Below are 57671 nucleotides of genomic sequence, written 5' to 3' on the forward strand. Positions count from 1 at the left end.
GGGCATAAGAAACTGGCTCATGCCCCCTGCTCCATCATCTTTTTGACGGCATCGACGATCTTGTCCACCTGTGGAATCGCCGCCTGTTCAAGGTGATGTGCATAGGGGATCGGCACCTCTTCGCTGCACACGCGACCAAGGGGCGCATCAAGATCGTACAGGCTGTCCTCCGCCAACTGCATTCCGATTTCAGCAGCAAGGCTTCCGGTCTTCCAGCCTTCATCCACGATCAAGGCGCGATGGGTGCGGGCGACCGAAGCTTTCACGGTTTCCATGTCCAGAGGCCGCAGGGATCGCAGGTCGATCACCTCGGCAGAAACCCCGGCGCTTTCCAAAACCTCGGCGGCTTCCAGTGTTTTGAAAAGCGAACCGCCATAAGTGATCAGCGAGATATCACGGCCCTTCCGACGGATGACGGCGCGGTCGATATCCACTGGCCCTGCGTTCTCGGCCAGTTCCCCTTCGCGATTATACAACATCACGTTTTCAAAAATCAGGACCGGGTCTGGATCTTCAAGAGCTGTCCAGAGCATCCCGCGCGCGTCCTCTAACGTGGCAGGTGCAAGCACACGCAAACCCGGAATATGGGCGTACCAGCCCTCCAGACTGTGCGAGTGTTGGGCTGCCAGTTGTTTACCTGCTCCCGTCGCCATACGGATCACCACCGGCACGCCAAACTGGTTGTTTGACATGTGGCGGAACGTTGCCGCCGTGTTCAGAATTTGATCCAGCGCCAGCAATGAAAAATTGACCGTCATGACCTCTACTATGGGCTTCATGCCTGCAATTGCCGCGCCAATACCTGCCCCCGTAAAACCGGATTCCGACAAGGGGGTATCGCGGATGCGATCCGGACCAAACTGATCCAACAACCCTTTGCTCACTGCATAGCAGCCTCCATATTGGCCAACATCCTCACCCATCAGGAACACGTGATCATCGCGGGTCATGGCGTCAACGATCGCCTCTTTCACCGCGTCGCGATAGGTCATTGGGCGCATGTTCACAGGTGGCTGCGGTTCTGGTGGCGTGGGGCGATCGGGGGACATCACGAAATCGGTCAGACGGCTAACCGGCTCGTCTGTGCCTGCCTCCGCAAAGGACACAGCGTCCGCCACTTCTTCGTCCACCGCCACAACGAGCTTCGAAACTTCGTCAGCATGCAACAGGCCGTTTTCATCAAGCCATTTCTGAAAGCGTAGGATCGGACCCTTTTCGCGCCATTCTGCGATCTCATCTTTGGATCTGTAAAGCTGGGCATCAAACATTGAATGCGCCCGGAACCTGTAGGTGCGACATTCTAGGAAGTAGGGCTTTCCGGTGTCCGCAATGGATTTCAATGCACGCCGCGCTGCGACTTCGACAGCGACCACATCCATACCATCGACGGTCTCGGCCTCGACGGCGTAGCTTCTGGCTTTTTCGCTGATATCCGTTTCGGCTTCAGACCGGCCAAGCGCGGTGCCCATGGCATAGCCATTGTTCTCACAGACAAACAGCACGGGCAAATCCCAAAGCGCGGCAAGGTTCATTGCTTCGTGAAACTCGCCCTCGGCCACCGCGCCTTCACCAAAGAAACAGACTGTCACAGCGGCATTGCCCTGCATCCGATCGGCAAGCGCTAATCCCGCCGCCAAAGGCAAACCCCCTCCGACAATCGCATTGCCGCCATAGAAATTATGGTCGCGGCTGAACAGATGCATGGACCCGCCACGCCCGCCCGCACACCCTTCGGATTTGCCATACATCTCGGCCAACACGGCGCCCATAGGGACCCCACGCGCCAAAGCGTGACCATGTTCGCGGTAGGTGGCGACCACGCGATCTTCTTGGCCAAGCAGTGGAATGATCCCGGCGGCGATGGCCTCTTCTCCGTCATAAAGATGAAGAAAGCCGCGAATTTTCTGCTGCGTGTATAGCTCGGCACATTTGTCTTCAAACCGGCGAATACGGATCATTGCGTGCAACAGGTCACGCACGTGGTCGTGATCGAGACGGGGTTTCAGGGTGTCCACTTTCATCTTTCATCACTCTCCAATGTCGAGATGTCGCCTTCTGGCAGGCCAAGTTCGCGGGCCTTCAACAGCCGACGCATGATCTTGCCTGATCTGGTTTTGGGAAGGTTTTCACGAAAAACGATGTCTTTCGGTGCAACCGCTGGGCCAAGGTGTTTACGGGCATGGCCGATCAGCTCCAGCCGCAGGTCATCACCGGGATTGAACCCCGGGTTAAGCGCAACATAAGCTTTGATGATCTGGCCCACGGTATCGTCCGGCACACCGATCACACCAGCTTCGGCGACGGCGGGATGTTCAACCAGCGCGCTTTCAACCTCGAACGGTCCAACGAAGTGACCTGCGCTTTTAATCAAGTCATCGCCACGACCAACAAACCAGAAATACCCATCCGCATCCCGCATTGCCAAATCACCGGACAGATACCAACCATCGCGGAAACACTTCTGATACCGCGCTTCCTCGTGCAGATAACCACGCATCATCGACGGCCAGCCGGGGCGCAGGGCCAACTCTCCCATGGCCAAAGGGTCGGTCAGCTCGCGGGCGCCGTCATCAGTTACTTCAACAATTCCAGCTTTGATACCCGGCAGCGGCTTGCCCATCGACCCAGGCTTTACGTCCATTGACGCATAGTTCGCGATCATGATGCCGCCGGTTTCGGTCTGCCACCAATTGTCGTGGAACGGCATGCCGAACGCCTCAACGCCCCACCAAACGGCCTCGGGGTTCAGCGGCTCGCCCACACTGGCCATGAAACGCAGGGCCGGGAACTCGCGCCCAGCCAGCGCTTCGTCACCCGTTTTCATTAACATGCGGATCGCGGTTGGCGCGGTATACCAGACATTGACCCGCTCGGCTTCAAGAGTGTCATACCAGCGCAGCGCGTCGAATTCAGCCTCGTCCACGATCATGCTGGCGCGGTTCGTCAAAGGCGCAATGATGCCATAGCTTGTGCCAGTCACCCAACCGGGATCGGCGGTGCACCAGTAAATGTCGCCGGGTCTAAGATCGAGCGCAAATCGCCCCGTCATGTGGTGCGCAACTACGGCTTGGTGTACATGCACAACGCCTTTCGGTTTGCCTGTCGTACCCGAGGTAAAATGCAACAACGCGGTGTCTTCAGGGTCCATCTGGACGCATTCAAACTTGTCCGATGCCGCCTCTATCATCGGCCCCATTTGTCGCGTTTCCGCGATGTCCTGCGCCATGTCGTCAATCAACAGCACTTCGCGCAGCGCAGGCAGCGTGTCACGTATCTGCTTCACCTTCCGCTTGTACAGCCGCGCTGAGGTCACAAGCACATTGGCCTCGCCGATATGCATCCGCGACTGGATCGGCTCGGGGCCGAAGGCAGAAAACAGCGGGCAGAAAACGGCCCCTGCCTTCATCGTGCCAAGCGCGGCGATGTAAAGCTCGGGCTCGCGGCCCAGCAGGGAATAGACACGGTCACCACGGCTGATCCCCAGATCAAGCAGCATATTGGCAAATCTGTTGGTCTGAGCTTGAAGCTCGGCATAGATGAAGTCCCGCCGTGCGCCGGACTTGGATATCCAACGAAGCGCGAGTTGATCGCCATGCCCTGCAGCCACATGGCGGTCAATCGCCTCGTGCACAATGTTCAGTTTACCCCCGTCGAACCCGTCCAACAGCGCACGGGCGTCGGTCCAGTCAAACGAAGAAGAAAACGCGGCGTAATCTGGCAAATTTGCCGATTTACGTTGGCGATCAGTCTTGTTGATACTTTCTTGTTTCATAAGACCTCCGGTTCTTCATTTCCCAGCAGCAAAGCGGTATCGCTGTGCGGTTTAGCCCGGCCACAAGCTGCGTATCGCCTCGGGCAGAGCACCACGAACGTCCTTGACTTCGCCGTCTGAAATCCGGGCATTCAACAGCTTGAAAACGGTCGTGATATCCTCGGGGCCCCGGTACTCGGTGGACGCGCCAAAGGTCGTCTCGATCCGACTGATGAAATGATCAACATTACGGTCGCGCATTGGGGTCTGAGCGGGCTGCCAACCTTCGAAAAACATGCCACGGATCAGCAAGGGCATCTGCGCGGAAAGCTGCGCGGCCTCTTCATGGCTGATGTGGTCGCGCACTGCGGTCAACGTGGCCCGCATCAAACGCAAAGCATCATGCGCGCTGGTCCAATCCAACCGCTCAGTCAGCTCGTTGATCCATTCATGGGTCAGATGCACGGTGCGATCTATGACTTCGAGACCTTGGGCAGACATAAGCTTACCTCCTGTACCAAATCTCATCCGTGGGGTTCAGGGTCATCCTAGACAATCACGGCCCGCATCGATTGATCCGGATCAATTCACTTTTGCTGGCGGCGGATACCTTTGCCCAAGACCGCGCCGGGTCACAAAAAGCTGAAACGCAATTAAGGGGAAGCCGTGCCTTCGGATGTCATCAGCCGATATGAGCGCCAGTCGGAGCATGTAGAACTATGACCCCGTTCTTGCTGGGTACCATCGGAAGCTTTTGCGCCGGTATGATGACCGCGATCGGCGCATTGCCGGTGCTGGCAGGCCGCCGCGTTTCGGCTCGAACGAACGACATCTTGCTGGGGTTTGCTGCTGGCGTCATGCTTTCCGCTGCGTTCTTTTCCCTGATCTTGCCCGGGCTTGATCGGTTAGAGCAAACCTATAACAGTGCGTGGGTGCCAGCCTCGGTCGCGGTGGTGGGAATCTTGCTGGGGGCGGCCGCTGTCTTTGGCATGGACAAGGCGATTCCACACCGACATTTTGTCACCGGGCATGAAGGTCCCATGACCGATGCTTTGCGTCGGATCTGGCTATTCGTCATCGCGATCACAATCCACAATATTCCTGAAGGCCTGGCCGTCGGAATCGGCTTCGGTTCCGGAGATCTTGCGGCTGGCACGTCACTTGCCATTGGGATCGGCCTGCAAAATGCGCCCGAGGGGCTTGCCGTCGCCGTCGCGTTGCTAAGCGAGGGTTACCGACGCAAGACGGCGTTCCTTATTGCGGCTGCTACAGGGATGGTCGAACCCTTGGCTGGTGTGATTGGCGCTGCCGCCATTACCTACTTTCAGGTCATCCTACCTTGGGGGCTGATGTTTGCTGCTGGTGCGATGATCTTTGTCATAAGCCACGAGATCATCCCAGAAACACACCGCCGAGGTCATCACCAAGCTGCAACCGCTGGGCTGATGATCGGATTAGTCGTAATGCTGTTTCTCGATGTATCCTTGGGCTAGGGCACCAAGGCGCAGACAAGCCACTTGACGCAGGTCAAAGGTGCGCGCGCGTCATGCTTTACCTTAGTATCCGTGCCGTTTGCAGTCGGAACACGAATGTGGATCGCTGCAGCTCTGACAACCAGAACATCTGTGCGACAGGAGGGTTTAGTTACATGGCGACTTTGCAAATCGCATCGACCGGTCACCGCTCCTATCTGATCCTATCAACAATCGCCACTGCCTGCGCCTTGGTCTTTCAACTCAGCGACATCGCATCCATGCCCGTTCTTGGCGCGGCATCACTTTTGCCAGTTGTTCTGGTCTGCGCGATTGCGGGATATCCCTTACTATTGGTGCTTCGATCCCGCGCGATCGGTGGGTTCGGCAGACTGCAAGTCAACTGGCGCAGCTTGGCGCAATTGGTTGCACTTGGTGCTGCATTGGCTGTGCCGCCGGTAGTCATTGATCTGTTGATCCCATTCCCGCGTGACATGAACATTGCGCCTCCTTGGGCGTTGGCGTTCTATCCAGCCATAGGGTTTGTTGCCGAAGTGCTGTTCCACCTAGTCCCGATTGCGGTTTTCGCAATCATCTTACCCCGGCGCATACCGGTCATTTGGTTGCTGCTGCCTGCAGTGTTCACCGAACCAGTATTTCAAGCCTACTACAGTCCGGGTGCCACTATGCAATCTTGGCTGGTGATCGGAAATGTAACGCTGGTTAGCAGCGTGCAACTTTGGCTGTTTCAGCGTCACGGTTTCACCGCGATGATCGGTCTGAGGATCGTGTTTTACCTGTTTTGGCATATCATCTGGGGCAGCACGCGACTGGCGGTGCTGTTTTGAAAGCGGCACCCCATCGCTTCTCGGCGGTCTATCCGACGGGAGCTAAGCAAAAGGGAACGGTCCGATGACCGAACAAATAGCCATCGTTCTGTCTTTGCTGGCAACGGCAATGGTCTTGCTGGCAACAGAGCTGATACCGGCAGAACTGGTCGCACTTTTACTTGTCGCCGCTCTTGTCATTTCCGGCATCCACGAACCGGAAATCGCATTTCAAGGCTTTTCAAGTGAGACAGTGGTAATGTTGGCCTGCGTTATGGTGCTGTCCCGACGTCTTGCCGAGTCCGGGTTAATGTCGTTGGCAGTCCGCAAGATCGTGCGCCGCCCGCACGTGGGTCCCCGACGGACCACGGCGGCATTGATGGCGGTGTCCTCGTTGCTTTCGACAGTCTTCACCAACACAAGCACGACTGCCGTTCTGATCCCGGTCGTAACGGATATTGCGAAACGTACCGGGCTATCACCAAAACGCTTGCTGATGCCGGTGGCTTTCGCCTCGATGATGGGGGGATCGGCGACCTTGATCGGCACCTCAACTAACCTCGCCACAAGTGGTGCGCTGGTTCGATCTGGGCACCCCCCTTTTGCAATGTTCGAATTTGCCGTTGTGGGCATCATCATTAGCCTTGCAGGCATCTTGTTCATGGCGGTCTGGGGCGCGCAGATGTTGCCGGAAACTTCAAAGAACCAAAAGGAAACCGACGCGCCCACGGTTCACTACCATGCACAGCTAGTGGTCCCGGAAAAATCAACGGCCATCGGACAACGTGTCCGCGATCTTGACTTCGATGCTTTTGCGTTAACCTCGCTCGCTGTCAGTCGAGATCGCGAACGTATGGCAGCACATCCCATGCGCAAACTGGAGGCCGGTGACAGAATCTTTGTTCACGGCAGTCGTGACGCCATCATGCACATATCGACAGACAAACGGTTCGCCAGCAAGACAGGCTGGCAGCATAAGCAAGCCTCTGATCAGGTTTTCGCCGAAGCCGTCCTGATGCCGGGCGCGCGCTGGCTTGGCCAAACCCTGCACAAGATGCGGCAAGAATTCGCGCCCGCGCTACACATTCACGCCCTTCACCGGCGGGGACAGACTGAAGCAGTGTCTATTGACCGAATGCGTCTCAAAACCGCAGATCGTTTGTTGCTGTCCGGCGCGTCAGAAGACCTGGAAAAGCTCACAACCGACCCTGATCTGGCGTTGCTAATGACCCCGGAACCGGCGCCACCATCCCGCACAGAAGGATGGGTTACATTATGCGTGTTTGCGCTTGCCATTGCTGCCGGAACAGTCGGTCTGGTGCCGCACTCCGTCGCGCTTCTGGTGGCGGTACTGGCACTGATCCTAAGCGGACGGATGTCGCTGCCGGATGCCTTCGGCAAGATCAGTTGGCGTATCCTGATCCTGATTGGCGGAATGTCGAGCTTTGGGATTGCAATGTTGCATACTGGTACCGCCGCCTGGGTGGCAGACATCATGCTGGACTGGCTCAGCCCTTTTGGGCCGCGCGCCGTCCTGCTTGGGATTTCGCTGGCAACGATCCTTCTGACCCAGCCAATGTCAAATGCAGCAGCAGCTTTGACTGTGCTGCCCATCGGTTTGGAAATGGCAGAGGCGCTTCAGGTTGATCCGCGCCCATTTGCGGTGACGATCGCACTGTCAGCATCGTTGTCATTTATCGCACCTTTTGAGCCCGCGCTGCTGCTGGTTTATGCACCGGGAAACTACAGATTGCGCGACTTCCCACGGGCTGGATTGCCGTTAACGATACTGACAGTCGGCTTACTGTTGCTGATCGTCCCGGTTCTTTGGCCACTTACGTCAGCCTCGCCGTGACTGTTCCCCCTTCCTGATCCGGAATGAGATAGATCAATTGACCATCGCCCGACCCCGTTAAGCTGCTGTTGGTAGTAAGCAGGTGCTTTGGCAATAAGACACGGGGCTTGGGTTGCCGGTTGATCATAAGGTCAAGCATTGCCCATGCCTTCGGGGACGAGGTCATGTCTCGCCGGGGCATCCTGTCTCATTTCACCGCCCGAACCCAACTCCTAGGTCTGGGCGAACCTGCGACACGTCTTTGCCGGCGTATGGCGCGCACGTGACGCCGTAAGAAAGAAAGAGATCCATGGCAAAATCGAGCCCTTCCGAACTCCCTCTCCCAGCAGGTTTACCGGCAGAAGCGTTAAGGGAAGAGTTTGACCCTGAGGGGTTCGGATTTGAAACAACTGACGACCTTGTCCCGCTCGATGGATTATTCGGTCAAAACCGAGCCATGGATGCGATCCGGTTATCGGCGCAGATCGAGCACTATGATTTCAACTTGTTCGTGCTGGGTCGCGAAGGGTCGGGAAGACACCGGTTGGTCGACCGTATCCTGAACGAAGAAAAACGCGTGCGACCGACGCCGTTTGACTGGGTCTATGTCAACAACTTCGAAGCCCCGCACAAGCCACAGGCGCTCCGCCTGCCGTCCGGCACCGCCCCTGACTTGCGCCGCGCGATGCAGGAACTTGTTGACGATTTGGCCAATGAAATTCCTGCACTTTTTGAATCCGAGGAATACCAGACACAAAGACGCGCGTTAGAGCAAGAATACGGCGCGCGCCACGAAACCGCGTTGACGGAATTTGCCAAACGCGCCCATGCCGAGGATGTCGCCCTGCTGCGTACACCGATGGGTTTCATGCTGGCGGGCATTGTTGATGGAAACGTTGTCAAACCGGATGAATACGAGAAGCTCAGCAAAGAGATGCGGACCAAGATCGGCAAGAAGGTCGAGCGGCTCCAGCAAGAACTTGCCGGGATCATGAAAGAGGCTCCAAAGCTCGAAAAAGAACACCGCGCGCGGCTGACCCAACTTCACGCCGCCATGGCCGAGAAGGCAGTGTCAGCGCGTGTGCGCGAGGTTGCAAGCACCCTGCCAAGCGAAACCGCAATCACCAAATATCTTAAAGCGGTGCGCGCAGATATCGTTGCCAATGCGGAACTGTTTCTTGCGGCGGCATCGGGCGGTCACAACGGTGCCTTCCCTGAGGAAATCAAGAAATACCATCGCGAGCCGGAATTTGACCGGTACGCGGTCAACATCATGGTAACTCATGCCAACGATCCCGATCACAGCGTTCCCGTGGTGACCGAAGATCTGCCCACCGCCGGACACCTGACCGGACGGATCGAGCATGTGGCGCAAATGGGTGCTCTTGTTACCAATTTCACATTGATCAAACCCGGCGCGCTTCACTTTGCCAACGGTGGCTACCTTGTCATCGATGCGCGTCGCATCCTGTCCGAGCCCTATGCATGGGATGCATTGAAACGTTGCTTGCAAAGCCGCTCCATCACCATCTCATCTATGGCCGATCGGCTTGGCCTTGCCTCGACCGTTTCATTAGAGCCAGACCCGATTCCGCTTGACCTGCGGGTTATCCTCATTGGTGACCGCCTGTTGCATGCGTTACTGGCGATGCTCGACCCAGATTTCGGGCAGCTATTCAAAATTCAGGCGGATTTCGATGACCACCTGCCACGCTCTAAGCGGAACGCGACACAGTTTGCGCGTCTTTTGGCGGGATATGTGAAAAGCCATGGGCTGCGCCCCCTAACCAGGTGCGGCGTTGCCCGGCTGCTGGACGAAGCGTCGCGGTTGGCTGGCGATACCAAAAAGCTCTCTTTGCACCTGGGCCAACTGGACGACTTGATCCGCGAGGCTGACCATTATGCGGGCAAGGCGAAACGAAAGGCTATTGCTTCAGACGACATTGCACGCGCCGTAAACGAGGCTGACCGCCGCGCCGCGCGCGCGCGCGAACTGACGCAAGAAGCAATGACACGCAAAACGATCCTGATCAGCACCACAGGAACTGCGGTCGGGCAAATCAACGGGTTGTCGGTGGTTGGGTTTGGCACAACAAACTTTGGGCGTCCGTCTCGGATTACGGCACGGGTGCGAATGGGTGCAGGCAAGTTTGTGGACATCGAACGCGAGGTGGAGCTTGGCGGCCCGCTCCATTCCAAGGGGGTGCTGATCCTGTCGGGCTATTTGACGTCGACCTTTGCGCTTGACGTGCCGATGTCGCTGCACGCCAGCATCGTGTTCGAACAAAGCTATGGTGGTGTCGATGGCGACAGCGCATCCTCGGCGGAACTTTATGCCTTAATGTCAGCCCTTTCTGACACACCAATACGGCAGGGGCTGGCTGTGACAGGGTCGGTCAATCAGGCTGGCGAAGTCCAGGCCATCGGCGGTGTGAACGAGAAGATCGAAGGCTTTTTTGACATCTGCAAGGCGCGGCGCCTGACCGGGCAGCAGGGCGTGCTGATCCCCCATTCCAACGTGGACCACTTGATGCTGCGCCCAGACGTGGTGAACGCGGTGCGCGACGGAAAGTTCCACGTCATTCCGGTGGCGACGATCAATGAGGGGATCGAGGCTTTGACCGGGCACCCCGCCGGCAAACGTAACCGGAGCGGACGTTTTCCCGACGACACGATTAACGCGCGTATCGAAGAAAAACTTCTTCAGTTTGCCCACAGACGACAGCAATTCGGCGCCTATCAATCTCGGGACGCGAGCGAGACAACGACATGACCCAAAGGTCCCACAAACGTATCCTGATCGGTGCGGCAAGTTGTGCCGATGCAGACAGCGCGCTGCGGCTTGCCCGTATCCTTGCCACCACTGGCACAGTCGATCTTGGTGGGTTGTTCGTCAGCGAAAGGACGCTCGAAGCTCGCGCCGCCATGCCAGGTCAACGGATCATCACCACAAGCGGTTCGATGATCCTTGCGCCCGACAAAAACCAAATCCGGACCTTGTTACAAAGCGAACAGCGCGCCTTTCACGAAAACCTATCGAGATTTGCACAGTCAGTCTCGGCGGTGTGGAACTTCGAAAGCCGGAGTGGCGATCTGATACAAGAGGTCTCTGGCGCAGCGCGAAGTTGGGACATCTTACTACTGGGCTACCGCGCCACCCATCGGCGACGTGGTTCGGTGGTTGTGATTGAGCCGCCTGCTGGCGCTCCCAACCTACGTGAGTTGGGCTCTGCGCTTGCCACGGCGCTCGACACCGATGCTGTCGTTCTGTCCATTGGTGTGGACCCGTCGCCTAACCACCAAACCTTTTCATCCAGTTCCGCCCTTTTGGATCATCTTTCGCGGCTCCACGCAGCTGCGGTGGTTGTTGACCTTTCCGCCAGTGTGTTTCGCAGTTTTCAAGACTTGCGCGCGCTGATGGACATAGCCCGCTGCCCCATTATCATCACGAAACCGGCCGAGGGCGAACTACGCCTCGAACACACTGCGCATATTCCACCAGTTCCGACTTGAAACCCACCAAGGCAGCGCTGGTGCCGTGGATGCCCATCAATCGTGATCAACTCGGAACGCCGCAAGAGCGCCGCCTTTGCCCGCAGGTATTCTGGCGTTTCAACCCGACAGAAGTGTTGTCGCAGAAGACAGAACCAGGTCAGCAAAAAAGAATATGAACCACACCATTTGATCAGCATTGACGTGGCTCAACGATGATCCTGTCCATTTGCTTCATACTACATTGAAACAGAGAAGGCTTTGCTATGCCCGATGGGAACTCTCGCCCGCCCGACCAACGCCCGCCGGCGCCAAGTTGGCTTTTGCCAGCCCTGTTCGTAATGATGGCGGTGTCGTTACTGGGTGTGTTGGGGAACTTAACCCCACAATCATCACAAACCACCGTGCCCTATAGCACCATCAAATCGATGATCGTTTCGGGTGACGTGACCTCAGCAGTGCTGAAGGAGCACGCAATCATAGTATCCAACAACGCACAACCGGCAGAGCAATTCCACGCAGTCGTACCAACACAAAGCGATCCATCGTTGCTGGATCTGCTGGAACAGCACGAGGTGCAAATCACAGCGGAGGCCCCGACCGGCACCTCTGTTCTAACCTTTTTGTTGCCGTGGTTGCTGATCCTTGGGTTTTACTTCTGGATGCAGCGCCGGATGATGGGAAACTTGCCCGGTGGGTTTGGCGGCGGTGCCTCTGGTGGACTGTTGGGCGGTCGGTTCGCAAAACCAAGCGAAACCCGGCAAAAGGTGACGTTTGACGACGTCGCCGGACAGGAGCAAGCCAAACGCGAAGTGGCTGAACTGGTCGAATTTCTGCGGAACCCCGAACAGTTTCAACAGGTTGGCGCCGAAGTGCCGCACGGTGTCTTGTTGGTTGGGCCGCCTGGCACCGGTAAAACGCTGCTTGCAAAGGCGTTGGCCGGCGAGGCAGAGGTGCCATTCTTTTCTACATCCGGCTCAGAGTTCATTGAGATTTTCGTCGGTGTCGGCGCGGGTCGGGTGCGAAAAATGTTCGAGAACGCCCGCAAGGCTGCACCGGCGATTATTTTCATCGACGAACTGGACAGCATCGGACGCACCCGTGGCACCGGATTGGGTGGCGGCCACGACGAACGAGAACAGACATTGAACCAAATTCTGGCGGAGCTTGACGGTTTTGCAGATCGCGAAGCTGTTGTGGTTCTGGCAGCGACCAACCGGCCCGACGTGCTTGACCCGGCACTGCTAAGACCCGGGCGGTTTGATCGCCACGTCACCCTTAACCTTCCCGACAAGACCGCTCGCCGCGCTATCTTGGACATTCACGCGCGCAACCTCCCTTTGCAGGACACTGGTGATCTGGACTCGATGGCGGCAGGGACCCCCGGCTTTTCTGGCGCTGATCTCAAGAACCTATTGAACGAAGCAGCGATTACTGCAGCGCGCCGTCACGGGTCGCTGATCACGCGCGATGACTTGGACGAGGCGCGCGACAAGGTAATGATGGGCACCGTGCGCACGCTCGCAATACGACCCGATGAGAAACACCGCCTTGCGGTTCATGAAGCTGGGCACACGGCTGCAGCATTCTATACACCCAAAGTCGATCCCCTGTATAAAGTTACAATTATTCCGCGCGGTCAGGCACTTGGCGGTACACATATGCTGGCCGAAACCGAACGGCACACCTTGGACGAGGACTTTCTGCGGGGTCAGTTGATCACTCTTCTGGCCGGACGTGCCGCAGAAAAACTGTTGCTGGGAACTGTCAGTTCCGGCGCTGATGACGACATTCGGCGGGCGACGGACATGGCACGGTCGATGGTGGCACGTTGGGGGATGACTGACGAACTCGGCCCCGTCAATCTACGTGAAAGCGAAGACCACCCCTTCCTCGGGCAGTCCATTGCCCAGCCACGCGGTCACGCTGATGCAACCGCCGCGCATGTCGATGAGGCCGTGATTGCTTTGCTAAAAAACGCCGAAGCTCAGGCGACAGACGTGCTGCGGAAACACAAGGACCAGATCAGCCACCTGATCGAGCGTCTCGAGGTCGAAGAAACGCTGGACTTCGACGGAATCCGACAGTGCCTTGATCCCGACAGCAAAGTGACCCAGCTGACGCGTGGTCTTGACAGAATCCCACCCGTAAAGTGATGCAGCCTGTTGCAGCAGCGGTCGACAGCTTGGCTCTCTGTTTGCTTCCGTCGGTGTTGCCGCCGTCAGGCAGGTCTTTCAGCCTGACCAACTTCGTCCTGCAGCCGAAGCAACGCAATGACCTCTTTATCGGATACTTGCGGAAAATTTGTGTAAGCGGCCCCTACTGCGCCATATGGAAGATGCGGGGCTGGGCAAATGATCTGGTCGACCATAGCGCGGAGTTCAGCCAGCACATCTTCACTTGCAACTGGCACAGCAAGGATGATCCGGTCGGGTTGACGCGCCTTGACCGCTTTCAGCGCCGCCAACGCGGTGGCTCCCGTTGCAATCCCGTCATCCACCACGATTGCCGTTCTGCCGATCAGAGACACAGGCGCCTTACCCCCAAGATAAAGGTCGCGACGGCGGTCGATTTCTTCAACCTGGGTTGCCGCAAGATTTTGCACATCTTGAGGCGTCAGACCAAGCATGCGACGGACGCGATCATTCACTGTAAGCTCGTGTGCGCCTGTCACCGCACCAAGCGCAAGCTCTGGATTTTGTGGTGACGGGACCTTGCGGACGAGGATCAGATCAAGCGGTGCGTTCAGGGCCTTGGCAATGACATCACCAATTGGCACCCCACCGCGCGGCAGGGCCAAGATAACAGCCTTGCCCGGCTCGATCTCTGGCAGCGTGGCAAGTAATTTGTGAGCGGCATCAACGCGGTCTTGGTAAAGCGCCATGGTATTCCTCCATTATCGCTTCGGCTCTTTCAACAGACTGTGCAACGCTTCGGCAAGGTCTCGAATACCATACGGTTTGCGCAGCACTATCGGCTTCATTCCTGATGTTCCTATCGGTGTCGTCTCGGCCCCTCGGCCATATCCAGTTGCCAATAGAACCTTTAAATTTGGATTGATCCGCAGCGCTTGATCGCAAACCTCAGGGCCGGTCATGCCACCCGGCATAACCACATCCGACAGCAGAAGCTCAATTCCCGCAGTCGACTTGATTATGTCGATCGCGCTCGGTCCATCCTCGGCAGTCAGCACCTGATACCCCAGCTTTTCCAGACGATTGGCGGTCAATCTGCGCACGCGAGCATCGTCTTCAACCACAAGCACAGTCTCTTGATTGGCCGCGCTAGGAGCAAGGACGTCAGGTTCAGTTTGCTTATCTGTCGCACGCGTGGACGCTGGTAAATAGAGGGTGAGCGTCGTCCCCCTACCTTCTTCGCTGTAAACCGTGACATGCCCTTCAGATTGCTTGACGAAACCATAGACCATGCTCAACCCCAGCCCAGAACCTGCGCTTGGGCCTTTCGTTGTGAAAAATGGCTCGAACACATGCTCGACTACTTCCGGAGGCATTCCAGCACCTGAGTCAGTGACCAAAAGCGCCACATAAGCCCCGGCCGTTACATCCACCTCTGCGGCAGCATAATCTTTGTCCAGGTTAACATTTGCCGTCTCAATGGTTAGCTTGCCGCCATCTGGCATTGCGTCGCGGGCATTGATCGTCAGGTTCAGCAGCGCGCTTTCGATCTGACCGGGATCGGCCAGCGTCAGATCAAGGTCCTCTGCCAGGTTTAAGTCGATGTCGATGTGTTCGCCCAGGGTGCGCTTCAGCAAGGGGTACATGCTGTCTACAAGATCATTCAAGGACACATATTCCGGTTCCAGCGCCTGACTTTTTGAAAACGCCAACAACTTGCTGGTCAACGTCGCACCCAAGGTTGACGCCTCCAATGCTTCGTTCAAAAGCGAGCGGCGTTTCTTATCGGTCAGCTGCAACTCCAGAAGCTCCAGATTGCCAATCACCACCGTCAACAGGTTGTTAAAATCATGCGCCAAACCGCCGGTCAGCTGACCGACAGCCTCCATCTTCTGGGCGCGTTCCAGCTCGCTGCGACGTTTCCGTTCTTCTGACAGGTCATGCAAAATTCCAAGGAAATTGCGTTCCCCACCCATTTCCATTTCTGACACGCTCAGGCGGAGCGGCACGATCGAGCCATCCTTGCGTTTGCCGTTAACTTCGCGGTTAGTGCCGATGATGCGCTGCACCCCGGTTTCCAGGTATCGCGCGATATAAGTGTCATGCCGATCCTGGTCAGGGCTCGGCATCAATAGTTTGACATTCTCGCCGATCACCTCTGCCGCGCTATAGCCGAACAACCTCTCTGCTGACGGGCTGAAGCGACGCACCTTTCCGGTCTGGTCAATCGTGATAATGGCCTCAGGTACCGCGTTGACAATAGCGCTCAAACGGGACTCCCGGAACTGAAGCTCCCGCTGCGTCTGGTTTTGATCTGTCACATCCTCCATTGCCAACAGTACAAGGGTCTTGCCGCCAACAGTCTGGCGAAGTTTTCGTGCTTGAATATCAAGATCGCGGCTTTTTTTGCCTGCCGTATTCACCCTAGCCGTCACCCTATCAAGTGTGGCGTCTTGTGTTAGAACCCCGTCGATCAAAGAGCGAAGCGCCGGAACGTCCCACTGCCCACCTTGCACCTTGAAAAAATTCTCCCCGATCAGCTCGTCGGCTGAGATCGAGAAAACTTCTCGATAGGACCGACTGACCCGGACGATCCGCATGTCCTCCCCGATCACAAGCAATGGCGCACGCACAGTGTCGATGATGTCGTCGGCAAACGTCTGTGCCTCTTGATTGTGTTGCTGCAGTTTCTTGAGGTCGGTTACATCCGAATACGTGACAACGACGCCGTTGAACTCGCCGTCTTGCGTGCGATAGGGCAGAATGCGCCGGATGAACCATCGACCTTCCCTGCTTTGGACTTCCAGATCGAGCGCCACCTGTGTTTCAAGTACGCTTGCGGCATCGCTGGCGAAATTCTGATCGTCGATTTTTCCGGCGATGTCGCTGAACGGGCGGCCGACATCGCTGTTGATCAGGTTGAACAACGCGCGCGTGGCAGGCGTAAACCGTAATATGTTCAACTGGCGGTCAAGAAACACTGTCGCAATGCCAGAACTGGACAACAGATTGTTCAGGTCGTCCGAAGCACGGCGTTCGTCCTCGATCTTCTGCTGCAGTTGCGTTTTAAGCGCCGTCAACTTCTCCTTCGACGCCTCCATCTCTTCGTTGGCGGCTTCGCGCATACGCGCACTGCCGCTGGTTCCATCGCTGCCGGTGCCCGACAGTATGACCGCAATGCCTGGATGGGTTCCATCCTGCGCCAGCGATTCCAAAAAGCAATCAATCGGCAACCGTAACCTCTGTTCGTCAGTCGGGTCCGTCAGTTTCAGCTTGCCGTCATTGATCTGTAAAAACCGGTTCGGAGGAATCACGTAAACCTGATCCGGCTTTAGCTTTTCCTGATCCCGCACCAAGAACACAGGCATGTCAGTGTGTTCCTGCAACAGATCAGCCATCAGGCTTTCGTGGTCGGGATCGCCATGATGAACCAGTACGAACGACATGCCGCTGTCTGATGGCATCGCGTCAAGGAACTCGGAATATGCTTTCAACCCACCGGCCGCAGCCCCAAGGCAAACCACCGGAAACGCACCACGAACAGGTGTCGTGCGTCGCGTTGGCTTGACCCTGCCATTGTTACCTGGCTCGGCAGACTTCGAACCGGTATTGCCCCATTGTCGGGCCTTAGGTGCCGTCGGTTTTTTAACCATAAACTTCCATTTTCTCACTTAAAAACGGTCCGCTTTCACGGCCTGCTTTTGCCAAGCGAACCACTTAGCATCGTAACGCAATTTTTCGGTAGGGGTCTTGACCTCGCTCAAAATCCGGCGACGGGTCGGATTTCCTCAACATCCTATAAACGCTTTCTTTAATGAACAGGCGCCGCCCTTGCATGCCCAGACCAACTGGGAATAGCTTGGACCCGGCGGCCTGGGCGAGCAGCAGAACCTGGATGTGATGCTAAGCGGCGGACAAATCTGAAATGATGGCGCACACCACCAGCCCTGTTTCCACCCAGATTGCCATAGGAGTACAAACACACATAATACCTGTGGCAAATTGAGCATTGATCCTTGCTGTCATCTTTCGCAGATACAAAAGTGGCATGAATCGCAGTGCTTGCAAAATTCGTGAAGCATTTCGCTGCGAGGATCGCCCAAACGCTTCGGAACCGGAAAGGCGCGGGACATGTCCAAAGATTTCTTCAAGCTGCTAGAGGCTATGAACAAAAACGACCGCTCCGCCTTTGCGGATTGGGCCAATACCATGCTCAAATACCAAAGCGACATGGCGAAACTTTGGATGGGCACCGCGCTGCACGGCGAGGCCGCCGCACCAGAAACCCGCGATCGCCGTTTCGGGGCCGAGGCATGGGGCGAAGGGATTTTCCCTATTCTGCGCCATTCCTATGAACTGACCGCGAAAGCCATGGTCGACATGGCGGACAAAGCTGGTTTGCCTGATCAAGAACAAGAGAAGCTTAGCTTCTATGCCCGCATCGCGGCTGACAACATGGCACCGACCAATTTTCTGCTGACCAATCCCGAAGCACAGCAACTTGCCAAGGAAACCGGCGGGCAAAGCCTGATCGATGGCTATCAGAACCTGCTGGCTGATCTTGAGAAGGGCTATATCTCGACCACTGACGAAGAAGCGTTCGAGGTTGGCAAGAACCTTGCCACGACACCCGGCGCGGTAATCTACCGCAACGAATTGATCGAGCTGATCCAGTACGAGCCGATGGTGGCCAAAACGCGCAAAGCGCCGATCCTGATCGTGCCGCCCTGCGTCAACAAGTTCTATATTTTTGACTTGAACGAGAAGAAGTCGATGATCCGGTATCTGCTGGAACAGGGGCAGTCCGTTTACACCATTGCTTGGCGCAACCCGGGGCCTGAAATGGGAGATCACAGTTGGGATGACTACATTGCCGACGGGATATTCGAGGCGGTGAAAGTCACGTCGTCGGTCAGCAAATCCAATGCAATCGACATTTTGGGCTGGTGTAATGGTGGCACGATGTTGACGGCGGCGCTGGCCGTTATGCCAAAGGCCTTGAAGGCCAAACTGGGCACGGCGACATTCCTGTCATCGCTGATCGACTTCTCCGATCCGGGCCAGATCAAGGTGTTCATCGATCAGCCGCAAGTCGACGTGTACAATCAACGTCTGAAAGCTGAAAAACTCGCGCCGGGCCGCGATATTGCCAACGCGATGGCAATGCTGCATGTGAACGAGTCAATCTGGAACTTCGTCGTTTCGAATTACCTGATGGGCAAAAGCCCCGCCCCGTTCGATGTGCTGTACTGGAACGCCGATACTTCGAACCTGCCGGCCAAATGGTACAGCTATTTCGTCGAAGAAATGTATATGGCGAACAAGCTGAAAGAGCCTGGCGCGCTGACCTTGTGCGGCACTCCGGTTGATACGCGCAACATTGACCTGCCGTGCTATTTCCTGGCCGCCGATGGCGACCATATTGTGCCTTGGAAAACCTCTTTCACAGCGACCGAGCTTGTGTCCGGCCCGACCGAGTTTGTGCTGACCACCGGCGGCCACGTGTCGGGCACCGTGATCAACCATCCGGTAAAGACGCGTCGCAAATTCTGGACAGGCGGCAAGACCGGTGGGGATGCCGACAGCTGGCACGAGACGGCCAAGTTGACCGATGGCAGCTGGTGGCCGCACTGGCTGGAATGGCTCGATACCAACAACGCCGCAGAACGAGGGCCAAAACCGAAGGTGCTGGGCAACAAAACCTATGCCCCGACGGACCGCGCACCCGGCACCTATGTGCTGGAGGGGACGTAACGCATGAAAGACCTGAACACCAGAAACCCGCATGCGGAAATCTCTTTCAAAGCCCTTGAGATCGGCGAATATCGCGTCCGTTATTTGCGGCGTGAGGGAACAAGTGACCGTCCACCACTGTTGGTCTGCAACGGCCTTGGACAATCGATGGAAGTTCTGTTGCCGTTAATCGACGAGATTGCCGACCGTACCGTCATCGCGTTTGACATGCCGGGCATTGGGCGCACGCCCATGATTGATAGCATCACGTCAATCCCGGACTACGCAGACTTCGCGATGCAGGTCATGGACGCGCTCAAGGTTGAATGTTTCGATATTCTGGGCATCTCTTGGGGCGGTTCTTTGGCGCAGCAGATGGCCTATGACGCACCGGATCGCGTGCGCAAACTGGTGCTGGCGATCACCTCGGCTGGTGGCGTCGGCAGTTGGTGGGGCACCCCGATTGCCCTGACCGAGATCATGTTCCCCATGCGCTACATGAGCAAGGCCTATGGCAATTTCGTCGGTCCCCTGATGTATGGCGGTGAAGCCATCTTTTCGCCCGGCGAGTTCCGCGAATATTCCAAGCACGCCATCGCGCCCAGCCCCGAAGGCTATTTCACTCAAGTGCGCGCCATGTGCAGTTGGACCAGCCTGCCCTGGCTGCGGCAACTGCCGCAAAAGGCGCTGGTCATTGCCGGAAAATACGATGGGCTGATCCCAATCACCAACCAGATCCTGCTGGCAAACATGATGGCAAACGCCCAGTTAGAGGTCTACTCGGCCGGTCATCTTCTGATGTATACCCAGCGACACGATGTCGGCGTGACAATCGGGTCGTTTCTGGACGGGAAAGACCGGCTTCAAAGAAGCGCCGCATCTCACGCTGGCCATCAGCTAGCTTAACAGTTCAAACACCTCGTCGCGCTCGGACAAGGTCAACAGCAACGCCAAATCTCCGGTCTGTAACTGGTCCATGATCAGGCGCGCGCCCTGCGTAGGGCTGTCGGCGCGATAGATTTGACCTGCATCGAAACCTGCTCCAATCGCCGCCTTTTCGATCAAATTAGGGATCTCGCCCAGTTCGCGACCGCGTAAATAGCCAGCGAGTTCTGCAGCTACGACAACGTCGGGGTGAAACTGCAAGGCGGTAACAGTTACATCGTGAATATCTTGATCCGACCTGTCGCCCGCATGGCTGAGCATGATGAACCGGCGCTTGGCAGGCAGGCCAGATAGGGCTTCGCAAACGGCTGCGATCGAATGCGGATTGTGAGCAAAATCCACAAACACCTGTGCGCCGTTATGGGCAAATTCGTTGCAGCGACCAGGGTTATCTTTGGGGTCCGGCCTGAAAACCGATAAACCCTCGCGGATTGCATCGTCCGGCAAACCCATCGCTTTCCCAGCGCAAATGGCTTGTAACACATTCGAGACGTTATATTTCGCGGCCCCATTCATGGTAATGGGCACATCGGATACAACGCTCACTACCTGGTCTGATAGTCCGTCGAAGAACACCAAATCCCGGTCGCGCAAAAAGGCACATGGGGTGCCATTGGAACGGGCATTTTTCACCGGCGCGGTTGCAGCGTCCAGCGACACCCACCAGATTGTCGCATCCGTATTGGCCGCCTCGTCGACAACAAACGGATCATCGGCGTTCAGCACCAACACGCCATCATCGGCCAGCGTCCGATGCACCGCAAACTTCGCCTGAGCCAGCTCGGGAACGGTGTTGACGCCGTATTGCCCAAGATGGTCGTTCGCGACATTGGTCACAACAGCAACGCGAGCGCGACGGGTTGGCAGACCCCGGCGCAGAATGCCGCCGCGCGCAACTTCTAGGCAGGCGACTTCAAGCCGCGGATCACGCAACAGCATGCGCGCACCACCGGGCCCGGAGTAATCGCCACGGTCCAGAATATCCTCGCCCACCCGCACAAAATCGGTCGACGTCAGTCCCCCAACCTTGCCCGCTGCTTTGACCATAGCGGCACAAAGCCGGGTGGTCGTGGTCTTGCCATTTGTCCCTGTGATGAAGGCGATGGGTATGTCGTAAAGCGTCGCCCAGTCGACCTCCGCAGGCTGCGGCAATCCATCAACAGGCCAGACCTTGCTGCCAGTGCCATGCCCGATCGAAATTTCGTCGTCATCGCACAGAATATCCACCCCATGCGCTTCTGCTGCCGCGATCAGCGCTATCAGGGCTGGGTTTTTCTCTTTCTCCATCACTGCAGCGACGTCGGCGATCATACGGTCGAACTCTCCCGGTGCCTCGTCCAACAGGATGGCGGCGCAGAAATGCCAAGCGGTCTCGGCCGCAAATATCGCGGAGTAAAGCTGATCCATCGGCGCAGAAATGGCGAGGTTGACACCCCCCTGAAATCGTCGGCAAGTCAGGTGCTGATCTTGCCAGCCCAGCGCATCCAGCACGTGGCGGGCGTGGGTTTTCCAAAGCGCCGCGATCTGGTCACCGCTATCATCATCACAGAATACGTCGAGCACCGCGCCCGGGTGATCCCATAACAATCCCGGCCCGGTGAGCCGTCGGACATCTTCGACGCGGATGTGGTCGGCGTGGGCGCAAGGGATATCAAGTGCGTTTTCAAGCTCTTCAATCCGGTCCATCGGCAGCCCCAATCAGTCAGCGTCTTCGGTAACTTCGCGGGCCAATCGCACACCACGATCGTCTCTGACCAATTTTTGCCGCGTCTCGAACATGTCTTCGAACTCGGTGGCAATTGTCGAACTGACTGTGGCGGAATGGGCCTCCGCATCGGCCTCTTCCGCATTGTGATAGATGATCTGCTTCCAGCACCGCGCGCTGTCGTCGCCAAGGATGACCAGAAGATCGCCCGGCTCGGCCATCTCCAACCCGGCATTCACCGCTTCGACCTCATCCGGGATAACACTGATCGCGCTTTCGTCTACACCTTGCCGCATCAGTTCGGCCTTGATCATCTGAGGGACCTCGTCGGGTCCACGCCCGCGACGACGGTCATCGGCTTTGCAAATGTAATGATCAAAGTGGCCCGCCAATAGCCGCGCGCTGTCGGTGATATCCTCGTCGCGTCGATCACCCGGCATGGCGGCCACGACAATGCGGCGGTTTTTTACATCAAGCCGATCAGACAGTCCCGTCATTGCGCCAATGGCAGCAGGGTTATGGGCGTAGTCCAAAATGACCTTGAACGGATATTCATCATAGACGTTCATCCGGCCTGGTGCTTGGAAATAGCTGGTGTCGAAGGTGCGCAACCCGTGGCGGATATTGTCCAGATCCACCCCGAAGCTATAGGCCATGGCGGCCGCGAACATAGCGTTCTGCACATTGAAAAGCGCCTTGCCCTCCAACGCCGCCGGGATCAAATGCGACCACAAAACAGGCATGTGCAATCCGTTGTCATAGATCGTCAACATGTCGCCATTCATGCCATGTTCCAGCACGATCGCTTTACCGCCAGCTTTAATGTGTTCCTTCACAAGCGTGTGCGCAGGATTTGTGGTAACGTAAAAGATCGTATCGACATCAGCGTAGTCTGCCATCTTAAGGCAGTTGATATCATCGGCATTCAAAACTGCTGTATCTGTAGCGCTTTCCACCACCACCCGTTTGACGACGGCCAGATCCTCGACCGTGTCGATCCCGCCCAGCCCAAGGTGATCGGCGGAGACGTTCAGACAGGCGGCTACGTTCGAACGGTTATATCCAAGACCTGCGCGCACCAAACCGCCGCGCGCCGTTTCCATCACCGCAAAATCGACCGACGGATCGCGCAGCACAATCTGCGCCGATTTTGGACCGGTCATATCGCCTTTGACGCTCAGCTTACCATCAACGTAAACGCCATCAGTCGAGGTCATGCCAACGATCTTGCCGCTGGTTTTCATGATATGAGCCAACATACGCGAGGTTGTTGTTTTACCGTTGGTTCCGGTGATCGCCGCAATCGGGATACGGCTTTGTTCGCCTGCCGGAAACAGCATGTCGATCACCCGACCCGAGACATCGCGTGGCTGCCCCTCTGAGGGGGCTACATGCATACGAAAGCCCGGCGCGGCATTCACTTCGACAATCGCGCCGCCAATTTCTTTGTAGGATTTGGTGATGTCATCAATCAGAAAATCGACCCCGCCAACATCCAGCCCCACCGCTTTGATCGCTCGCTCTGCCATGTCGCGGTTGTCGGGATGCACCACATCGGTCATGTCGATGGCGGTGCCACCGGTTGACAGGTTGGCGGTCGAGCGCAGGAAAAACACCTCGCCCTTGGGCAGGACGGTTTCGGCGCTGTGACCCGCTTCGGCCAGCAGCCGGTTGGCCTGATTGTCCAACTCCAGATGGGTCAGGACTTTCTCGTGACCGATCCCGCGCCGGGGGTCTTCGTTAACGATATCAACGAGTTTCGCGATCGTGTTTTTACCATCGCCGACCACATGGCCGGGCACGCGTTTGGCAACCGCTTCCAGCTTGTTGTTCACGACAAGCATCCGGTGATCGAATCCGGTGACGAAGCTTTCGACCAGTATGGCACGGCTTTTGGAATGCAGCTTGGCTTCGGCAAAGCCTGCCTCGACCTCTTCATCGGTGTTCAGGTTGATCGATACGCCGCGACCGTGATTTGCGTCCAGCGGCTTGACCACAACCGGGTGACCAATACTGCGCGCCGCCCGGATCGCCTCGCGTTCGCTATAGACCATCCGTTGATGGGGAACTGGCAGGCCAAGATCATTTAGAAGGTTGTGGGTGTCTTCCTTATCGCAGGAGATCTCGACCGCGATGTGCTTGGTTTCCGAGGTGATCGTCGCCTGAATCCGCTTTTGATACTTGCCGTGGCCAAACTGAACCAGCGAATGTTCGTTCAAACGGATCCACGGAATATCGCGCTCTTCTGCGGCTTTGACCAGCGACCCGGTCGACGGGCCAAATTCCTTGCGCTGTGCGCGCAAGACAAATGTGCGCAGTTCGTCTTCCCAATCGAATTCGGGATCAAACTCATAGTCGGCCTGATCTTTCAATTCCTGCGGCAGCAGATGCATTAGCAGCCGGATTGCCAGCTCACCCGCGGCCAAACCAACATCGCGCTGACGGTACTGATAGACCATGTTGTAATGACCCGGCTCGCCTGTGGATCGGGTTCGACCAAATGAGACGTCTGTGCCAGCAACGCCCTGTATCTCCAGAGCGCAATGTTCCAGAACATGACCCAGCCATGTGCCTTCATCCTCGCGCAAGCGGCGGATAAATCCTCCCGGTTCGCGATACGAACAGCCATGCTCGGCCAACCCGGGCAACGCCTTGATCAAATGGTCAATATAGTCGGAACCGATTTTCGCGGTCGGCCAGTTCTCAAGAAATCCCAGATCAATGACGTGTCTAACTACCGGAAAGCTTGCCCAGACATTTGGGCCGACAAATACATTGGTTGAGATGACCTTCATGCGTTCCCCCGTTCGAAACTTGTTATTGCTCCCGCATTACCCGCTGTTTTCATCATTGGGCACCGGGAGGGTGCAAAACGCGACATGCTCATCCGGTGGATAGGCAATACGTTCATTCAGATCATAACGGCACCCTTCACCGAGAACGTCAAGGCGAAGACCTAGCAGACTGATCGCTTCGCCTTCGCGTGCATCCCACATCGACGAATGCGTCAGGTGATTGGCGTCGACAATCGTCACCGTTCCGCTGCCCACAACTTCCAACACATTGTCCGGTCCGATGAAGGCGGCAGTATCTTCGTCAATCCCGAGCCCGATCAAAAAAGGGTTGTAAGACGAAGCGGTTAGCAGACGCCCAAGCCTGTTACGCTGGGTAAAGTGCTGGTCGATGATCACCGCATTTGTCAGCCCCATGCCGGGCGCCAAGGTGATATTTCCTTCGGCCGGTCCAGAATTGCTGCTGCCGCCCGCGATCATATGCTCGGACATGATTGACGCGCCCGCCGAGGTGCCTGCAATCGGAACGCCCTCAGCGTTGCGGCGACGAATCTTTTGCGCAACCAAGGTGCCACCCAAAATCGCGGACAGACGCAACTGGTTGCCACCGGTCATGAAAATACCGGTGGCGTGATCCAACATTTCGGCAAAGTCCGGGTTGTCGCAATCAGCGCGGCGCGAAATCGGAAGAAACTCGACCTTGCCAGCGCCCAGATCAGAAAAAATCCGGTTATAGTCCGGCCCCGTCTCTTCCAGCATCGAGGCGGTGGGGATCACCACGATATCCGCGTCCGCTCCGCCCGAAAGCTCGACAAACTTCCGGTGAATCTGCATTTCTTTGATCCGGTCTTCGCCCCCGCCGATAGGAATGATGTATCCGCGATCGGTTTCCTCTGACACTGGTGCTGGGCACATGATGATTACTTTCCTAGATGTTGCCGGGCGCCGCCCGGACGCGTTCACAATTCTTCGTAGGTGCCGAGCCGAACCGGGTTTTGGTCGCGGACATGCCATTGGCCGCGCGCCATGACGTCGCGCACGCTCAGGTCGTTTCCTAGCACCAGAATATCGGCGTCCATCCCAACCGCCAGCCGGCCCTTGTGGCGCAGTTTAAGCAAGTCGGCGACATTGCTGGTCAGCGGCGCCAGAGCCTCTGACAACTCAACACCTGCGCGCACAAGTTCTGCCAAAGTGTCTGGCAGGGTTTGCGACAAGCCGACACCAAAGCGTGTCAGATTGCCTTCCTTGTCAAACGCAGGCAGACACCCACCACCGTCAGAGCTGATGGTAAACCGATCCGTGCGGCATCCCGCCGCTTTGAACTGCAAATAGGCGTCCGCGGCGGAAATGCCCGGATCGACATGCCCGTCCGGAAACGCAGTCGCATCGATATAACAGCCGTGCCGGGCCAACATGATCGCCTGCTCAAACAGTGGCTTGTTGCGGTTCACATGGGTCGGGTTGAAAACCCGTGCCGGAATTTCGCAGGTCTTTATCGCCTGCTCAACCATGGCCAGACCGCGGTCGCCATCGCCCATATGGCAATGCACAATTCCGGCTTTGCCCGTCATCAAACCCGCGACATGTGCTTCGCTGGCAATGCGCAAAAATTCATCCAATGTCGGCTGGCTTGATCGATGATCGCTGATTGCAAGCTCGCCCACCCCAATCACCGGATCCAGAAAGACGATATCACCCCGCGCCGATCCGGTTAGTGTTGTCAGTGGCACGTGATAGCCACCCGTATGGCACCACGCGGACAACCCTTCTTCACGCAAGCCATAGGCCTGCGTCACCAGTGTCTGCGTATTGCGGGTCAGGTCATCGGTTCCCAATACCCCGACGACAGACGTCACGCCTGCGCGGGTAAAGGATGAAAAAAACATGGGCGGCACACGGCTTGATGGCCCCGTCTCGCCACCGCCGCCGGTGATATGTGCATGACCGTCGATTATGCCCGGCGTGATGGTCGCCCCACCCACATCGTGTATGGCAACATCAAGTGGCGACGCCAGTTCTGGCAGATCAGCACCCATATAGACGATCTTTTCGCCTGCGATCAGAATGTGCCCTTGGCCAACATGGTTCGGAGCATAGATATTTGCGTTTTTCAGAAGTGTTAGCACGTGTCAGGCCCTGCAGAAATTCAGGTATTCCTAGTAGTGGGTTGTTGGTCGGAACACAATTCAGAACACGCGGAGTAACTAGACCTGCTTGGACAGGAGTGGCAGCAGAGCTGTCCGGCAGCGCACCACGTGATCGAACCCGACCGCCAACCCTAGTTTATGACGCGCTCGGCGACACTCATCCCTTCAGACAGACCAGATGACGGATAAAGAATGACAAGCTCGCCCTTAGACAGGCCGCTCGTTATTTGCGCTTCGATGCCATTGTTGGGACCGATCTCAACTGTGCGCAAATGCGCGGTTCCATCGGCGATGACAAAAACCGCCCAGTTGTCGCGGTTGCGAAAAAGAGCGCTGGAAGGAACCACCAAAGTATCTTTTGCCTCCCAGACGATGATCTGTGTCTCTACGCGAAACCCATGTCCAAGACCGGCATAATCTTCTGAGGGGCTGGTGAAAGAGATGACTGCATTCACGCGCTGCTCTTCTACACCCAAAGCGGAAAATTGAGTGATGCCGAATGGGTCAACGCGGACCACTTCGCCTATCAGCTCGGTCGCGCCTCCCCAATCAGCTATGATCACCGGATCACCCACCGCGACCTGCACCGCGTCGGTTGATAGCAATTGAACGACCACTTCCAGATCATCTTGGATGTTGCCTATTTCCATGATCGGCGCGCCAGCGGGTAATGTCGTCTCACTCTGCTGGATAACCCGAAGGATACGACCATCCGTGGGGGCAAACAGTGGGATGTTGTCCGAGGCCGACCCAATGGCAGCAGCCAACCCCTGATCATCGAAACCGATCAACTGTGCTTGCGCGTTTGCTATTTCGGCTTCGCGCATTGAAATCGCCGCCTCTGCGGTGTCCACGCTGGCCTGCATCACGCGCGCGCTCTGGCGGGCGCGGTCAAGTGCTGCGCTGCTTGTGATGCCACGTTCGACCAGCTGTTCAGTTCTGGCCAGCTCTGCTTGCGCAAGATCGCGGTTCGCCAAAGCCGCGTTCAGATCGGCCCGCGCGACGCGCAGCGCAGCCTGCGCAGCATTAACAGCCGCCAGCGCTTGCTCGCGGGTGCGCACGTCCAGAGCCGCAGGATTGGTGGGGAGCATATGGGCAACCACCGTTTCACCGCGCACAACCGGATCGCCGGGTTGGACAGTTACCCGCTGAAGTTGGCCCGCGACCGGGGTCGAAACGACATAGGCATTGCGCACCCGCGTACGCCCTTCTTCGTCGATGGAAAGTTGCAGTGTTTTGACAGTCACCTCGCCGATATCAACCATGGTTGGCTTGGGCCAGAAGGCGACCGCCAACGCGCCCCCAACCAGCAGAACGGTTGCCGCAGTCAGGATCAGGCGGGAACTTCTCTTTGCTTTGGCCATGACGGTTACTCCCTTGTTTTCAGTGCCGAAACAAGTTCGACCCGGTCGATATCACGTTTCACCAGCCAGCCCGACGCAACGGCCGCCCCAATCACCACCACCGCGGCAAAGCCATAGCTTGCGGGGTCGAAGATTGCTGGTATCTGATACAGTTCGCTGGAAAACCCGGCGGCGATACCGAAGGACAGGTAATAGCCCATAAGACCACCAATCGGCAGGGCCACAAGTGTTACAACCGCCAATTCGCCCAAAAGGACAAAAGCGGCCTCCGCCCGTGAAAAGCCGATGACGCGAAGGCTGGCCAGATCACGGATTCTTTCTGCATAGGCAATGCGAGCTGCGTTGTAGACGATGCCAGCAGTGATAATGAAAGCAATGGCACCCATGACATAGCGGATCGCGCCTGCACCGGTGTCCATCTGCTTTTGCAATGCGGCCTCAGCTTGCGCTTTCATGCTGACACCCGCAACAGTGGGCATGTCCTGTAGCGCCTTATAGATCTGGGTTGCGCGCGCCTTATCGATCGACAGATAGGCACCCGAAACGCGGTTCGGCTCGCGAAGCGCGCGGTTAAGGGCGGCCAGATCCATGTAAGACGGCGATCCCAGTAGGCTTTCTGCCACCGCCGTCACCGGGATTTGCATTACCGGCTGGCGGCCTTCACGAACCTCGACCGTCAACATGTCGCCGGGCCGAAGTTGCAGTTTTTTGGCCAGCGCCGTGGCGAGCACGATACCGCCACCATCCAAAGGTATCTCGGCCAAGTCGCTGTCCAAGGCGCGGCTGAGGCGGGCATTGGGTGCAAAGCCGCTGACCACACCGCGATGCGTCGCCAGCCCGTTTCTCAACACCACCGGAACATGCCGCACCGGCTCCACCAAACTGACCCCATCCATTCGGCGCAGTTCGAATATTGTTGCTTCCGAGGTTGGGTGGGTAAAACTGACCGTAACATCGCTGCGGTCCAGCAAGTTGAAGGTTAGATCGATGGTACGGTCAAACCCGGCATAAATCGTAATCATCGACACGCTCAGTGCCATGCCGCAGGCAATTCCGATCATCGCCCCCACCATGCGCCCGGGTTGCCGCGTGATGCGGCGCAGAACCATCCGCGACGGCTGATCCAGAAAGCGGTTCATCGCATGCCCGATGCGACCTGTGCGGCTGTAGTCAGCCGGTGCAGGGGGGCGCATGGCATCGGCTGGGGTCAGCGCGAAAACACGGCGCAGCACCAGCAGGCCACCTGCCGAAGCCGAAAGAACGCTGACACTGACACCGGTCACAAAAGACGCCGGATCAAGTTGGAACACCAGAAATGGGAACTTGAAATAGGCGACATAGACTTGAATCAGCGCCCGCCCCCCTACGATACCCATCAAACACCCCGCCAAGGCGCCACCGACCGCGATGGCCATGACCAGTTTGAAGTAATGCCCGCCCACCTCGCCATTTGTGTATCCAAACGCTTTCATCAGTCCGATTTCTTCACGCTCGGACTGCACCATGCGATTGATCACGATGTAGAGTAGAAAGGCGGCAACTGCGAGGAAGATTGGCGGCACAGCCGTGGACGAAGCCTCTAGCCCGCTGATTTCTTCGCTGACGAACCGGTTCGAGAACTGGTCGGCAAGCGGATAAGCTCCGGTGCCGCCATATGGATCAAGGATGCGGTCGATGGCGTCAAGAACCGCCGCCTCATTCGCGCCGCGTGACAATGACAGCAGCGCTTCGTTAAAGGCACCCTTCATGTCATAGGCCGCCGCCAACGCTGAGCGGCTCATCCAGATGACGCCAAACCGGGCGTCGTCCGGGATCAATTCGCCCGGCGCGGTTGTGTAAAGAAACTCTGGCGCCTGGGCCAAGCCAACAATCTTGAAGCTGCGGCGTGCGCCGTTCATTGTCGCCGAGATCTGGTCGCCGGGCCGCAATTCATGGGCTTTGGCAAAGGCCTGAAGCAAAAGAATTTCGTCCGAGTGGTCGCTGTCGATCATCCGACCATCGGTCAGGAAGACGTCATTCAATCCGGGTGCGCGCAGATCTGGAAGCGAAACAGCCTGCGCCTGTATCGGAAGGTCGATGTCAGGAAGATCGATCAGCGCCCCGCCAATGACACGTGGCTCGACGGCACTGACCCCTTCGATTGCTTCCAGCCTGCTGGCCAATCGATCCGGTGCCCGAGTGACCGGCGCGAAGATTTCGGCTAGACGATAGCGTTCGTAATAGGCCGCGCGGGTTTCATTCAGTGACGTGACCAACCCCGTCATCATCACCAACATGCCGACACCGACCGCAATCACCATGCCGATGGCGAAGGCTTGTCCCTTCATGCGCCAAAGATCGCGCAGGAGTTTGTGGTCAAGCGGGCTCACCAATCGATCTCCGCTGGCGACAGTTTTTTCTTGTTGACCACGACCTCGCGGATGGCACCGTCGGCAAAATGAATGACCCGGTCAGCCATCGCTGCCTGACTGGCCGCATGGGTCACAATCATGACCGTCGCACCCAGTTTTTCGTTCACATCCTTCAACACGTTCAAGACGGATCGACCGGTGGCACTGTCCAACGCGCCGGTAGGTTCGTCGCAAAACAGAACCGTTGGGTTCTTGGCTACGGCGCGTGCGATGGCAACGCGCTGCTGCTCTCCACCAGACAGTTGTGCCGGGAAATGATCGACCCGTTCACGCAGGCCGACGATGGCAAGCGCATCGTCGGGGTCCATCGGATCGCGCGCGATCTCGGTGACAAGTTCCACATTCTCTCGCGCGGTCAGGCTGGGCATCAAATTATAGAATTGGAAAACAAAACCTACATGGTCACGTCGATACCGGGTCAATTGCCTGTCGGTCATTGCGGACAGGTTTTGATCCAAGAAAAAGGCTTCGCCTTCGGTTGCTCGATCCAGCCCGCCGATAATGTTTAACAGCGTGGACTTGCCGCTGCCCGACGGGCCAAGCAGAACGACGATCTCGCCTTCTGGAATGTCCAGATCAACGCCGCGCAATGCATGAACAGCAGACCGCCCTTCCCCATAGACTTTGGTTAGCCCTTTGGTTGAGAAGGTGTTTTTCGTCATGTTGCGCTCGTGACCTTGGTGTTCAATCCCTGCTGAACATACTAGCCGGATGTGGCGGTCGGGACTAGCGCCTCAACGTCGCGCCCTCGAACACGAAGCGACGTGTGCTAAGCCATGAAGAGAACCCTACCACACTTGCTGTGGCGTCATCGGTGGCGCAAGCCGGGTCCGCTACCGCAGCCGTGCTTCGGTCTTTGCGTCGAAGAACATACAGTTTGCGTCATCAAATCCGACAATAACCGCGCTGCCTTCCGGCAAATTGTCCTCTTCGCGGTTCTCGACGATGATTTTCTCGCCATCGCTCGCAATCAGATAATCATAAGACACGCCGCCGAGGTGTTCACGCAGGTCCAACGTGGTCCCGCCCTCACCTGCGCTGATTGTCAGATGCTGTGGGCGCACGCCAACAAGGATTTTTTCACCCTCCGCCGGAAGGGAAACACTTGTCTGAACTTCGCGATCCACAAGCGATGGAAGCACCACATTGCCACCACGAACTACGCCCTCAAGAAAGTTCATGGCCGGGGAGCCGATGAAGCCCGCGACAAATTTGTTGCTGGGGTCGTTGTAAAGCTGCAGGGGGCTGCCGACCTGTTCGATCAGACCCGCGCGCAGCACGACGATCTTGTCGGCAAGGGTCATTGCCTCAACCTGATCGTGGGTCACATAGATCATGGTTGCGCCGATCTCTTTGTGGAGGCGGGCAATTTCCACACGCATGTCCACTCGCAACTCGGCATCAAGGTTTGAGAGAGGTTCATCAAACAAAAACACCTCGGGCCCGCGCACGATGGCACGGCCAATTGCGACCCGCTGCCGCTGACCGCCCGAAAGAGCTTTGGGTTTGCGGCTGAGATAATCATCAAGCTTCAGAATACGGCTGGCTTCCCCCACTTTCTTCTGAATTTCAGCCTTCGGGTGGCCGTTCATCTTCAGGCCAAACCCCATGTTTTCTTCGACCGACATATGCGGGTACAACGCGTAAGTCTGGAACACCATGGCCACGCCACGTTCGGATGCGTCGACATGTGTCACGTCGCGATCGCCGATACGGATTTCACCGCTTGTGGTTTCTTCCAACCCTGCGATCATTCGCAACAACGTGGACTTACCGCAGCCTGACGGGCCGACAAATACGCAGAATTCTCCGTTTTCGATTTGCAGATCAATATCGTGGATGACCTGTACGTCACCGTACTTCTTGATAGCATTCGTGAGCGTCACGCCAGACATGGTGAACTCTCCTGTTTACGATCTGGGGAACTGCCAGTTTTCGGCAGCCTGAGCGATTTCGGTTGCGGTGGTCAGAAGCACAGGACGCAATGCGTCCAGCCCCTCCAGCGAGAATTTCTGTTTGGTGGTGGTGATCGACAGCGCGCCTATGACGCGTTCATTGGACGTCAAGATTGGTGCGGCAATGCAGATGATGCCAGCCTCATGTTCTTCGCGGTCAAAAGCGATGCCATCTTCATGGATCTGCGTCAGCTCGGCACGTAATGCGTCGGCGTTCGTCAGGGTGTGATCGGTGTGTTTGTAAAAGGACTGATTCTTGATGGCCTCTTCAAGCTCGGCTGGCTTTAGAAACGCCATCATGGCCTTGCCAACGCCAGTGCAGTAACCGGGGCCAACTTTGCCAGCCTGCGAAAACATCTCGACCGGCGAAGCCGCGTTTCGCTTGTCCACATAAAGGACCTGTCCGCGGTCTATCTGTGCAAGGTGAATTGTCTCACCAACTTCGCGCGACAGACTGTCTAGGAATGGGCGGGCAACCGGTGCAAGGGAGCTTTGTCGCCAAGCGGCATGAGCCAGTCGCACAAGGCGCATTCCCGGTGCATATGTCTGTCGTTCGTCATCATAACTCAGCATTCCCTGCGCCGTGAGGGTTTGGAGCAACCGATAAAGTGTGGCCTTGGGATAGGGCGACCCGTCAAGCAAATCGTTGAACCGCACCGGCCGCATCTTCTCAGCAACCATGTCCAGCACATGCAACGCTTTTCCGACTGTGCCGCCAGCTGCGTCCGGGGGCGTCTCCATCGAACCCATCACTCTCTCCTCCCGCTTCCTGTCCTCCAAGGAAACTGTTGACATGTGTAACCAAGATTTCGCATAGTTTCAACAGTTGAAAATTAGTTTCAATATATGAAACCTAAAAACAGCTGAAAACCTTGGGAGGATACTCATGCTGAAATCAACGAAAGCGGCCGTTGCGACGGTTGCCATCACGGCTGGACTGGCGACAAGTGCCACGGCCGAAGACTTGTCCGGCACGCTCCGCATTATGTCGGACATGTCGAACCCTGCCCCGCGCGCAATCATGGAAGGCCTTGCTGCCGACTTTGATGCCATGCATCCCGGCTTGACTGTCGAACTGGAAGTCGTCGACCGCGAAGCCTGGAAAAGCCAAATTCGCAATGCACTTACGGCAAACCCGCCCGACGTCTTCAACTGGTATGCGGCCAACCGCATGGCGCCCTATGTGAACGCAGGTTTGTTCGAAGATATCACCGACATGTGGGACGGCGGCGACCTGCCCGGATTGGACAGCGTCAAAGGCGCAATGACCATCGACGGTAAGCAATATGGCGTGCCTTACACCTACTATCAGTGGGGCATCTATTACCGCGAAGACATCTTCAATGAGCTGGGCCTGACCGAGCCTGCAACCTTCGACGAAGAAATCGCCAACTGCCAGAAGATCGTCGATTCGGGCCGGAAGTGTTACACTATCGGGTCGAAGTTCCTTTGGACCGCCGGCGGCTGGTTCGATTATATGAACATGCGCACCAACGGTTTTGACTTCCACATGAAGCTGGCCACTGGTCAGGCGGAATGGACATCAGACGAAGTGCGCGCGACGTTTGCCAACTGGCGCAAGCTGATCGACATGGGTGCGTTCATTGACGACCACCAGACCTATAGCTGGCAGGAAGCTCTGCCCTTCTTCGTGAACGGCGAAGCGACGGCTTATCTGATGGGGAATTTTGTTGTGCCTCACCTGCGCGAAGCGGGTCTGACGGATGATCAAATCGACTTCTACCAGTTCCCTAAGATTGCGGACGTGCCGATGGGTGAAGACGCCCCAACCGACACGTTCCACATCGCCTCGAACGCCCCGAACAAAGCGGCGGCGCGTGCCTTCCTGCAGTATGTGACGTCACCCGACGTACAATCGAAAATCAACGGACCTGATGGTCTGGGCCAGTTGCCAGTGAACGCATCGGCTTCGGTTGCGGACGACGAGTTCATCAAGCAGGGCTTTGAAATGTTGTCGAACAACGCAACTGGCGGTATTGCCCAGTTCTTCGACCGCGACTTCCCGGCCGAAATGGCATCTGTCGGCATGGAAGGCTTGCAAGAGTTCATGGTGTTCCCGGACAATCTGGAAGACATCCTTGGCCGCTTGGAAAGCGCGCGCCAGCGAATCTACAAATAAACCACTCACAAGGTGCCCCGCGTTATTGCGCGGGGCACCTGCCCCAAACGGCAACACGCACGCTATTGGCAAGCTCACACGGGTTTTCCCATGACGTGTCCACGGGAGGAGCGATATGACCACTGCCACTCACGATATGAACTGGGTCCGGCGCAATCGGATGACCCTGACACCGTTGCTGTTCCTGCTTCCGGGCGTGTTGTTCTTTACGGTCTATGTGATCTTCCCGATTTTGCAGAGCTTCAACATATCGCTCTATGAATGGGATGGTCTGGGCGAGGCGACCTATATCGGCCTTGGCAACTATCAGGAACTGGTGACTGACCGCGCGTTCGAAATCTCGCTGTGGAACAACGTCAAATGGCTGGCCCTGTATCTGCTGGCAATCCCGGCTGGGTTGTTCATCGCATTGTTCCTAAATCAGACGATTCCAGGCATTCGGCTATACAAATCACTGTTTTTCTTCCCCTTCGTACTCAGCCAAGTGGTCGTTGGCCTCGTTTTTTCGTGGTTCTATCTGCCCCGTGAAGGTTTGCTGAACGCTGTGCTCAGCTTTTTTGGGTTTGATACAATCAACGTGCTGGGTGACCCGACGCTGGCCACATACGGCATTATTGCGGCGGGCCTCTGGCCGCAGACCGCGTATTGCATGATCCTTTATCTGACGGGCCTGAATGCTGTGGACCCTGAACAGATCGAGGCCGGGCGTCTGGACGGCGCCAAAGGCTGGCGCATGCTGTGGCACGTGATCCTGCCGCAACTGAAGCCTGCGACCTTTATTGCGTTCGTGGTGACCATCATCGGTGCGCTGCGTTCATTCGACCTGATCTCGGTGATGACCAATGGCGGGCCGTTTGGATCAACACGCGTGCTCAGCTTTTACATGTTCGAGAAAGCCCTGTCAGAATACGGCTTTCGAATGGGCTATGGCTCGGCCATCGCGGTTGTCCTGTTCCTGATCATGCTTGTTTTCATCGGCTACTTCCTGTGGTCCATGTATCGCGACGAAAAAGCTGCGCGGAGGTAAGACAGATGTTCCCAACCCCCATCGAAAAACGCTCGCGCGGTGCGCAGGTCACCTATCAGGCGCTGGTCCCGATTGTTCTGATCATGTGGCTTCTACCGCTGATCGCCGTTGCAATGTTCTCGATCCGCCCGCTGACGGATTTCACCAACGGCAATTACTGGGGCATGCCCTCGTCGTTCGAATTCTTCACCAACTACGGCAAGGTGTTTCTGGAATCTGATATGCCACGCTATATGTGGAACTCGGTCCTCATAACTGTCCCGACGGTGATCGGCGCTGTGGCCTTGTCTTGCATGACAGGCTTTGCGCTTGGCATCTATCGCTTCCGCGGCAATCTGCTGATCTTCTTCATGTTTATCGCGGGCAACTTCGTGCCGTTCCAGATCCTGATGGTCCCGGTGCGGGATCTGACAGTGTCTGCCGGTCTTTACGACACCAAGCTGGGATTGGTTCTGTTTCACATCGCGTTTCAAACCGGGTTTTGCACGCTGTTTATGCGCAACTTCATCCGCGCCCTGCCCTTTGAATTGATCGAGGCGGCCCGTGTCGAGGGCATCGCCGAATGGAAGATCTTCTGGTATGTGGTGTTGCCTTTGATGAAGCCCGCGATTGCGGCCTTGGCCGTCTTGATCTTTACCTTCATCTGGAACGATTATTTCTGGGCGATCGTTTTGACGCAAGGCCCTGACGCACAGCCGGTCACAGCGGGCATTACGTCCTTCAACTCTCAATTCGTGGCACAGTATCACTTGATGAGCGCGGGCAGTATCGTCGCCGCCTTGCCGCCGGTCATGATGTTCTTTGCAATGCAACGCCACTTTATCGCAGGTCTAACTCTCGGAGCTGTTAAATGACCAAGCTCACCTTTATTGGTGCTGGGTCGACGATTTTCATGAAGAATATCGTCGGCGACATGCTGCATTTTGAGGCGCTGAAAGACGCCACGATTGCACTGATGGACATCGACACCACTCGTCTGGCGGAAAGCGAATTGGTGGCGAAAAAGATGATCGCCACGATGGGCACAGGTGCCAAGGTCGAAACCTATACCGATCAGCGCCGCGCGCTCGAAGGCGCGGATTTCGTCGTCACCGCCTTTCAGATCGGCGGCTATGATCCCTGCACAATCACCGATTTCGAGCTGCCCAAACAATACGGGTTGCGCCAGACCATTGCCGACACTCTGGGCGTTGGCGGCATCATGCGGGGCCTGCGCACGGTGCCGCATCTGTGGTCTGTCGCGCGCGATATGGAGGCCGTCTGCCCCGACGCGCTGCTCATGCAATATGTGAACCCAATGGCGATCAACACATGGGCGCTGGCCGAACGGTTCCCGCATATCAAACAGGTTGGTCTGTGCCACTCGGTGCAGAACACCGTACAGGAACTTGCGCATGATCTAGACATGGCTCAAAGCGACATCCGCTATAAGGTCGCAGGTGTGAACCACGTGGCCTTCTTCCTGCGACTGGAGGACGCGCAGGGTAACAGCCTCTACCCGGCTCTGCGTAATGGTTATCGCTCGGGCGCGCTCCCCAAACCGCCCCTCCTCATGCCCCGCTGCGGCAACAAGGTGCGGTACGAGGTGATGGAACATCTGGGCTATTTTTGCACCGAAAGCTCCGAGCATCTGGCGGAATATGTGCCGTGGTTCATCAAGGAGGGTCGCGATGACCTGATCGCAGAATTTGGTATCCCGCTGGATGAGTATCCAAAACGCTGTGTCGAACAGCAGGCAGACTGGAAGGACCAGGCGGTGGCGCTCAAGACAGCGGCGGCGATCGACGTGCCCAAGAGCCACGAATTTGCGGCCGAGATGATGAACGCGATGGTGACAGGCCAACCCTACACCGCTTACGGCAACCTGCCGAACACTGGTCAGATCCCGCAACTGCCCCTTGGCGCTGCTGTGGAAACGCCCTGCTTGGTGGACATGAACGGTGTGCAGCCCAGCGTGGTTACAGATATTCCTCCCCAGCTTGTCGCGCTGATGCGTAGCCAGATCAATGTGCAGGAGCTGACGGTGCGCGCCCTTCTGAACGAAGAACCTGAGCACCTTTATCACGCCGCTATGATGGACCCACACACAGCCGCAGAACTTGACCTGCGCCAGATCCGGTCGCTTGTCAGCGACCTTCTGGCAGCCCATGGTGATTGGATCCCCGAATGGGCGCGGAATAGGAAAGCAGCATGACCAAGGAAAGACGCAACCGGGGCTGGTATGGGATGCTCGACAAGGACGGGTTTATCCGCAGGTCATGGATGAAGAACCAAGGCTTTCCGGATCATGCCTTTGATGGACGCCCGGTGATCGGCATTTGCAACACATGGTCCGAGTTGACGCCCTGCAATTCAGGCCTGCGAGAACTGGCTGAAGGCGTGAAGCGCGGCGTGTGGGAAGCTGGCGGCTTCCCTGTCGAATTTCCTGTCATGTCACTGGGCGAGACCCAGATGAAGCCCACCGCCATGCTGTTTCGCAACCTGCTGGCGATGGATGTCGAAGAAAGCATTCGCGCCTATGGCATGGACGGCGTTGTGCTGCTGGGCGGCTGCGATAAGACGACGCCGGGGCAGTTGATGGGTGCGGCTTCGGTCGATCTACCGTCAATCGTCTTGTCCGCAGGTCCGATGCTGAACGGCAAGTGGAAAGGCCGCGACTTGGGCTCTGGCACCGATGTTCGCAAGTTCGCAATGGACGTAAAAGCGGGCGACATGAGCCTGAAAGATTTCATGGCGACCGAGTCCGGAATGTCGCGGTCCAAAGGCGTGTGCATGACGATGGGCACCGCCTCGACCATGTCTTCGCTGTCCGAGGCGATGGGTCTTTCCCTTCCGATGAACGGCTCGTTGCCCGCCGTCGATGCCCGCCGCATGGCCTTGGCGCACATGACCGGGAAACGGATCGTCGAAATGGTCGAAGAGGATCTGAAGCTATCGGAGGTGTTGACCAAGGAAAGCTTTGAAAACGCCATCCTGACCAACGCGGCGCTGGGCGGGTCAACCAACGCCGTCGTGCACCTTTTGGCGCTGGCCGGTCGCGTCGGTATTGGTTTGTCCATGGATGATTTCGAGATCGGTGGAGAAATCCCGCTGCTGGTGAACTGCATGCCGTCGGGAAAATACCTGATGGAAGATTTTTGTTACGCCGGTGGCGTTCCGGTGGTGCTGAAGGAAATCGCGCACAAGCTGCGCGCGGCCAACACGGTCATGGGCAAAGACATCGCGCATTACTATGACGACGCCGAGTGCTATAACCGCGACGTGATTTATGCCTATGACGAACCACGCAAACCCGCCGCTGGCCTGCGTGTCCTGCGCGGTAATCTTGCGCCGAACGGCGCCATCGTGAAACCCTCGGCGGCCTCAAATCATCTGCTGGAACATGAAGGCGCGGCACATGTTTTTGAAAGCATCGAAGAGCTGAAAGCCAATATTGACCGAGATGATTTGCCGGTAGATGAGAACACTATTCTGGTGCTGAAAAACTGCGGACCAAAAGGATATCCTGGTATGCCCGAGGTGGGCGACATGCCCGTGCCCGCCAAGCTTGTGAAGAAAGGCGTGCGTGACATCGTGCGCGTGTCGGATGCCCGCATGTCCGGCACGGCCTTCGGCACAGTCGTTCTGCACGTCGCACCCGAAGCCACCGCAGGCGGCCCCTTGGCGCTGGTGAAAACGGGGGACCGCATCAAGCTGTCCGCCTCGACCGGGGTTCTGGAACTGCTGGTTGATGTCGCTGAGTTGGACAAGCGGCGGGCGGCATGGACCCCCCCCGACCCCCATTACTCGCGCGGCTATGCCAAACTTTATGTCGATCACGTCCTGCAAGCCGACAAAGGCGCGGATCTTGATTTCCTTGTGGGCAAGGATACCCGCCCCGTGACCCGAGAGAGCCATTGATGAGCAACGCAACCTTCCATGACCTTGCCGACGCGTCGGTCTTTATCACCGGCGGCGGTTCGGGCATCGGTGCTGCGCTGACCGAGGGATTCCTGCGCCAGGGTGCTAAGGTCGCTTTCGTGGGGCGCTCGGATGCGTCCGAGTTTGTCGCCAAAATGGAGGCCGAGACAGGTCACCGCCCGCACTTCATCCAATGCGACATCACCGATATCGCCGCGCTGAAAGCAGCGATCGCAGACAGTGCCAAGATCAACGGCCCGATCACAACGCTGGTTAACAATGCCGCCAACGACCAACGCCACAGCACCGAAGAGGTGACAGAGGAATTCTGGGACTGGGCGCAGGCCATCAATCTGAAAGCCTATTTCTTTGCCTGTCAGGCGGTGATGGACGGCATGCGGACGGCGGGTGGCGGGTCGATCATCAATTTCACGTCGATCAGCTACATGATGGGCAACACTGGTTACCCGGCCTATACGACGGCAAACAGCGGGATCAATGGAATGACCCGGTCGCTGGCACGTGAGTTCGGCCCCGACAAAATCCGCGTGAATGCGCTCGCGCCGGGCTGGGTGTTGACGCAGAAGCAACTGGACATGTGGGCTGAACCCGATGCGCTAACGGCTCATCTGGAACGTCAGTGTCTGAAAGAACATTTGGTCCCCGAGGACATCGTCTCGTCAACGCTCTTCCTCGCCTCAACCTCTAGCCGGATGATCACTGGGCAAGCTTTGGTCGTGGATGGCGGTGTCGTGGTGACAGGATGATGGATTTGGGTGCGAAGCCAGACTGGATTGCAGTCGATTGGGGCACAACACATCTGCGGGTGTGGTTGATGTCGGCTGCAGGCAAGGTGCTCGAACGCCGCGAGAGTGACAAGGGCATGGGCGGTCTTGCCCGTGATGCTTTTGAACCAACGTTACACGCGCTGCTGCAGGACAAACTGACCGACACGCCGTTGCCCGTCTTGGTCTGCGGTATGGCCGGGTCACGTCAGGGTTGGGCGGAAGCCCCTTATGTTGCCGTGCCCTGTGCGCCGCCGGGGGTGGCGGACGCAACGCATCTTTCAGTTCCTGCCATGGAAGTTTTTATCCTTCCGGGCGTTAAGCAATCCAGCCCCGCTGACGTCATGCGCGGCGAAGAAACCCAGATCGCCGGCTTTCTGTCTGGTGAACCTGACTATGACGGCGTCCTGTGCCTGCCCGGCACACATAACAAATGGGTCCATATCAGTGCGGGTGAGATCGTCAGTTTCCGCACGTTCATGACAGGTGAATTATTCGATCTGATCAGCACGCGGTCGGTGCTGCGCCACTCGGTCAATACGGACGGGTGGGACCAAAGCGCCTTTGATGCTGCCCTTGCCGACACCATGTCGCGCCCGGCCGATCTTGCCGCAAAACTGTTTTCGCTGCGCGCCGAAGGCCTGCTTGAAAACCTTTCAGCCGAGGCCGCCCGAACACGGCTTTCTGCCCTTTTAATCGGCGCAGAACTTGCCGCCGCCAAACCCTACTGGTTGGGTCAGCAGGTGGTCATTCTAGGCGAAGATACCGTGGCGCGGGCTTATGAAACCGCGCTGGCTGCGCAGGGCGCGGCGGTGCGGGTGGTGGAAGCCGAGAACGCAACTTTGGCTGGCTTGGTAGCAGCCTATAACAGCTTGAAGAAAGCACTGGCATGACGCGCGAAATCATCGCCATTCTACGTGGCATCCAACCCGACGAAGCCCTACCGATCGCTGATGCTTTGATCAACGCCGGCATCACCAAAATCGAGGTACCCCTAAACTCACCTGACCCCTTTGACAGCATCGAACGCATGGTCAAACACGCCGGCGACCGGGCCGAGATTGGCGCGGGAACGGTGCTGGATGTAACATCGGTCAAACGGTTGGCGTCGATCGGAGCGGATATGGTGGTGTCGCCCGACGCCAATCCCGAGGTGATCGCCGCCACCAAGTCACACGGCATGTCTTCATACCCGGGCGTTCTGACCCCGACCGAAGCATTCTCTGCGCTGCGCGCCGGTGCTGATGGTCTGAAATTTTTCCCGGCGTTCAAGCTTGGCCTTGATGGCTTCAAAGCCATTCGCACAGTTTTGCCCGAGGGCACAAAATGCTATGCGGTCGGCGGTGTTGGTCCGGCTGATTTTGCTGATTGGCAGTCGGCTGGAATCGCCGGATTTGGTATGGGATCGAATATCTATAAGCCGGGCAGTTCGGCTGACAACATCACCGATCTGGCCGCCGAGATCGTCATGGCCTATGACGCTGTTTTCTTATGACCACGCGGATCTTTTCCGACACGGTCTGCACGCTCGGTGAAGGTGCGTTCTGGCATCCCACCCGCGGTCAGTTCTTTTGGTTCGACATCCTTGGGAAACGTCTTCTCACGCGGGTTGATGACGAAGAACAGCTCTGGACGTTTGACGAATGTGTTTCGGCGGCGGGCTGGGTCGATCATGACACCCTGATCATGGCCAGTGCCTCGGCGCTTTGGCAATTCGACATCGAAACTGGAACGCGCAAGAAATTGGTGGACCTCGAGGCTGACAATCCAGTCACCCGTTCAAACGACGGGCGGGCAGACCCCAATGGGGGGTTCTGGATCGGCACAATGGGATACAATGCTGAACCTGGCGCAGGCGCGATCTACCGCTTCTATCGCGGCGAACTTCGGAAGCTTTTCGACAAGATCACCATTTCAAACGCGATATGCTTCAGTCCCGACGGAAGCACTGCCTACTTTACCGACACCAAAGACGGCCGGGTACTGCAACAAACGCTGGACGCTGAAGGGTGGCCCAAAGGCGCACCCAAATTGTTCCTGGATTTGCGCGGTAAAAGTTTTGGCGCGGACGGTGCGGTTGTTGATCAGGATGGCAATTTCTGGAACGCCCAATGGGGGGCCGCGCGGGTGGCCGGTTATTATCCAGACGGCCAATTGATCAGAACCCATTCTGTGCCGACGCTCCAAGCCTCGTGCCCTTGCTTTGGCGGCTCGGACCTGAGCACTCTTTTCGTGACCACGGCAGCAGATGGGCTGACCGGGGACGCCATGGCAGGTAAAACCTTCGCCATCGACACAACCGTAACTGGCCAACCCGAGCACAGGGTGCTTCTCTGAGACTGATATGAAACGTACACTTGGCACCTGCTATTACCCGGAACACTGGCCAGAAGAGATGTGGGAAGACGACGCCCGACGCATGGCCGAGGCAGGTCTGACATGGGTGCGGATTGGCGAGTTTTCTTGGTCGAAGCTGGAACCAACGCCCGGTGATCTGCACTGGGACTGGCTGGACCGCGCCATCGACGTGCTTGGCAATGCCGGGCTTCAGGTGGTTCTTGGCACGCCAACCGCGACGCCTCCGCGCTGGATGATCGACCGCCATCCCGACATGTTGGCCGTCGATGCGGAAGGGCGCCCGCGAAAATTCGGGTCGCGTCGTCACTATTGCTTCAGCCATGCGGGGTATCGTGAAGAAAGCCGCCGCATCACCCGGTTGATGGCCGATCGGTATGGCAGAAATAAATTTGTCGGCGCGTGGCAGACCGACAATGAATATGGCTGTCATGATACGACCCTGTCGTACTCCGACGCGGCGCGGGCTGGTTTTCGCGATTGGCTTGCCCAGCGCTATCAATCGGTGGATGCGCTGAACCGGGCTTGGGGGAATGTTTTCTGGTCAATGGAATACGGCAAATTTGATGACGTTGATCTGCCCAACCTGACCGTCACCGAGCCCAACCCCGCCCATGCGCAAGACTTCCGCCGCTACAGTTCGGACATGGTGGTTTTGTTCAATCGGGTACAGGTCGATGAAATCAGGGCGCACTCAGATGCGCCGGTCTCCCACAACTACATGGGGCGGATCACGGATTTCGACCATTTCGCTGTTGGTGCGGATTTGGATATCGCCACATGGGACAGCTATCCGCTGGGGTTCTTGGAAGATCGCGTGGGTGCGGATGACGCCCACCAACGCGCCTATGCCCGCCAGGGAGATCCTGATTTTCAGGCGTTTCATCACGACCTATACCGTGCTGTCGGGCGTGACCGCTGGTGGGTGATGGAACAGCAACCGGGACCGGTAAACTGGGCGCCCTACAACCCCGCGCCCTTGCCCGGTATGGTCCGTCTTTGGACGTGGGAGGCTTTCGCCCATGGCGCCGAAGCCGTGTGCTATTTCCGCTGGCGGCAAGCGCCGTTTGCACAAGAACAGATGCACGCGGGCATGTTGCGGCCAGATGGCAAAGACGCCCACGCCATGCACGAAGCGCGCGAAGTCCATCGCGAACTCGCGCACGCGCCCGAAGTTGCGCCAACACAAGCCCCTGTTGCGCTGGTCTTCGACTACGCCGCCGACTGGGCATGGGCCACCCAACCCCATGGCGCGGGACTAAGCTATTTCGGGTTGGTCTTTGACCATTACAAGGCGCTCAGGCGTGCTGGCCTGTCAGTAGATATCGTGCCCGCGTCACGCACGGATTTCGCAGGCTACAAGCTCGTGCTCGCACCGGGATTGATGCACCTTCCCAACGGTCTTCGCAGCGCCTTGGCACAAGCTAAGGGGCATGTGCTTTATGGTCCCCGCACCGGTGCCCGAGACAAGAATTTCGCGATCCCTTCGCCGCTGCCTCCGGCCATTGACGGGTTGGAGGTCACGGTCGCACGCGTTGAAAGCTTGCGACCGGACATGCCCGTCGACCTGAAGGGCGGCGGCGCAGCAACGGGGTATCTGGAAGAGCTGGAAACAGATGCGCCGGCCTTGCTGGCCACAAAAGAGGGGGCCGCCATTTTGGTGGGGGATCCTGCCCAAAGTTATTGCGCCGCGTGGCTTGATGCGGACGGGCTGGACCGACTTGTCGGCGCATTGGCAGGACTGAGCAACCTTGAAGTGCGGCAGATGCCCGAAGGTGTGCGCACCCGACGCACCGCGACCGAAGAATTCTGGTTCAATCACACAGTACACCCGGTCGAAACACCTGCAGGCAAATTGCCCCCGGCTGGTGTCCTACGGCGCACCTTGTGAGCTGCCGCAAGGTGGCGACGCTGCCTGACGGAAGCCCACTGTATGCGATCACGTTGCGCTCGGACCAATTGACAGCCACGGTCCTGAGCTTTGGCGCTGCCCTTCAGGACCTACGCCTTGAGGGTCATGCCAGCCCGCTGATACTGGGCTATCAAAACCCGCTCGATTACCTAAAGAACCCATCCTATCTCGGCGTGATAGTTGGTCGTGTTGCCAATCGGATTTCTGGTGGGAAAATCTCGGTGAATGGCACTGTTCACGAGCTTGATCAGAACGAAAACGGCACAACAACACTGCATGGCGGGCGGGACGGGAGCAGCCACCGAAACTGGGCCTTACTCGACCACGGCCCCACCCATGTGACGCTTGGTGATGTGCTGCCTGACGGACATATGGGGTTTCCGGGACGACTTGAACTGACCTCGACATACCGGCTGGAAGACGCGGCGCTTATCGTCGAACTGACGGGCAAAACAGACGCCCCGACAGTCTGCAACCCTGCGCCACATATCTATTTCAACCTCGACGGCGGCTCCGACCTCAAACATCACAGGATGCGTGTCGCAGCTTCTCGGGTTGTCCCAGTAAAGAATGGCCTGCCCACCGGTCCACCTGTACCAGCGGCGAATCTAAATCTCGATCTGAGAACAGAGCAGGCCATCCCACAAAAGCTAGATCACCATTTCTGTCTGTCAGAACAGGTCAGATCGCTGGGTTTTGCGGCCGAACTTTTGGCTCCGGGTTGTAGAATGGAAATCTTCACATCCGAGCCCGGCCTGCAAGTTTACGACGGATCCCATTTGAACATTCGCAACTTTGGATTGGAGGGTCGCAGATATAGCCCGCGCGCTGGCGTGGCACTTGAACCCCACCGATGGATAGATGCGCCAAATCAGAGCTGGTCACAGCAGGTTGCGCTGGATCGCGACGCTGTGTTTCAAGCGAAGACACATTTCAAGTTCTGTCCAGCATAGGCTTAGGCGAGCACTTCTAAAAAGATCTACACCGAGCCTACTGCTCTGTGCGAGTAGGACGCTCAGCACGCGCTTCAATTTGGACACCGCGCCGAAAAAGCGACTTAAGCGCTGCGACTTTCAAGTTCACCCGACGCGCAGCAAAAGCGAGAGAACATCGGACCGGCGCACCAGCCCGACAACCTTGGCCCCTTCCATGACCGGAAAGGCGCGGTGTGGGTGGGCCAAAAACATCTCAGCGATGCGGATCACGTCATCGCTGACATCTACGCTGACGACTTCGCGTGACATCTGGTCGGCCACCTGTCCCGTCCATTCCTGATGGTAACTTGCGTGCAAGGCAGGGCGAAAGCAGTCCTTCTGAGTCAATACTCCCACCAGCTCGCCGTCTTCGCCAATAACAGGAGCAACCGAAGCCTCCGCGTCGAGAAGAATTGCGATCGCGCGGCGGATGGGTGTGTCAGGCGCAAGGGTCGGGATGTCGCGACACATGATAGATGCAACCCGGTGCTCGCTCATTGTCCCGCCTCCGCAGCTTCCGCGTGGCGACGCAAAGGACAATCCGCACAGCGTCCTTCGCGCAAACCAGCCGCCGCCCCACAGCTGGTGCGCACTGGTCCGCGCCCGAAAGTAAGACCCAGCCCAAGGCCGGCAGCAGCAAGAGTAAAGATGACAACGGCGATCAAGATTTCCATGACAAGTGACCTTTGCTTAAAGAATCATCGTTTCGATCAAGCCGGTTTTGACCGACCGGAAGCTTGTTCCATTACGCACCAGGAAAAGTGCAGAAACGCCGTGCTTGTGCGCAAGTGCGCGACCTTTCGCCAAGCCTGCCGCAAAAAGCGCTGTTGCCCAGCCATCGGCGGTCATCGCATCATTGCCCATAACTGTAACCGACAACAGCCCCTCATCGGCGGGCGCGCCCGTTGCGGGGTTAATGATATGCCCATAGGTACGCTGTGCCAGTTCATAACTTTGCGAGCGAACCCCCGACGTTGCCACCGCCCATTCGTCCGTCAGTAACAACGTGGCTGGAGCGGCTTGGTCAACCAATGGGTGCTGCACCCCGACGTGCCACGGTCGCCCAGACGGGTGTCGTCCCAGCGCCTTAAGCTCGCCGCCTAAATCGAACAAGACGTTGTCAAGGCCCGCATCCCTTATCAGACCGACGGCGCGGTCTAGCGCGCGGCCTTTGGCAATTCCGCATAAATCAAGCGTGAGATCGTCGCGCGTCTTACCGATACGGCCTGCACTCAGCGACAACCCGCGCCAATCCGGTGTGCGGCCTCCTTCAATTGGGCCAAATCCCCACTGTGAAACCAAGGGGCCAACCGTAGGGTCAAACGCGCCTTTACTTGCCCTCGCAAGTTCCAGCGCTTTTTTTGTCAGATGGATCAACTCGGGATCCGCTGGATACCAGCCCGCGATCATCTTATTGAACTGGCTGATCTCGCTGTCCTTGCGCCACGGAGACATCTGTCGGTCGATTGCCGTGAACAGCGCTTCGATGTCTGGTCGCATGTGTTCAAGGTCTGTGCGCGACTCACCGATCAACCGCCAAGTGGTGCCAAAGGCCGCCCCAGAAATACCTCCAAGGGCATCGGCATGCGCCGCCCGCGGCGACACAAGCGCTGCGCCGATCATGCCAAGGGCGTGCCGACGCGTGGGACGCAAGATGTGGTCGTTCATGTCCTAGCCTCCAAAGTCATCAAAGAAAATCGAGCGTGGCTCAACACCCAATCGTTCCAGCGTGCCAAGCACAGCCGAAATCATCACTGGCGGACCGCACAGGTAATACTCGCAATCCTCGGGCGCGGTATGTGTGCTCATTTCCGCCCTGAGCATCTCATGAATGAAACCCGTCGCGCCGGTCCATCGATCACCGGGTGCCGGGTCGGACAAGGCTGGCGTCCAACTGAAGTTCGCGTGTTCCGCCGACAGCGCTTCGAACTCGTCTGAATAGAACAAATCGGCAGCGGTGCGCGCACCATAGAAATAGCGAATGCGTCGCGTTGTGCCGCGCCCGAGCTCTTGATGGATCATAGCGCGCAGCGGTGCCATTCCCACGCCGCCGCCGATGAAGACCATTTCGCGATTGGTGGGCTGAATGTGGAAGTCCCCGAACGGGCCGGACACATTGACGATATCGCCAAGTTTGAGCGAAAACAGCCATGACGACACGATGCCCGGCGGAACCTCTGCCTCGCGTCCGGCGGGTGGCACGGCAAGACGGATGTTGAAGACTGCGCGCCCCACATCCTCGGGTCGGCTGGCCAGTGAATAGGCGCGCGTGACGTCCGCGTTGGAGGCAACTTTCAAGCTGCCCCAGCTGTTGATCTCCCATATCTCTTGAAATTGCGGCTCCAGATCCAACGTCGCGAAGTCAAGCTGATAGGCCGGCGCGGTAATTTGCATGAAATCTCCAGCGCGAAAACTCGTCGGTTGATCGACGGGCAGGTCAAGCACGATTTCGCGAATGAGCGGAGCGAGCATGCGGGTTGAGGCGACCGTGCAGGCCACACCGCGCCCGGCGCTTAAGATGTCGTCGGGCACGCTGACATCACAATCACCGCGCAATGTGGCTTGGCAGGCAAGACGCACATGGGCGCGCCTTTCTTTCGCAGACAGAACGCCGCGTTCTGTTGCTTGTGGCTCCCCGGCCCCGTCGCCTGTGACCGTCACACGACACAGGCCGCAGGTGCCAGATCCACCGCAGGCGGCAGGAATACGTATGTCCGCGTCGTGCAGAGCCCCCAAAAGTTTGCTCCCGCGCCGCGCCGCTATCTGCAGCGCGCCGTTCACGGTCACATTAAGATCCCCATGTGGAACCAACCTGCGCCGCGCGACCAGAAGACCGATCGCCAATGCGACCACAAGCGCGGAAATTATCATGCTGCCAAGGACGATTTCGTTCATTGTGCTGCCGCCATTTGCGCAAATGAGGCAAAGCCCAGTGACATAAGTCCCGTCAGGATGAATGCGATCCCAAGCCCCCTTAGACCTGCAGGAAGGTCAGCATAAGAAAGGCGTGCGCGGATCGCGCTGAGCATGACCACGGCCACAGCAAATCCCACGCCGCTGCCCACGCCAAAGATGGCGGACTCACCAAGCGTGTAATTGCGTTCGACCATGAAAAGGCTTCCAGCAAGGATCGCACATTGCACGGTCAAAAGCGGTAGAAAGACGCCGAAAGCAGCGTGAATTGCTGGAAAGAAGCGATCAAGTAGCATCTCCAATAGCTGCACGGTCGCCGCGATCACACCGATAAAGGCGATCAGCGCCAGATACGATAGATCAAGGTCTGGTTGCCCCGCCCACCCCCAAGCGCCGGGGGCAAGAAGCCCGTTATAGATCAGGTGGTTCAAAGGCACCGTCACCCCCAAGACACCCGTCATTGCAATGCCCAGACCGATCGCGCTTTCGGTGCGGCGCGACAGCGCAAGGAAGGTGCAAAGCCCCAAAAACAGCGTCAACGGCATGTTGTCGACAAACGCCGCAAACAGGAAAAAGGACCAAGCATCGTTCATTCGGCAGGCTCCGGTCGCGAGGGAGGGGTGTGGTCAGGGGGCTCGACCTGTTCGGTTTGTACCGACCGCACGGCCCAGACCACCCCACCCAGAAGGAAAAAGGCGGAAGGTGCCAGCAGCATCAGGCTGAGCGGTGTGAACCATCCCCCTTCATCCGCCAGCGGCAGCACCTGAATGCCCATCAACTGCCCCCAGCCGAAAAGCTCGCGGATCGCGCCGATGACAATCAGCACCAGCGAATACCCGAGCCCATTTCCAAATGCATCGACCATAGATGGCAGTGGCGCATGATAACGCGCGTAGGCTTCGGTGCGGCCAAGGACAAGACAGTTCGTTGTGATCAGCCCGACATATACCGAAAGGGCGCGGCTGATCTCGGAAAAATAGGCTTGCAGGATCTGGTCGATCACAATCACCAGCGAGGCAACAATCACAATCTGGACGATCAATCGGATCGTATCGGGTATGTGCCGACGGATCACACTGATAATACCCGCCGCCAGCGTCAACACGACTGTCAGAGACACCGACATGGTCAGAGCCGTGGCCAGCGACGTGGTCACCGCAAGTGCCGAACAGATTCCGAGGATCTGGAGCGTGACCGGATTCTGCCGGATCAACGGATCAGTCAACGTGGTCCAGAAAGGAGTGCGCGCTGCCATGGGTCAGAATTCCCGCCGCTGGATCGCGTCAATCAGCGGGCCGTAACCATCCGGACCCAACCAGAACCGCATCATCTGCGTCACGCCATTGCCAGTACGTGTCGCGCCGGTAATACCGTCAACCTCGTAATCCGTCGTCGCTGCGCTGCGGGCCACGTTAAACCGCACCGCACCGCTATCGTCGCGGATCGTAGTGCCAGGAAAACTCTCTTGCCAGGATCGGTCCTCGATCCGGCCACCCAGGCCAGGGGTTTCAGAGTGCTGGGTAACCGCAATGCCGGCAATCGTGTTCATGTCACCGTGGATCGCAAGGATTGCGTCAATCCGACCACCATAGCCTTGGCCCGTCACCGGCAACAAAACAAGTGATATGCCGTCGTTATCTCGCAACAGGAAAATCTGTGCATAGTTTGGCCTCTGGCCAAGCCCGGCTAGGTCCGCACCTGCATCCAGAACCGTCCAGTTCGTTGGGTCGGCAAGCGTGGCTTCAAGCGTCTCGCGCGTTACGTCCGCGGCAGCACGGCCCATATCAAGGTCGATCACGACGGTTGAGAGCGTGCCGCCTGAAGTCTCAAGTAGCGCGGACATGTCCGGAATGCCGCGCACCAGATCGCTGATCCGCGCCTGTTCTTCCGCCGCGCGGTTTGCTGTCTGGATCGGCCTTAGAATAACCGTTGCGCCACTGACCAAAACGGCGCACACCGCAGACACAAGAAAAGCCATGATAATCGTCTTGGTGCGGCTTTCATTTGGCAACGCCAGGAAACGGCGCCAAGGGTTCCAGTCAATTCCGGCCATGACGCCTCCTGCGTTGCGCGATCCAGAGTGCGATCGCAACTTCATCCAAAAGTGGCGCTGCCAACGAAGTTAACAGCGCGGCCGCTACGGCCATTTGTACCGGAGCAGCCCCGTTCCAGCCGATTGCAAACATGATCACGAGGCCCGCGTAGAGGCTGCCATTCAGCCATCGGCCGATGGTTGTTGTGGCACTCGTCACTGGATCAGAGACTAGAAGGACCAGAACGATACCCGCCGCAGGCAGCGCGGCTGCGACAGGGATGCCAAGCATCAGCGCGCCGCCGCCCAGCAAGAGTGCGCCGCCAATAACTGCGGCAGGCATAACCCCGGTCGCGACCCCAATCAGAACCGCAGGAATGGCCGCCCAGACCACGGGATCATCAAACCCCGGCCATGCAAAGCCAGGAAATCCAAAGCCAAGGAAAGACAGCGCAACCGTCGCAGGGTTGACGACATTCCGACCCCAACCACCAAAAACGAGTTCGCCCATCACCACGCCAAAACTGACGCCAAGCACCAGTCGGAATGCACCCAGATCCACAGGCGCAAGCATAGCAATGGCCAGCGCAGTGATCAGCGCGGCAAACGACGGGGCTTGCGCCCGCGCGAGCATGAAAACCAAATTCCAGATGGCAAGACAAAGGACGACAAGCCCAAGCCCAGCCAGCGCCTGCGCACCACCATACCTAAGCCAAAAGACCGCCAGTGGCATATACGCAGCCAGCATGATCAGCGCGGTGGTCTCACGATCCCAAAGCCCTTTCATCATGACCCATATTCCGTATGAACCCGATCCAACATGCCGCGCAACAACTCGGCCAAATGTGCTTCACCTCCAAGGATATAATCAGCAAGCCCGAGGTCCTCCTCGAGCAAGGATAACGCGCCGAGCTTCATCGCCAATTCGTCGTCGCCCGAACTTAGCGCACGCACCAACGCAACAGCCGGTAACGCGACGCCAAACGCCTGCGTCAAAGCCGCTGTCGGGATCACCGGCTTGGGTAGGCCCGACCGGGTAAGCGCAGAAAGGAGCCAGTGCGGTGGCGTATCCTTTGGTGCGCGTGGCAGAACCGTAACCTGCCTGTGTCGCGGAGCAAGCCAATGCGTCTCGTGACCATCTAGCGGCGATCCCGACATCAAAACATGCGCACCGGGGGCCGCAGCGCGAAGCGTCAGTTCGCGCAGATCGGCGCCGGGGTGGGTCCGGATCAACCGGCTTTCTCGCAACCCCCCACCCGCGACATGCACCAGACGAGACATCGGCAAGGCGCCAGTCAAAAGAAGATCCCCCAGTGCAGCGACGTCTTCGGCATGAACGTCCCAGACCGGGGTTTCGATCGTGGCTGGAGCAAGGGCGTGAATTCGAAAGCCAGCGGACCCTTGCGGATGGCGCGCTGTGCCGTCGATGGCATGCACTCGTCCACCACCAAGGCCGCGTTCGAACAGCGCTGGCCCAGATGTTTGGCAAACAAGGACGGGTCCGTCGCACAGTAATGTAAGTGCCTGCAGACCCCGGGCGAAAGCTTCTTCGCGCCCTTCCAGCGCTTGACGCGGATCAGGGGCAAAGGGTCGCGTATCCGTGGCCATAACGACAATCGCCGTCGGGCGTTCATCTGGCAAAGGCATGCCGCCAAAGGGTCGTCGACGCAGCCAGGGCCACACACCGGCTGCTTGCATGAGGCGGCGCAGGTTTGCCTGCGTTGTCACGTCGGCGCAATCATGGTGCAACACCTCGCCGCCCGCTTCGTAAAACATCACAATCTCAGACAGCTTACGCCCCGGCTGAAGCGAAATGCGCGCGATACGCCCGGGCATCGGTGCGACAAACTGAACCTGTGGTGCGTCACGCAGACATGCGACCGCTGCACCCTGCCGAACCGTGTCACCTTCGCGCACCAACGGATTAACCCGAAGCGACTGGCCGGACGGTGTCCGTATCCCAGCCTCTTGAGTGATCACGTTCTTTGGTTCCTGCCCGCTGGTCGGAGGCGACGGGAAGACCGGGGTAAGGCCCGGACCAAACTTGAGAGCTTTCATTGCCTCTCTCCTGCATCTAAAACTCGCTATCGAAAGACGCGTCTTCGTGGTCTGATATACATCAATTTAATGATAAAATAGTCGTGATACCTTCAAAGTGATCCATTTCGATTACAGCGAGGAATCAGCCATGAGAAACAGATCTCATTTTTTTACCATCTCTCTAACCTGCATGGTGGTTCTGATCTTCCTCTCTGGCAGTTATGGCGTTCTGAGCCAAAGCACGGACAGCGAACCTGCCGCTGACGACGCCGCCATCCCCTTTGCTCTTCCGAAATCGGGGCCATTCAATGCCGCCGATATCAAGATCGAAAACAGTGAAGCGATCACCAACTGGTTCCGCTCGGCCCACGCCGACGCCGCTGCTGAAGCATTTCGCCATTGGGACGAGGACGAGGAGATTCGGCCTGCCTGCGCAACTTGCCACGCGGGCGAAGGGTTTCGCGCCTTTCATGGTCTTGACGGCAGCGAACCAGGCGTCGTGGAGAATCCGATCGACATTGGCGGCGTCGTAGATTGCGGCACCTGCCACAACGCAGGACTAGCAGAAATCACGGAAGTGAAGTTTCCCAGCGGCTTGATGCATCCTGTTCAAGGGGTTGAGGCATCCTGCATGACCTGCCACCAAGGCCGAAGCGCGGGCGTTACCGTGAGCACGGCCATCGCCGAGATGGAAACAGACACGCCGAACGCCGAGCTGCGCTTTATCAACCCACATTATGCGACCGCTGCCGCAACATGGCTCGGGGGATATGGTGGTGCAGGCTATCACTACGACGGTCGTGAATATTCGGGCCGGTTCTTTCATGCCCGTCCCGTTTCAACCTGTAATTCCTGCCACGAACCGCACACGCTTGAGGTTGAATTTGAACCTTGCCTGACATGCCACCTTGCTGACAGCCCGCAGGACATCCGTATTGCGCGGCAAAGTTATTCCGGCACTGGCGATACGTCGGTTGGTATTCGCGCTGACATTCAAACGAACGCGGCCCTGTTGCTCGACAACGTCAAATCTTACGCGCAAGAGGTTGTGAAAATACCCATGGTTTACGACGGCACCCAGTATCCTTACTTCTTCACTGACGCGAACGGTGACAGTGTCATCGACCAGAGCGAAGGTCGCCCCGTCGCCTATAACGGCTGGACGCCCAGAAGCCTGCGTGCTGCGTATAACTGGAAGCTGGTTACCTCGGATCCGGGAAATTACGCCCATAATCCGCACTACGCGCTTGAGCTTCTGTACGACTCAATCGAAGATTTGAGCGGCCCCTTGGGAATTGAAATGGAAAGCCTTAATCTGTTGAGATAACCGCTCCAGTCACCAGCTAGCCGGGCCAAAGGGCACCTCGACAAGAAGGACTGCACGCGATGGAACAGGCGTTATTGCTGATCACGCTTGGCGTGCTTTTTCTTGGCAGTTTGCTGGCAGATAAAGTTGGCCACCTGACACGGTTGCCACGTGTGACGATGTTATTGCTTCTCGGCCTCCTCGTCGGCCCATCAGGCTTGGAATTATTACCCGAGTCTGCCACCGAATTGTTCGAGCCGATTTCTGTCGTCGCGTTGACGATGGTTGCTTTCCTCCTTGGCGGGGAACTGACCCGCGAAAACATGGCGCGACATGGACGTGCCATTTCCGCGATTTCACTTTGCATCGTCATAGGAACGACGGTCATCGTCTGGGTCGGCCTTACTATTCTTGGCCTCGACCCCGGCCTAGCGCTCCTGCTCGGGGCGATTGCCACGGCGACGGATCCGGCGGCAATCTCGGATGTCATTCGCCAGTCGGGCATACGCAACGGATTCACCGAGACACTCAACGGCATCGTCGCAATCGACGATGTTTGGGGGTTGCTGATGTTCAGCCTCTGCCTTTCCCTCATCGACCAGTCCGGTGGCTGGGCCACACCCCTCATGGGGGCCGGCCGGGACATCGGCGGCGCGGTTTTGCTTGGTTTGTGTGTCGGTATCCCGTCCGCATTTCTGACCGGACGCCTGAAAGAGGGCGAGCCACTCCAGACCGAGGCGATCGGCGTCGTGTTCCTGACCGCTGGTCTTGCGATTTGGCTTGAGGTGTCGTTCCTGGTGGCTGGGATGACGGCTGGCGCGATGATCGCAAACCTTGCGCGGCATCACGACCATGCCTTTCACGAGATTGAGCACATTGAATGGCCCTTCATGCTGCTCTTCTTCCTGCTTGCTGGCGCGTCACTTGAACTTGGCGCGCTTTGGCAGCTTGGCTGGATCACCCTCGCCTATGTCGGCTTGCGTATCGCAGCGCGGCTGGTCAGCGGTGAGATCGGTGCGCGGATTGGCGGCGTGCCCCGTGCGCAGGTGCATATCTATGGTCCGGCGCTACTGCCGCAGGCTGGGGTCGCCGTTGGAATGGCACTGGTCGCCGTTGAAACGTTCCCCAACTGGGCGGCGCCAATAATGACACTGACCATTGCGGCCACTGTGTTTTTCGAAATCGTTGGTCCTGCTGCTACGCTGTTGGCTCTGCGCCACATTGAACGCGCACAAAAAGACCCATCATAACGAATTCATTGGTCAGTCAGGCGACGGTGGTTTGAAAGAAACAACGGACCGCAGGTTCGGTTGGACTGCCCGAGTGGCGTGCCCCCATCGGGTGGTCCGGTTTAGTTGTTAGTGCTCAAAACCGTTTGTGACTGGGTGACAGTGATATCCGACGGGCAGGTTCACGTGATCGCCGCTATCATCGAAAGCGGCGATTGTGTAGGCGCCAAGGAAAGCATCGACTGGTGCGAGGCCGTCGATGCGGCTACCGGTGAAGGCTACACCTGCACTTGTGCGAAGGATATTGGCAGGCTCATCCGCAGCAATAGTTTCGACCGGCATGAAATTGTTCACCGTCAGAACTTTGTCGATGTTCTCAATCAAACATTGCCCACTGCCGTTCTGATCCTCTTCGGCCAGAACTGGCCGGGCAGCAGCATCGCAGGCTTCAAGTGTCACCGTATAACGGATGTCGCACAAAGCTACGCCATGCGAACTGGAGAATTGTCCACTCCTTGCTCGTCGACCAGACGCGCCGCGAAAGTTCGGTTTGGATTTTGGCGATATCTCCACAGTTGAATGGTCGGAAATGGGGAGGCCGCTGCAGCTCCGTAAATCTTACGCTGCAACCGCGAAGTTTTTCTGTGTCAGCACTGGCTGCTTGGGCAAAAGGCTGCTCTGTCCCGCGATGTGCCTGTCTGTGGCTGCGGCGGCGAAAGTACGGTCTCGGTTCCGGCCTAAACCATATTTTGAATGACCGGTCTGGCGACAACTGCTGCTACGCAGAATATTACGCGCCGCAAAAGCAAACGAATGCTGCGTCAGCAACATGCTTAGATATCAATGGCTGGAGAGTCCCACACAGCAGACCTCCATGCGAAACGCAGCGAAGGTCCGCTATCCGCCCAACAGCACGTGCAGACCAAAGATCGCATTCTGTTCGGGTCTGCTCTTGACGCTCAGATACCTATGAAATATGTCGTGAAATCACTGGGCGGGCGTTGTGTAGTGGTAAGACCTTAGCCTTCCAAGCTAATGACGCGGGTTCGATTCCCGCCGCCCGCTCCAGAAATATCTTACCTGTTTGTCGTGCCTGCTTCTGCGCCTGAAGTAGCCGGATTTTACCGAGAAACCGGCTGGGTTGAGCGGCGATTTCATTGCTCTGTGCTTCTTCAAGCAAGCGAAGCGGCCAGTTCCCTTTTTTCGTCCCCTTTGAAAAAGACGTAGTAGAAAACCGGCGCTGCCACCAACGTCAGAACCGAGGCAAAAGCCAGCCCGCCCATTATTGTCACCGACATCGACACGAAGAACGCGTCAGACAGTAGCGGCGCCATGCCAAGGATCGTCGTGACGGCGGCAAGTACGACTGGACGAACTCGTGATGCTGATGCCTCGATCACCGCTTTTCGCAATGGCACGCCTTCGGCGCGAACAAGGTCGATCTCTTCAACCAAGACGATGCCGTTTTTGATCAACATGCCAGACAGACTCAGCAAGCCCAGAAGCGCGGTGAAGCTGAACGGCAGGCCTGTTCCCAGAAGGCCGACGACAACGCCGTTGACCGACATTGGCACCAACAACCAAATGATGATTGGCTGGCGGATCGCGTTAAACAGCAGGATCGAAATCATCACCATGATGAGCACACTTAAAGGCAGTTGCGCGCCAAGGCTGGCCTGCGCCTTTGTGGAATTCTCAAACTCGCCGCCCCACTCCATCGCATAGCCAGCAGGAAGCGGTATCGCTTCAACTGCGGCGCGGATTTCAGTGTGGGCCTGTGCGGGCGTGACGCCGGTCGCGACGTCGGCTCCAACCGATATAGTTGGCACACGATTGCGTCGTTGGACCAGAGTGTTCTCGACCCGGTACTTAAACCCGTCTGTCAGCTGTTCGATCGGCAGATAAGTGCCCGACACAGACGAGAAAACCAGTTGATCTGTCAGGCTGAATTCCTCTGGTTTTGGACGCCGCATTATGATCGGGATCTGTCGTTCGCGTTCACGGTAAACACCGGCCCGCAAGCCATCTGTGGCAAACAGCAGCGAACTTGCGATGTCGTCGCGGTTTACCCCCGCTGTCTGTGCACGTTGCGTAGCATAGACCGGTTCGATCACCAGTTCCTGCTCGCGCCAATCCGTGCGCAGGTTCAGAAGGTGGTCGGTGCTGTCGGCCATGACCTGCATGGCCTGATTTGCCAACGCGCGCAGCACCGCCGGGTCGCTGCCTGAGAACCTCGCCTGGATAGGGTCACCGCCGCCGGGGCCAAACACCAACCTCTGAACACGGAACTCGGCCGCAGGGAAGTTGGCCTTGCCGAACGCTTCAAGGCGCGCGTGAATGTCGGGGATCGCATCTAGTTCGTTGGTTCGGATGATAAGGTGGCCGTAGCTTTGGTTGTCTTTGCCACCATCATAGGTCAACATGAACCGCACTGCCCCGCGACCTGCATAGGACGCGACAGAGGTGACGTTTTCTTCCTTCAAAAGCCAGTCTTC

47 protein-coding genes and 1 tRNA gene (2 of these 48 cut by a window edge) are annotated in these 57671 nt (G+C 57.5%); 22 read left to right on the top strand and 26 right to left on the bottom strand.

Annotation, left to right across the window (positions count from 1 at the left end; translation table 11 throughout):
- The 4 genes in view from K3556_RS15255 to K3556_RS15270 are tightly spaced (at most 51 nt apart) and all read right to left on the bottom strand, a layout consistent with a single transcriptional unit that may run on beyond the window.
- Positions 1-21, bottom strand: the start of a protein-coding gene (locus tag K3556_RS15255; RefSeq protein ID WP_260517607.1) for a dihydrolipoamide acetyltransferase family protein. 1197 nt of this gene lie to the left of the window's left edge; the window shows 21 of its 1218 coding nt (coding positions 1-21); it begins with the start codon at positions 19-21; the stop codon falls past the left edge of the window.
- A complete protein-coding gene (pdhA, locus tag K3556_RS15260; RefSeq protein WP_260517608.1) occupies positions 18-2021 on the bottom strand; it encodes a pyruvate dehydrogenase (acetyl-transferring) E1 component subunit alpha in 2004 nt (667 codons plus the stop codon). Before pdhA ends, K3556_RS15255 begins: the two co-directional genes overlap by 4 nt.
- Positions 2018-3772 carry an acetate--CoA ligase gene (gene acsA, locus K3556_RS15265; RefSeq protein WP_260517609.1) on the bottom strand — a complete coding sequence of 585 codons (1755 nt, stop codon included), beginning with the start codon at positions 3770-3772 and terminating at the stop codon, positions 2018-2020. The genes pdhA and acsA overlap by 4 nt, the downstream gene beginning before the upstream one ends.
- Positions 3773-3823: 51 nt before the next feature.
- Positions 3824-4252, bottom strand: coding sequence for a DUF2267 domain-containing protein (locus tag K3556_RS15270; RefSeq protein WP_260517610.1), 429 nt, complete (start codon positions 4250-4252; stop codon positions 3824-3826).
- Between the two features lie 218 nt (positions 4253-4470).
- Between K3556_RS15270 and K3556_RS15275 the strand changes: the two genes are divergently transcribed.
- The 6 genes from K3556_RS15275 to ftsH all read left to right on the top strand — a co-directional run bounded on the left by K3556_RS15275 (position 4471) and on the right by ftsH (position 13532).
- Positions 4471-5244 carry a ZIP family metal transporter gene (locus tag K3556_RS15275; protein WP_260517611.1) on the top strand — a complete coding sequence of 258 codons (774 nt, stop codon included), beginning with the start codon at positions 4471-4473 and terminating at the stop codon, positions 5242-5244.
- A gap of 155 nt (positions 5245-5399) precedes the next feature.
- The gene (locus K3556_RS15280; RefSeq protein ID WP_260517612.1) at positions 5400-6071 is read left to right on the top strand and encodes a hypothetical protein; all 672 of its coding nucleotides are present in this window, start codon (positions 5400-5402) and stop codon (positions 6069-6071) included.
- 64 nt (positions 6072-6135) lie between these two features.
- Positions 6136-7905 (top strand): SLC13 family permease, encoded by a 1770-nt coding sequence (locus K3556_RS15285; protein WP_260517613.1) that lies wholly within the window; start codon positions 6136-6138, stop codon positions 7903-7905.
- 289 nt (positions 7906-8194) lie between these two features.
- Positions 8195-10657 carry a Lon protease family protein gene (locus tag K3556_RS15290; protein WP_260517614.1) on the top strand — a complete coding sequence of 821 codons (2463 nt, stop codon included), beginning with the start codon at positions 8195-8197 and terminating at the stop codon, positions 10655-10657.
- A complete protein-coding gene (locus tag K3556_RS15295; protein ID WP_260517615.1) occupies positions 10654-11397 on the top strand; it encodes a hypothetical protein in 744 nt (247 codons plus the stop codon). The genes K3556_RS15290 and K3556_RS15295 overlap by 4 nt, the downstream gene beginning before the upstream one ends.
- A 323-nt stretch (positions 11398-11720) precedes the next feature.
- Complete coding sequence (ftsH, locus tag K3556_RS15300; protein ID WP_260517616.1) at positions 11721-13532, top strand: ATP-dependent zinc metalloprotease FtsH; 1812 nt, start codon at positions 11721-11723, stop codon at positions 13530-13532.
- Between the two features lie 65 nt (positions 13533-13597).
- Here the strand turns inward: ftsH and K3556_RS15305 are convergent, their stop codons facing one another.
- The gene (locus tag K3556_RS15305) at positions 13598-14260 is read right to left on the bottom strand and encodes a phosphoribosyltransferase (protein ID WP_260517617.1); all 663 of its coding nucleotides are present in this window, start codon (positions 14258-14260) and stop codon (positions 13598-13600) included.
- A gap of 12 nt (positions 14261-14272) precedes the next feature.
- On the bottom strand, positions 14273-17164 hold the full coding sequence (locus K3556_RS15310) for a PAS domain S-box protein (protein WP_260517618.1): 2892 nt from the start codon (positions 17162-17164) through the stop codon (positions 14273-14275).
- Between the two features lie 478 nt (positions 17165-17642).
- On the opposite strand from K3556_RS15310, the gene K3556_RS15315 reads away from it, so the two are divergent.
- Positions 17643-19265, top strand: a complete 1623-nt coding sequence (locus K3556_RS15315) for a PHA/PHB synthase family protein (RefSeq protein WP_260517619.1) — start codon at positions 17643-17645, stop codon at positions 19263-19265.
- Between the two features lie 3 nt (positions 19266-19268).
- Positions 19269-20150, top strand: coding sequence for an alpha/beta fold hydrolase (locus tag K3556_RS15320; RefSeq protein WP_260517620.1), 882 nt, complete (start codon positions 19269-19271; stop codon positions 20148-20150).
- On the opposite strand, the gene K3556_RS15325 is transcribed toward K3556_RS15320, so the two are convergent.
- The 9 genes from K3556_RS15325 to K3556_RS15365 form a co-directional block, all read right to left on the bottom strand.
- The gene (locus K3556_RS15325) at positions 20142-21875 is read right to left on the bottom strand and encodes a Mur ligase family protein (RefSeq protein ID WP_260517621.1); all 1734 of its coding nucleotides are present in this window, start codon (positions 21873-21875) and stop codon (positions 20142-20144) included. The two genes, K3556_RS15320 and K3556_RS15325, sit on opposite strands and share 9 nt — an antisense overlap.
- A 12-nt stretch (positions 21876-21887) precedes the next feature.
- Positions 21888-24689: a cyanophycin synthetase gene (gene cphA, locus K3556_RS15330; RefSeq protein ID WP_260517622.1), complete on the bottom strand. Its 2802-nt coding sequence runs from the start codon at positions 24687-24689 to the stop codon at positions 21888-21890.
- A gap of 36 nt (positions 24690-24725) precedes the next feature.
- On the bottom strand, positions 24726-25601 hold the full coding sequence (locus tag K3556_RS15335) for a cyanophycinase (RefSeq protein ID WP_260517623.1): 876 nt from the start codon (positions 25599-25601) through the stop codon (positions 24726-24728).
- A gap of 44 nt (positions 25602-25645) precedes the next feature.
- Entirely contained in the window at positions 25646-26812 is a 1167-nt protein-coding gene (gene iadA, locus K3556_RS15340; RefSeq protein ID WP_260517624.1) for a beta-aspartyl-peptidase, read from the bottom strand.
- A 152-nt stretch (positions 26813-26964) separates the two neighbouring features.
- Positions 26965-28197, bottom strand: coding sequence for an efflux RND transporter periplasmic adaptor subunit (locus K3556_RS15345; RefSeq protein ID WP_260517625.1), 1233 nt, complete (start codon positions 28195-28197; stop codon positions 26965-26967).
- A gap of 5 nt (positions 28198-28202) precedes the next feature.
- The gene (locus tag K3556_RS15350; RefSeq protein ID WP_260517626.1) at positions 28203-30566 is read right to left on the bottom strand and encodes an ABC transporter permease; all 2364 of its coding nucleotides are present in this window, start codon (positions 30564-30566) and stop codon (positions 28203-28205) included.
- Positions 30563-31270, bottom strand: coding sequence for an ABC transporter ATP-binding protein (locus K3556_RS15355; RefSeq protein ID WP_260517627.1), 708 nt, complete (start codon positions 31268-31270; stop codon positions 30563-30565). The genes K3556_RS15350 and K3556_RS15355 overlap by 4 nt, the downstream gene beginning before the upstream one ends.
- Positions 31271-31441: 171 nt before the next feature.
- On the bottom strand, positions 31442-32503 hold the full coding sequence (locus K3556_RS15360; protein ID WP_260517628.1) for an ABC transporter ATP-binding protein: 1062 nt from the start codon (positions 32501-32503) through the stop codon (positions 31442-31444).
- Positions 32504-32518: 15 nt separating this feature from the next.
- Positions 32519-33313 (bottom strand): IclR family transcriptional regulator, encoded by a 795-nt coding sequence (locus K3556_RS15365; RefSeq protein WP_260517629.1) that lies wholly within the window; start codon positions 33311-33313, stop codon positions 32519-32521.
- Between the two features lie 136 nt (positions 33314-33449).
- On the opposite strand from K3556_RS15365, the gene K3556_RS15370 reads away from it, so the two are divergent.
- From K3556_RS15370 to K3556_RS15420, 11 genes are all read left to right on the top strand, one after another.
- Positions 33450-34703, top strand: coding sequence for an ABC transporter substrate-binding protein (locus tag K3556_RS15370; protein ID WP_260517630.1), 1254 nt, complete (start codon positions 33450-33452; stop codon positions 34701-34703).
- A gap of 115 nt (positions 34704-34818) precedes the next feature.
- Entirely contained in the window at positions 34819-35730 is a 912-nt protein-coding gene (locus K3556_RS15375; RefSeq protein ID WP_260517631.1) for a carbohydrate ABC transporter permease, read from the top strand.
- Positions 35731-35735: 5 nt separating this feature from the next.
- Complete coding sequence (locus K3556_RS15380) at positions 35736-36584, top strand: carbohydrate ABC transporter permease (protein ID WP_260517632.1); 849 nt, start codon at positions 35736-35738, stop codon at positions 36582-36584.
- Entirely contained in the window at positions 36581-37924 is a 1344-nt protein-coding gene (locus K3556_RS15385) for an alpha-glucosidase/alpha-galactosidase (protein WP_260517633.1), read from the top strand. Before K3556_RS15380 ends, K3556_RS15385 begins: the two co-directional genes overlap by 4 nt.
- Positions 37921-39630 carry an IlvD/Edd family dehydratase gene (locus K3556_RS15390; RefSeq protein ID WP_260517634.1) on the top strand — a complete coding sequence of 570 codons (1710 nt, stop codon included), beginning with the start codon at positions 37921-37923 and terminating at the stop codon, positions 39628-39630. The genes K3556_RS15385 and K3556_RS15390 overlap by 4 nt, the downstream gene beginning before the upstream one ends.
- Positions 39630-40397, top strand: coding sequence for an SDR family NAD(P)-dependent oxidoreductase (locus tag K3556_RS15395; RefSeq protein WP_260517635.1), 768 nt, complete (start codon positions 39630-39632; stop codon positions 40395-40397). Before K3556_RS15390 ends, K3556_RS15395 begins: the two co-directional genes overlap by 1 nt.
- The gene (locus tag K3556_RS15400; protein WP_409557758.1) at positions 40394-41308 is read left to right on the top strand and encodes a 2-dehydro-3-deoxygalactonokinase; all 915 of its coding nucleotides are present in this window, start codon (positions 40394-40396) and stop codon (positions 41306-41308) included. The genes K3556_RS15395 and K3556_RS15400 overlap by 4 nt, the downstream gene beginning before the upstream one ends.
- Positions 41305-41910 carry a 2-dehydro-3-deoxy-6-phosphogalactonate aldolase gene (locus K3556_RS15405; RefSeq protein WP_260517637.1) on the top strand — a complete coding sequence of 202 codons (606 nt, stop codon included), beginning with the start codon at positions 41305-41307 and terminating at the stop codon, positions 41908-41910. Before K3556_RS15400 ends, K3556_RS15405 begins: the two co-directional genes overlap by 4 nt.
- A complete protein-coding gene (locus K3556_RS15410; RefSeq protein ID WP_260517638.1) occupies positions 41907-42752 on the top strand; it encodes an SMP-30/gluconolactonase/LRE family protein in 846 nt (281 codons plus the stop codon). The genes K3556_RS15405 and K3556_RS15410 overlap by 4 nt, the downstream gene beginning before the upstream one ends.
- Positions 42753-42759: 7 nt before the next feature.
- Positions 42760-44661 (top strand): beta-galactosidase, encoded by a 1902-nt coding sequence (locus tag K3556_RS15415; protein ID WP_260517639.1) that lies wholly within the window; start codon positions 42760-42762, stop codon positions 44659-44661.
- Positions 44658-45635 carry an aldose epimerase family protein gene (locus K3556_RS15420; protein ID WP_260517640.1) on the top strand — a complete coding sequence of 326 codons (978 nt, stop codon included), beginning with the start codon at positions 44658-44660 and terminating at the stop codon, positions 45633-45635. Before K3556_RS15415 ends, K3556_RS15420 begins: the two co-directional genes overlap by 4 nt.
- Positions 45636-45761: 126 nt before the next feature.
- On the opposite strand, the gene K3556_RS15425 is transcribed toward K3556_RS15420, so the two are convergent.
- From K3556_RS15425 to K3556_RS15465, 9 genes are read right to left on the bottom strand one after another with little or no spacing between them, the layout of a single operon-like run.
- Positions 45762-46154 (bottom strand): CBS domain-containing protein, encoded by a 393-nt coding sequence (locus tag K3556_RS15425; protein WP_260517641.1) that lies wholly within the window; start codon positions 46152-46154, stop codon positions 45762-45764.
- Complete coding sequence (locus K3556_RS15430) at positions 46151-46330, bottom strand: hypothetical protein (protein ID WP_260517642.1); 180 nt, start codon at positions 46328-46330, stop codon at positions 46151-46153. The genes K3556_RS15425 and K3556_RS15430 overlap by 4 nt, the downstream gene beginning before the upstream one ends.
- A gap of 16 nt (positions 46331-46346) precedes the next feature.
- A complete protein-coding gene (locus K3556_RS15435) occupies positions 46347-47324 on the bottom strand; it encodes an FAD:protein FMN transferase (RefSeq protein WP_260517643.1) in 978 nt (325 codons plus the stop codon).
- Positions 47325-47327: 3 nt separating this feature from the next.
- Positions 47328-48551 carry an NADH:ubiquinone reductase (Na(+)-transporting) subunit F gene (nqrF, locus tag K3556_RS15440; RefSeq protein ID WP_260517644.1) on the bottom strand — a complete coding sequence of 408 codons (1224 nt, stop codon included), beginning with the start codon at positions 48549-48551 and terminating at the stop codon, positions 47328-47330.
- Entirely contained in the window at positions 48548-49162 is a 615-nt protein-coding gene (gene nqrE / locus K3556_RS15445; RefSeq protein ID WP_260517645.1) for an NADH:ubiquinone reductase (Na(+)-transporting) subunit E, read from the bottom strand. The genes nqrF and nqrE overlap by 4 nt, the downstream gene beginning before the upstream one ends.
- On the bottom strand, positions 49159-49824 hold the full coding sequence (locus K3556_RS15450; RefSeq protein WP_260517646.1) for an NADH:ubiquinone reductase (Na(+)-transporting) subunit D: 666 nt from the start codon (positions 49822-49824) through the stop codon (positions 49159-49161). Before K3556_RS15450 ends, nqrE begins: the two co-directional genes overlap by 4 nt.
- Positions 49825-49827: 3 nt before the next feature.
- Positions 49828-50622 (bottom strand): FMN-binding protein, encoded by a 795-nt coding sequence (locus K3556_RS15455; RefSeq protein ID WP_260517647.1) that lies wholly within the window; start codon positions 50620-50622, stop codon positions 49828-49830.
- Entirely contained in the window at positions 50609-51391 is a 783-nt protein-coding gene (locus K3556_RS15460) for an RnfABCDGE type electron transport complex subunit D (RefSeq protein ID WP_260517648.1), read from the bottom strand. Before K3556_RS15460 ends, K3556_RS15455 begins: the two co-directional genes overlap by 14 nt.
- Positions 51388-52659 (bottom strand): Na(+)-translocating NADH-quinone reductase subunit A, encoded by a 1272-nt coding sequence (locus K3556_RS15465; protein ID WP_260517649.1) that lies wholly within the window; start codon positions 52657-52659, stop codon positions 51388-51390. Before K3556_RS15465 ends, K3556_RS15460 begins: the two co-directional genes overlap by 4 nt.
- A gap of 130 nt (positions 52660-52789) precedes the next feature.
- Here K3556_RS15465 and K3556_RS15470 point away from each other — a divergent pair, with 130 nt between their 5' ends.
- Positions 52790-53968 (top strand): cytochrome c3 family protein, encoded by a 1179-nt coding sequence (locus tag K3556_RS15470; protein ID WP_260517650.1) that lies wholly within the window; start codon positions 52790-52792, stop codon positions 53966-53968.
- Between the two features lie 59 nt (positions 53969-54027).
- Positions 54028-55197, top strand: coding sequence for a cation:proton antiporter (locus tag K3556_RS15475; protein ID WP_260517651.1), 1170 nt, complete (start codon positions 54028-54030; stop codon positions 55195-55197).
- Between the two features lie 108 nt (positions 55198-55305).
- Here K3556_RS15475 and K3556_RS15480 read toward each other — a convergent pair whose 3' ends face one another.
- Entirely contained in the window at positions 55306-55635 is a 330-nt protein-coding gene (locus K3556_RS15480) for a hypothetical protein (RefSeq protein WP_260517652.1), read from the bottom strand.
- Positions 55636-56170: 535 nt separating this feature from the next.
- On the opposite strand from K3556_RS15480, the gene K3556_RS15485 reads away from it, so the two are divergent.
- Positions 56171-56244 (top strand) — tRNA-Gly (locus tag K3556_RS15485).
- Positions 56245-56348: 104 nt separating this feature from the next.
- On the opposite strand, the gene K3556_RS15490 is transcribed toward K3556_RS15485, so the two are convergent.
- Positions 56349-57671: the final stretch of an efflux RND transporter permease subunit gene (locus K3556_RS15490; protein ID WP_260519271.1), read on the bottom strand. 1725 nt of this gene lie beyond the right edge of the window; the window shows 1323 of its 3048 coding nt (coding positions 1726-3048); its start codon lies off the right edge, out of view; its stop codon occupies positions 56349-56351.

This window comes from Aliiroseovarius sp. M344, assembly GCF_025140835.1.
Lineage (GTDB): Bacteria > Pseudomonadota > Alphaproteobacteria > Rhodobacterales > Rhodobacteraceae > Aliiroseovarius.

Excerpts from the sequence above, each read along its gene's own strand:
- pdhA (WP_260517608.1), bottom strand. The coding sequence starts at position 2,021 with ATGAAAGTGGACACCCTGAAACCCCGTCTCGATCACGACCACGTGCGT.
- acsA (WP_260517609.1), bottom strand. The coding sequence starts at position 3,772 with ATGAAACAAGAAAGTATCAACAAGACTGATCGCCAACGTAAATCGGCA.
- nqrF (WP_260517644.1), bottom strand. The coding sequence starts at position 48,551 with ATGAACGAAATCGTCCTTGGCAGCATGATAATTTCCGCGCTTGTGGTC.
- K3556_RS15370 (WP_260517630.1), top strand. The coding sequence starts at position 33,450 with ATGCTGAAATCAACGAAAGCGGCCGTTGCGACGGTTGCCATCACGGCT.
- K3556_RS15270 (WP_260517610.1), bottom strand. The coding sequence starts at position 4,252 with ATGTCTGCCCAAGGTCTCGAAGTCATAGATCGCACCGTGCATCTGACC.
- K3556_RS15280 (WP_260517612.1), top strand. The coding sequence starts at position 5,400 with ATGGCGACTTTGCAAATCGCATCGACCGGTCACCGCTCCTATCTGATC.
- K3556_RS15390 (WP_260517634.1), top strand. The coding sequence starts at position 37,921 with ATGACCAAGGAAAGACGCAACCGGGGCTGGTATGGGATGCTCGACAAG.
- K3556_RS15450 (WP_260517646.1), bottom strand. The coding sequence starts at position 49,824 with ATGGCAGCGCGCACTCCTTTCTGGACCACGTTGACTGATCCGTTGATC.
- K3556_RS15470 (WP_260517650.1), top strand. The coding sequence starts at position 52,790 with ATGAGAAACAGATCTCATTTTTTTACCATCTCTCTAACCTGCATGGTG.
- K3556_RS15375 (WP_260517631.1), top strand. The coding sequence starts at position 34,819 with ATGACCACTGCCACTCACGATATGAACTGGGTCCGGCGCAATCGGATG.
- K3556_RS15320 (WP_260517620.1), top strand. The coding sequence starts at position 19,269 with ATGAAAGACCTGAACACCAGAAACCCGCATGCGGAAATCTCTTTCAAA.
- K3556_RS15325 (WP_260517621.1), bottom strand. The coding sequence starts at position 21,875 with ATGGACCGGATTGAAGAGCTTGAAAACGCACTTGATATCCCTTGCGCC.
- K3556_RS15460 (WP_260517648.1), bottom strand. The coding sequence starts at position 51,391 with ATGATGAAAGGGCTTTGGGATCGTGAGACCACCGCGCTGATCATGCTG.
- K3556_RS15465 (WP_260517649.1), bottom strand. The coding sequence starts at position 52,659 with ATGAAAGCTCTCAAGTTTGGTCCGGGCCTTACCCCGGTCTTCCCGTCG.
- K3556_RS15435 (WP_260517643.1), bottom strand. The coding sequence starts at position 47,324 with ATGAACGACCACATCTTGCGTCCCACGCGTCGGCACGCCCTTGGCATG.
- ftsH (WP_260517616.1), top strand. The coding sequence starts at position 11,721 with ATGGCGGTGTCGTTACTGGGTGTGTTGGGGAACTTAACCCCACAATCA.
- K3556_RS15455 (WP_260517647.1), bottom strand. The coding sequence starts at position 50,622 with ATGGCCGGAATTGACTGGAACCCTTGGCGCCGTTTCCTGGCGTTGCCA.
- K3556_RS15410 (WP_260517638.1), top strand. The coding sequence starts at position 41,907 with ATGACCACGCGGATCTTTTCCGACACGGTCTGCACGCTCGGTGAAGGT.
- K3556_RS15360 (WP_260517628.1), bottom strand. The coding sequence starts at position 32,503 with ATGTCTGGCGTGACGCTCACGAATGCTATCAAGAAGTACGGTGACGTA.
- K3556_RS15315 (WP_260517619.1), top strand. The coding sequence starts at position 17,643 with ATGTCCAAAGATTTCTTCAAGCTGCTAGAGGCTATGAACAAAAACGAC.
- K3556_RS15290 (WP_260517614.1), top strand. The coding sequence starts at position 8,195 with ATGGCAAAATCGAGCCCTTCCGAACTCCCTCTCCCAGCAGGTTTACCG.
- K3556_RS15395 (WP_260517635.1), top strand. The coding sequence starts at position 39,630 with ATGAGCAACGCAACCTTCCATGACCTTGCCGACGCGTCGGTCTTTATC.
- K3556_RS15415 (WP_260517639.1), top strand. The coding sequence starts at position 42,760 with ATGAAACGTACACTTGGCACCTGCTATTACCCGGAACACTGGCCAGAA.
- cphA (WP_260517622.1), bottom strand. The coding sequence starts at position 24,689 with ATGAAGGTCATCTCAACCAATGTATTTGTCGGCCCAAATGTCTGGGCA.
- K3556_RS15365 (WP_260517629.1), bottom strand. The coding sequence starts at position 33,313 with ATGGGTTCGATGGAGACGCCCCCGGACGCAGCTGGCGGCACAGTCGGA.
- K3556_RS15400 (WP_409557758.1), top strand. The coding sequence starts at position 40,394 with ATGATGGATTTGGGTGCGAAGCCAGACTGGATTGCAGTCGATTGGGGC.
- K3556_RS15295 (WP_260517615.1), top strand. The coding sequence starts at position 10,654 with ATGACCCAAAGGTCCCACAAACGTATCCTGATCGGTGCGGCAAGTTGT.
- K3556_RS15355 (WP_260517627.1), bottom strand. The coding sequence starts at position 31,270 with ATGACGAAAAACACCTTCTCAACCAAAGGGCTAACCAAAGTCTATGGG.
- nqrE (WP_260517645.1), bottom strand. The coding sequence starts at position 49,162 with ATGAACGATGCTTGGTCCTTTTTCCTGTTTGCGGCGTTTGTCGACAAC.
- K3556_RS15425 (WP_260517641.1), bottom strand. The coding sequence starts at position 46,154 with ATGAGCGAGCACCGGGTTGCATCTATCATGTGTCGCGACATCCCGACC.
- K3556_RS15305 (WP_260517617.1), bottom strand. The coding sequence starts at position 14,260 with ATGGCGCTTTACCAAGACCGCGTTGATGCCGCTCACAAATTACTTGCC.
- K3556_RS15380 (WP_260517632.1), top strand. The coding sequence starts at position 35,736 with ATGTTCCCAACCCCCATCGAAAAACGCTCGCGCGGTGCGCAGGTCACC.
- K3556_RS15475 (WP_260517651.1), top strand. The coding sequence starts at position 54,028 with ATGGAACAGGCGTTATTGCTGATCACGCTTGGCGTGCTTTTTCTTGGC.
- K3556_RS15285 (WP_260517613.1), top strand. The coding sequence starts at position 6,136 with ATGACCGAACAAATAGCCATCGTTCTGTCTTTGCTGGCAACGGCAATG.
- K3556_RS15275 (WP_260517611.1), top strand. The coding sequence starts at position 4,471 with ATGACCCCGTTCTTGCTGGGTACCATCGGAAGCTTTTGCGCCGGTATG.
- K3556_RS15405 (WP_260517637.1), top strand. The coding sequence starts at position 41,305 with ATGACGCGCGAAATCATCGCCATTCTACGTGGCATCCAACCCGACGAA.
- K3556_RS15310 (WP_260517618.1), bottom strand. The coding sequence starts at position 17,164 with ATGGTTAAAAAACCGACGGCACCTAAGGCCCGACAATGGGGCAATACC.
- K3556_RS15335 (WP_260517623.1), bottom strand. The coding sequence starts at position 25,601 with ATGTGCCCAGCACCAGTGTCAGAGGAAACCGATCGCGGATACATCATT.
- K3556_RS15385 (WP_260517633.1), top strand. The coding sequence starts at position 36,581 with ATGACCAAGCTCACCTTTATTGGTGCTGGGTCGACGATTTTCATGAAG.
- K3556_RS15430 (WP_260517642.1), bottom strand. The coding sequence starts at position 46,330 with ATGGAAATCTTGATCGCCGTTGTCATCTTTACTCTTGCTGCTGCCGGC.
- K3556_RS15345 (WP_260517625.1), bottom strand. The coding sequence starts at position 28,197 with ATGGCCAAAGCAAAGAGAAGTTCCCGCCTGATCCTGACTGCGGCAACC.